Annotated in this window: 35 protein-coding genes (2 of these 35 only partly in view); 20 read left to right on the top strand and 15 right to left on the bottom strand. The window is 36.6% G+C overall.

What is annotated here, in order from left to right; genetic code table 11:
- On the top strand, positions 1–956 hold the 3' portion of the coding sequence (locus tag ACN5J7_RS08155; protein ID WP_418603495.1) for an efflux RND transporter periplasmic adaptor subunit. Its footprint begins 823 nt before the window's first position; the window shows 956 of its 1,779 coding nt (coding positions 824–1,779); the start codon falls outside the window, past its left edge; its stop codon occupies positions 954–956.
- A gap of 34 nt (positions 957–990) precedes the next feature.
- Entirely contained in the window at positions 991–1,416 is a 426-nt protein-coding gene (locus ACN5J7_RS08150) for a heavy-metal-associated domain-containing protein (protein WP_311939798.1), read from the top strand.
- A gap of 126 nt (positions 1,417–1,542) precedes the next feature.
- Here the strand turns inward: ACN5J7_RS08150 and ACN5J7_RS08145 are convergent, their stop codons facing one another.
- The 4 genes from ACN5J7_RS08145 to ACN5J7_RS08130 all read right to left on the bottom strand — a co-directional run bounded on the left by ACN5J7_RS08145 (position 1,543) and on the right by ACN5J7_RS08130 (position 11,546).
- Positions 1,543–4,866 (bottom strand): VCBS repeat-containing protein, encoded by a 3,324-nt coding sequence (locus tag ACN5J7_RS08145; protein WP_418603494.1) that lies wholly within the window; start codon positions 4,864–4,866, stop codon positions 1,543–1,545.
- Between the two features lie 107 nt (positions 4,867–4,973).
- Complete coding sequence (locus ACN5J7_RS08140) at positions 4,974–6,494, bottom strand: RagB/SusD family nutrient uptake outer membrane protein (RefSeq protein WP_418603493.1); 1,521 nt, start codon at positions 6,492–6,494, stop codon at positions 4,974–4,976.
- 16 nt (positions 6,495–6,510) lie between these two features.
- Complete coding sequence (locus tag ACN5J7_RS08135) at positions 6,511–9,588, bottom strand: SusC/RagA family TonB-linked outer membrane protein (protein ID WP_418603492.1); 3,078 nt, start codon at positions 9,586–9,588, stop codon at positions 6,511–6,513.
- Between the two features lie 263 nt (positions 9,589–9,851).
- Positions 9,852–11,546 (bottom strand): tetratricopeptide repeat protein, encoded by a 1,695-nt coding sequence (locus ACN5J7_RS08130; protein ID WP_311939803.1) that lies wholly within the window; start codon positions 11,544–11,546, stop codon positions 9,852–9,854.
- A 221-nt stretch (positions 11,547–11,767) separates the two neighbouring features.
- On the opposite strand from ACN5J7_RS08130, the gene ACN5J7_RS08125 reads away from it, so the two are divergent.
- The 3 genes from ACN5J7_RS08125 to ACN5J7_RS08115 are packed head-to-tail and all read left to right on the top strand — an operon-like array spanning position 11,768 to position 19,970.
- Positions 11,768–13,786: an MGH1-like glycoside hydrolase domain-containing protein gene (locus ACN5J7_RS08125; RefSeq protein WP_311939804.1), complete on the top strand. Its 2,019-nt coding sequence runs from the start codon at positions 11,768–11,770 to the stop codon at positions 13,784–13,786.
- On the top strand, positions 13,787–16,813 hold the full coding sequence (locus tag ACN5J7_RS08120) for an aminotransferase class III-fold pyridoxal phosphate-dependent enzyme (RefSeq protein ID WP_418603491.1): 3,027 nt from the start codon (positions 13,787–13,789) through the stop codon (positions 16,811–16,813).
- A 10-nt stretch (positions 16,814–16,823) separates the two neighbouring features.
- A complete protein-coding gene (locus ACN5J7_RS08115) occupies positions 16,824–19,970 on the top strand; it encodes a glycoside hydrolase family 2 TIM barrel-domain containing protein (RefSeq protein ID WP_311939806.1) in 3,147 nt (1,048 codons plus the stop codon).
- A 292-nt stretch (positions 19,971–20,262) separates the two neighbouring features.
- Here the strand turns inward: ACN5J7_RS08115 and hutI are convergent, their stop codons facing one another.
- From hutI to hutH, 3 genes are read right to left on the bottom strand one after another with little or no spacing between them, the layout of a single operon-like run.
- Positions 20,263–21,501 (bottom strand): imidazolonepropionase, encoded by a 1,239-nt coding sequence (gene hutI, locus ACN5J7_RS08110; RefSeq protein WP_418603490.1) that lies wholly within the window; start codon positions 21,499–21,501, stop codon positions 20,263–20,265.
- Positions 21,501–23,498 (bottom strand): urocanate hydratase, encoded by a 1,998-nt coding sequence (locus tag ACN5J7_RS08105; RefSeq protein ID WP_418603520.1) that lies wholly within the window; start codon positions 23,496–23,498, stop codon positions 21,501–21,503. The genes hutI and ACN5J7_RS08105 overlap by 1 nt, the downstream gene beginning before the upstream one ends.
- 13 nt (positions 23,499–23,511) lie before the next feature.
- Positions 23,512–25,002 carry a histidine ammonia-lyase gene (gene hutH, locus ACN5J7_RS08100; RefSeq protein ID WP_418603489.1) on the bottom strand — a complete coding sequence of 497 codons (1,491 nt, stop codon included), beginning with the start codon at positions 25,000–25,002 and terminating at the stop codon, positions 23,512–23,514.
- 84 nt (positions 25,003–25,086) lie between these two features.
- Between hutH and ACN5J7_RS08095 the strand changes: the two genes are divergently transcribed.
- Both ACN5J7_RS08095 and ACN5J7_RS08090 read left to right on the top strand, forming a co-directional pair.
- Entirely contained in the window at positions 25,087–25,968 is an 882-nt protein-coding gene (locus ACN5J7_RS08095) for a LysR family transcriptional regulator (protein ID WP_311939812.1), read from the top strand.
- A gap of 166 nt (positions 25,969–26,134) precedes the next feature.
- Positions 26,135–26,863, top strand: a complete 729-nt coding sequence (locus ACN5J7_RS08090; RefSeq protein ID WP_418603488.1) for an FKBP-type peptidyl-prolyl cis-trans isomerase — start codon at positions 26,135–26,137, stop codon at positions 26,861–26,863.
- 80 nt (positions 26,864–26,943) lie between these two features.
- Here the strand turns inward: ACN5J7_RS08090 and ACN5J7_RS08085 are convergent, their stop codons facing one another.
- Complete coding sequence (locus ACN5J7_RS08085) at positions 26,944–31,053, bottom strand: ATP-binding protein (protein WP_418603487.1); 4,110 nt, start codon at positions 31,051–31,053, stop codon at positions 26,944–26,946.
- Positions 31,054–31,368: 315 nt separating this feature from the next.
- Between ACN5J7_RS08085 and ACN5J7_RS08080 the strand changes: the two genes are divergently transcribed.
- From ACN5J7_RS08080 to ACN5J7_RS08035, 10 genes are all read left to right on the top strand, one after another.
- Positions 31,369–32,733: a Gfo/Idh/MocA family protein gene (locus ACN5J7_RS08080; protein ID WP_311939818.1), complete on the top strand. Its 1,365-nt coding sequence runs from the start codon at positions 31,369–31,371 to the stop codon at positions 32,731–32,733.
- 222 nt (positions 32,734–32,955) lie between these two features.
- Positions 32,956–36,063, top strand: a complete 3,108-nt coding sequence (locus ACN5J7_RS08075) for a TonB-dependent receptor (protein ID WP_311939820.1) — start codon at positions 32,956–32,958, stop codon at positions 36,061–36,063.
- A gap of 11 nt (positions 36,064–36,074) precedes the next feature.
- A complete protein-coding gene (locus ACN5J7_RS08070; RefSeq protein ID WP_311939823.1) occupies positions 36,075–37,961 on the top strand; it encodes a RagB/SusD family nutrient uptake outer membrane protein in 1,887 nt (628 codons plus the stop codon).
- Positions 37,962–37,989: 28 nt separating this feature from the next.
- A complete protein-coding gene (locus ACN5J7_RS08065) occupies positions 37,990–39,189 on the top strand; it encodes a DUF5000 domain-containing lipoprotein (protein WP_311939825.1) in 1,200 nt (399 codons plus the stop codon).
- Positions 39,190–39,209: 20 nt separating this feature from the next.
- Positions 39,210–41,066, top strand: a complete 1,857-nt coding sequence (locus ACN5J7_RS08060) for a DUF4998 domain-containing protein (RefSeq protein WP_311939827.1) — start codon at positions 39,210–39,212, stop codon at positions 41,064–41,066.
- Positions 41,067–41,234: 168 nt separating this feature from the next.
- Entirely contained in the window at positions 41,235–45,266 is a 4,032-nt protein-coding gene (locus ACN5J7_RS08055; RefSeq protein WP_418603486.1) for a discoidin domain-containing protein, read from the top strand.
- Complete coding sequence (locus ACN5J7_RS08050; protein WP_418603485.1) at positions 45,263–45,997, top strand: hypothetical protein; 735 nt, start codon at positions 45,263–45,265, stop codon at positions 45,995–45,997. Before ACN5J7_RS08055 ends, ACN5J7_RS08050 begins: the two co-directional genes overlap by 4 nt.
- Positions 45,998–46,012: 15 nt before the next feature.
- Positions 46,013–46,501, top strand: a complete 489-nt coding sequence (locus ACN5J7_RS08045; RefSeq protein WP_311939832.1) for a DUF4488 domain-containing protein — start codon at positions 46,013–46,015, stop codon at positions 46,499–46,501.
- 70 nt (positions 46,502–46,571) lie between these two features.
- On the top strand, positions 46,572–47,921 hold the full coding sequence (locus ACN5J7_RS08040; protein ID WP_311939834.1) for a hypothetical protein: 1,350 nt from the start codon (positions 46,572–46,574) through the stop codon (positions 47,919–47,921).
- Position 47,922: 1 nt separating this feature from the next.
- Positions 47,923–49,287, top strand: coding sequence for a DUF3472 domain-containing protein (locus ACN5J7_RS08035; protein ID WP_418603484.1), 1,365 nt, complete (start codon positions 47,923–47,925; stop codon positions 49,285–49,287).
- Positions 49,288–49,302: 15 nt separating this feature from the next.
- Here ACN5J7_RS08035 and ACN5J7_RS08030 read toward each other — a convergent pair whose 3' ends face one another.
- Complete coding sequence (locus tag ACN5J7_RS08030) at positions 49,303–49,446, bottom strand: hypothetical protein (protein ID WP_311939839.1); 144 nt, start codon at positions 49,444–49,446, stop codon at positions 49,303–49,305.
- A gap of 195 nt (positions 49,447–49,641) precedes the next feature.
- Here ACN5J7_RS08030 and era point away from each other — a divergent pair, with 195 nt between their 5' ends.
- A complete protein-coding gene (era, locus tag ACN5J7_RS08025; protein ID WP_418603483.1) occupies positions 49,642–50,523 on the top strand; it encodes a GTPase Era in 882 nt (293 codons plus the stop codon).
- Between the two features lie 65 nt (positions 50,524–50,588).
- On the opposite strand, the gene ACN5J7_RS08020 is transcribed toward era, so the two are convergent.
- The gene (locus tag ACN5J7_RS08020) at positions 50,589–51,110 is read right to left on the bottom strand and encodes a GTP-binding protein (RefSeq protein ID WP_418603482.1); all 522 of its coding nucleotides are present in this window, start codon (positions 51,108–51,110) and stop codon (positions 50,589–50,591) included.
- Positions 51,111–51,273: 163 nt separating this feature from the next.
- Between ACN5J7_RS08020 and der the strand changes: the two genes are divergently transcribed.
- Positions 51,274–52,578 (top strand): ribosome biogenesis GTPase Der, encoded by a 1,305-nt coding sequence (gene der, locus ACN5J7_RS08015; RefSeq protein WP_311939845.1) that lies wholly within the window; start codon positions 51,274–51,276, stop codon positions 52,576–52,578.
- Positions 52,579–52,602: 24 nt separating this feature from the next.
- Here the strand turns inward: der and ACN5J7_RS08010 are convergent, their stop codons facing one another.
- The 5 genes from ACN5J7_RS08010 to ACN5J7_RS07990 all read right to left on the bottom strand — a co-directional run bounded on the left by ACN5J7_RS08010 (position 52,603) and on the right by ACN5J7_RS07990 (position 55,862).
- The gene (locus ACN5J7_RS08010) at positions 52,603–53,448 is read right to left on the bottom strand and encodes a TPM domain-containing protein (RefSeq protein ID WP_311939847.1); all 846 of its coding nucleotides are present in this window, start codon (positions 53,446–53,448) and stop codon (positions 52,603–52,605) included.
- 8 nt (positions 53,449–53,456) lie between these two features.
- Entirely contained in the window at positions 53,457–53,894 is a 438-nt protein-coding gene (locus tag ACN5J7_RS08005; RefSeq protein ID WP_311939849.1) for a TPM domain-containing protein, read from the bottom strand.
- Positions 53,895–53,900: 6 nt separating this feature from the next.
- A complete protein-coding gene (locus ACN5J7_RS08000) occupies positions 53,901–54,494 on the bottom strand; it encodes a LemA family protein (RefSeq protein ID WP_311939851.1) in 594 nt (197 codons plus the stop codon).
- Positions 54,495–54,561: 67 nt separating this feature from the next.
- Entirely contained in the window at positions 54,562–54,891 is a 330-nt protein-coding gene (locus tag ACN5J7_RS07995) for a MerR family transcriptional regulator (protein WP_311939853.1), read from the bottom strand.
- Positions 54,891–55,862: a M23 family metallopeptidase gene (locus tag ACN5J7_RS07990; protein ID WP_418603481.1), complete on the bottom strand. Its 972-nt coding sequence runs from the start codon at positions 55,860–55,862 to the stop codon at positions 54,891–54,893. Before ACN5J7_RS07990 ends, ACN5J7_RS07995 begins: the two co-directional genes overlap by 1 nt.
- A 220-nt stretch (positions 55,863–56,082) precedes the next feature.
- Between ACN5J7_RS07990 and alaS the strand changes: the two genes are divergently transcribed.
- On the top strand, positions 56,083–57,671 hold the 5' portion of the coding sequence (alaS, locus tag ACN5J7_RS07985; RefSeq protein WP_418603480.1) for an alanine--tRNA ligase. It continues 1,027 nt past the right edge of the window; the window shows 1,589 of its 2,616 coding nt (coding positions 1–1,589); its start codon is at positions 56,083–56,085; its stop codon lies off the right edge, out of view.

Raw genomic sequence — 57,671 nt, 5'->3', positions numbered from 1 at the left:
ATCCGAATAAAAAATTCACGGGAAAAGTAGATTTTATTGAGCCAACCTTGAACACAAAAACACGAACTGTAACCTTGCGTGTGGTATTGAATAATCAAAAAGATTTATTCAAACCAGGCATGTTTGTTGAAGGCAACATAAAAGGAGCTTTTTCCAGTAAGAATGACGTGTTAACTGTTCCAGCAACTGCGGTTTTATGGACTGGGGAACGTTCTGTGGTGTATTTAAAAACCAATCCAGACCAACCCGTTTTTGAAATGCGTGAAATTACGATAGGCCATAAAATGGGTGCAGATTATGAGGTTTTAGAAGGATTGGAGCAAGGCGATGAAATTGTATCCCATGGTACTTTTACAATAGATGCAGCTGCCCAATTGCAAGGAAAAAAGTCTATGATGAATAAAGATGCTGACAAAGTTATGACGGGTCACGAAGGACACCAGGGAATGTCGGAGTCAGCTTCGGAAGATACCAAAAACCATTTCAATTTGAATGAAAGGGTAAGCGTTTCAAAAGAATTTCAAAATCAATTGAAAACTGTTTTCAACGATTATATTCAATTAAAAGATGCTCTAGTTGAAGATGATTCAAAAAAAGTAAAAGCGGTATCTGGAAAACTCATGGAAAACTTATCTCAAGTGGATATGGCACTGCTAAAAGATGATGAGGCACATCATCATTGGATGGCCTTGGAACAAGAGATAAAGGCAGCATCAATCTCTATTTCAAACACAACTCAAATTAAAGAGCAAAGAACGTATTTTAAAAACCTTTCGTTACAATTAACCAATGCGATTGAGGTATTTGGTATCAATGAAAAGGTGTATCATCAATTTTGTCCTATGGTAGATAACAACAAAGGCGGCTATTGGTTGAGTAAAGAAGAAAAAGTTTTTAATCCGTATTTTGGAGATGCCATGTTAACTTGTGGCGAAGTAAAACAAGTCATAGAATAAATAAAGACTAATAATAACAATTAAATAATTAAAAATGAAAAAAGTAATTTTAAGTGTCGCTGTAATTGCGGCTATGGGTTTAACAAGTTGTAAAAACGAAGCGAAACAAACTACCGAAACAACGACGACCGAGGTGTCTAGCGAAATTGCTATGACCGACCTATCTTTTGGTGTAAGAGGGAATTGTGGGATGTGTAAAAAAACCATTGAAAAGGCAGCCAATGGCGTTGCAGGTGTTGCAAAAGCGACTTGGGATGTGGATAAAAAGAAAATAGATGTTTCTTTTGATGACACCAAAACAGACGCCATGGCAATTCATAAAGCCATTGCAGCTTCAGGTTACGATACCGAGAAAGCAACTGGTGATTTAGCGGCCTATGACAACTTACCAGGCTGCTGCAAATACGATCACGATATGATGATGAATCAGTCGGGTGACATAAAAGCAGAAGTACACTAAGAAAAATAATTAGTAGTAAAAAAAACACTATCCTTTTACAGCCTGTTATTAAACCTATATGCTTTAAGGATAGTGTCTTTTATTTTATTACTAAAAATATTCAGTCAATATCATTAAAAAAAACCTTTACTGGGCGTTTAAATTGTAAACAACCAGAGCGTCGTTATTAATTGTAACGAGGATCGACTTGGTGTTTTTTTGTTGTATGGTTGATAAATCTTTTACCATACCTTTTATGGCAATTCCACTTTCTAAGGCCGAAATGGGTTTAAAGTGGTTTTTACCGTTATTGATTAGCAACAGGCCGTAACTGGCATCGTTTCTTGTGGTTTCAATTTCAGATTGATACATATTGCCAGCAACCAAAATATCCTTTAATCCATCGTTGTTAAAATCATCAATTAAAATATCGTTAATAGAAGATACTTGGGCTTGGTTTGGTAATGCCATCGTATTAAACTGTCCATTGCCTAAATTTTCCAAATATACAGAAGCAAAGGTGCTTGCTTTTAAATGTAAGGCTTCCTCTAGTTTTTCTTTTCCGTAAACATCGATTAGTTTAGCAGAACCAAAATCGTTATATGTTGGAAATTTTTTCTTTATAAATGGCATCTGATTTGATGAACATTCACGTCCGCGAAGCGGAAATAAATCTTGGTTATTATAATAGCCTAAAACAATATCGTTAGTGCCATTATCGTCAAAATCTGTTGAAAACACTTCAAATGGCTCTTTTACTGAAGCTTTGTATTTATAGTTTAAACCGAGGTTCCCAACAATATAATCGGTGTCGCCGTCATTATCAAAATCGGCGCCTTTTATGCTATTCCACCATCCACTTGAATTAGGAAGCATATTTTCTTGCCGTATAAAATTACCGTTTTCATTTTTAAAAAAACTAATTTCCATCCATTCGCCAACCACTATTAGATCGGTTTGATTGTCGTTATCAAAATCGGTCCAAATAGCATCGGTTACCATGCCTATATTTGATAATTTAGGCGCTTTTTGTTGCGTAACATCTTTAAATTTTCCGTTGTCGTTTTCTAACAAATAACTTGTGTCGGAAAACGGATAGGTTTGTGCTTTTAGGCGACTTCCAATAAATAAATCCAAATCGCCATCCTTATCAAAATCAAAAGGTTTTACACAGCTTCCGCTTGAATACATTTTAGGAAGATTCGTGTTGGATTTCTTAAAGTTACCATTTGTATTTATGTAAAGTCGGTCTTGATACATGCTGCTATTCGCCTGCCATTCGTTGCCACCGCTGACGACGTACAAATCTAAATCGCCATCGTTGTCGGCATCAAAAAAAATCGCATTTACATCTTCATAACTTTTATCAATGTCCCAAGTTTCAGCATTGGAAACACTAAACATCTCATCTTTATTTTGAATGTACAGAGTCCCGGAATGCCCTTTTGAACCTCCAATATAAAAATCGTCTAAACCGTCATTATTGATATCTGCAACGACTACGGCTGGTCCAAATTGCGACATTTTATGGGGCAAAAGACTTTCGTTGATAAAATCGTTATGGTCGTTTTCGATGTGTTTATGTTTTAATTTTAAACGATTAGTAACATCGGTGAACAAAGTTGTATTTGGGGCTTTGTTAAATTTACCAAGGGGTTTGGCATCATTATAATTTATTGTTAATCGCTGATTTGCTGAAACATCTTTAAGAGTTTGAAACTTATTATCTGGCCAAATAACGGTGATGCTTTCAACAGATTTTAATTGGTTTAAACCAAAATGCAACATCGGTTCTACGGCCGATTGATACCCACGCGTGGGATAATTTTCTAAATATTGAGTGCCGCTTTTTGTTTTAGCTTCAACGCGAACACCAATACCAAAAGGGTTTTTCGGATTTCCTTTAAATTGAAATTGCAGATAGTTTTTATTGGAATTGTTCTTTAGAATGGTAGCCGGTTCATCAATATTATTAACTACCAAATCCAAATCGCCATCGTTATCTAAATCGGCATAAGCGGCGCCATTTGAAAACGTTGCATTTGTAATGCCCCAATCTGCAGAGGTTTTGTTAAAAGTTAAATCGCCATTGTTTTTAAAAAAGTAATTACGTGTTTTCCTTTGTGGTGTTTGCTTCACTAATTCTTCAATAACGGCAGCCATTTTTTCATTGTTTTTCTGGGCTTCCTCTAAACGCTTTAGCTTGTGGTTTCTAAAATCGTTATTCCTAAAATCTCTTTTTAATCCGTTGGAAACGAACAAATCTTTATGGCCGTCGTTATCGAAATCTGCAAAAAGCGGACTCCAGCTCCAATCGGTATTCGAGACTCCAGAGAGTTGCGCAATCTCGCTAAAATTTTGGTCGCCCAAATTCATTTGCAAGGCGTTAAACATATATTGGTAATGAAACCCATTGTTAACGGCATGGTTAAAAATTTCCGGATTCATGCCGCTCATACTGGTTTTAATACCGTAATTATCTTCGGCAACCATATCTAACGACATAATATCCAAAAGGCCATCATTATTAAAATCCGCAATATCGGTGCCCATTGAAAAATTTGGAATGTGTTTTACAGACGATTTTAAACTTTCGGTAAAAGTACCATCGCCATTTTTATAGTATAAATAATCGTGTTCTATATAATCGTTTGCAACGTAAATATCCGGCCACCCATCTTGATTTAAATCGCCAACCGATACGCCCAAACCAAAACCTAAGGGATTGCCAATTATGCCGGCTTGTTTTGATATATCTACAAATTTACCGTTGTCGTTTCGGTATAATTTATCGCCCACAAATTCATCTTCTTTATTCTTGAAATTTTCAGGGTTGTTTGTGTTTATTGGCGAAACATTGTGGTTAAGCAAAAACATATCCAAATCACCATCTTTATCAAAATCAAAGAAAGAAGCTTGCGTGCTATAACCCGAAAAATTTAATCCGTATTGGGTTGCGCTTTCTGTAAAAGTTCCGTTTTTATTATTTATAAACAATTCGTTTTGTCTGTTTTTAGCCTTTCCTTTTCCAGATTTACACACGTAAATATCCAGCCAACCATCGGCATTTATATCTACCATCGTAACACCTGTTGTCCATCCGAAAGAGCCTTTAACTTTGGCCTTGTCCGTTACATCTTCAAACTTAAAATCGCCTTTGTTTAAGTAAAGTTTGTTGTCTTTTAAGTTGGATGTAAAATAAATATCGGGTAAGCCATCATTGTTTATATCGCCAACGGCAACGCCGCCACCATTATAGAAATACTCGTAAACCATACTATTCATAGCGCTGCTTTCAGGTATGTCGTTAATGAAATTCACGCCACTTTCATGGGCTGGTAGCTCTGAAAACAAGGTTAAATGAGGAGCTTCTTTTTGGCGTGTTTCTTTATTTGAATCCTTTTTACATGAAAAGTTAAACATGCTTAAAAAAACAATAACCAACGTGGTATAGTGATGGGGTTTAATCATTAAAATGAATTTGATATATGTAAAAATAAGAAACACCTAGAAATAAGTTTATTCCTAGGTGCATCCAATTAAGAAACTAATCTAAAACTAACTCTTTTTCTTAAGTTTTACCACCCTGGATTTGGATCCAAATTGGTATTTATATTTATTTCTTGCAGCGGAATTGGGAACACAATATGCTTGTCCTGAAAATTCTCTGCAAAAGGTTTGTTATGATTTTCCAAAGTGGTTTTAATAGATTCTGTTGCAGTACTTCCGCGTTGCCATCGGTATAAATCGAACCAGCGTATGCCAAATTCCATTGCTAATTCAACGGGACGTTCATGATGACGGATTTGCGTGCGCAATTCATCTTTTGTCATTGTGCTCAAAGCTTCAGCGCCACCACGTTGTCTCACAATGTTAACCTGGTCTATGGCCAATGGTGTTTTGTCGTTTTCGTTTAAGGCTTCGGCATACATCAGCAGCACATCGGCATAACGGATTACAGAGATATTAGTCCCATTATAGAAATTTTCATCGGCATTAAACGCATACTTTTTAAAGTATTTAGGATGGTTTAAATCTGCTGCAACACTGGCATAGGTTTCGTTTTGACCGGAATCCCTACTATACATTTCCGAGTTGGGGTCGTCAAAGAAAATGCTTTCGTAAACCCGATTGCTAATATCGCCGCCAGCATCTAAATCTGTTTTCATTTCGTCAACCAACCATTGTGATGGGTAAAACAATTCCCAGCCACCAAAGGCATAAGGAGATACTTGAAAGTTGAAAACCTGACGCTCGTCATTTCCGTTAGAGCGGTCTCCTGAAAATTGAATTTCAAAAACACTTTCACTTCCGTTTTCAGCTAATCCGTTAAAGTTATCGGCATAATTTGGCAGTAATGCATAGCCCATGCCCGTAACTTCTTCCAACTTTGTTTCGGCTGGTCCCCATTTTTCTTGAAATAAATAGACTTTACCCAACAATGCTTTTGCAGCCCCTTGTGTGGCTCTACCTTTCCATTCTGATGGATAGCTTGTTGGTAAATCTGCTTCAGCTTCACTTAAATCTGTTTCTATTTGTGCCCAAACGGCAGAAGGTGCAGCTTGACTTGGAAATAAGTTTTCCAATTCGCCACTAAATGTGGTAACAAGCGGTACATTTTCAAAACCTGTTACCAACCAAAAATAGTAGTAGGCTCTTAAAAATTTGGCTTCGGCAACCAATCCTTTTTTAGTATCGGCAGAAAGCGCTTCCATTTCGGGCACTTGCTGTAATATTTGATTGGCGCGACCAATACCGGCATAACTTGCTTGCCACACATTGTATGGACCGCTTTCTTCGGTTGTGTTGGAAAAACTTGCTAAAGAACGCCCGTAAGTTTCGGCTGTATTATTGGTTACATCGTCTGCTCTGTATGCCATAGACGTGTAAATTTCTTCAAAAAACGCCCATTTGCTTCCGCTTGCACTTTGCATGGCACCATAGGCGGCCGTTAGGGCTTGCATAGCATGAGCTTCGGTTTGCCAAAAACTCTCTTCAGTTAATACTTCTTTATTTTCAACATTAATAAAATCATCGCTACATGAATTTAAAAACCCGATAAAGCATACTGTTATAATTATATATTTTAATTTTTTCATTGTTCTTTTTTTTAATTTATAGTGAAAGATTTACTCCTAAAATAAACGACTTTGTTAAAGGGTAAAAACCTCTATCTACACCTCTTGTAAATGTGCCTCCATTTGCAAGTCCTGGGTCGAAGCCCGAATAATCTGTAATGGTAAACAAATTATTGGCTGTTACATAAATTCTAGCATTGGAAATGGCCAGTTTAGAAGTTACAGATTCTGGAAAAGTATAACCAATTTGAATGTTTTTCAATCTTAAATAAGAACCATCTTCTAAGAAATAACTCGAAGGGCGAATATTATTGTTGGGGTCGCCAAATGCATTTCTTGGAATACCGCTTCCCGTGTTTTGAGGTGTCCAAGCATTCAATAAATCTGATGACATATTGTTTCTGTCGGTTCTGTACAACCACATTTTTACACCGTTGTAAATTTTGTTGCCCTGCGTTCCTTGAAAAAACACACTGGCATCAAAGTTTTTATATCGGGCATTAAAATTCAATCCGTATTCAAAATCTGGAAGGCCACTGCCCATGTACTTTTTATCTTCATCACCTAAAGAACCATTGCCACTAATATCCGTAAACCTTAGGTCACCGGGAACAGCATCTGGCTGAACGCCATGGGCATCGATTTCTGCTTGTGTTTGAAAAATCCCATCGGCTTCAAATAAATAAAACCGTCCTATTTCCCCACCAACTTCGGTTCTTGTGGTTGGAAAGTTGTTAAACTCAATAAAGCCATCAGTAAAAGACTCATTGGCAACACCCAATTTTGTAACTTTATTTTTTGAGCTACTTATGTTTGCTGAAACATCAAAAGTGAAATCTTTATCGGAATCGCTATTATAAGTCAGCGATAAGCCCCAACCTTTGTTTTCTAAATTTCCGCCGTTTGTTAATGGAAATGACGTTATTCCTGACGATGCTGGAATTGGTACAGACACTAACATATCGGTTGTTTTAGAAATAAAATAATCAAAAGTAGCTTTAATACTATTATTTAAAAGTCCTAAATCTACCCCAATGTTTGTTGTTGCGGTTTCTTCCCATTGAATATCTGGAGTTGGCAACGAATTGGCAATGGCTCCAACCAATACATTTTGACTAACACCTTCGCCGAATGGGTAGTTTAGTTGCTGTCCGCCAGAACCTATTCGAGCTAAAAACAAATGCTCGCCAATAAGTTGATTTCCTAAAGTACCGTAGCTAAATCTAGGTTTTATTTGGCTAAATAAATCGGATTCAAAAAAATCTTCATTGTGCAATGCCCAACCTAAAGACAGAGAGTAAAATGTACCGTATTTATTATCTGGTCCAAATCGAGATGAACCATCGCGCCTTACACTGGTTTGTAAATAGTATTTTTTACTGAAATCGTAATTGATACGTCCAAAATAAGATTGCAATGTATTTGTTGAATTAAAACCATAAGCAGACTCGTCGCCAATACCAGCACTCAAAGCTTGAAGTTGGTCTGAAGCCAATGTGTTGTTTGAGCCACCAACCGATCTAAATTGGCTTTTTTCCCTTGATACACCCAATAAAACATCGACGTCGTGATTGCCAAATTTTTTACGATAGTTTAAGGTGTTGTTTAGGGTCCATTCGTTGGTTCTCGACCTTGATTCATCTAACAACGGATTGTCGTTGGTTGACTGTGGTCCAAAATTATAGGTAGGCAAGAAAAATGAAAAATGCGTATTCTCAACATTTGCCCCGTATTGGAACTGATAATTTAAGCCTTCAACAATTTCTAAAGTAGCTGAAATGTTAAACTGCATATAATCATCTTGATCCGCTCTGTCGGTAATGCTGCCTTCACCTATTGGGTTTCCAGAACCTAATCCGGTTGCAGGAGTAGCAAAACCGTTTAAAGAACTCGCATCATAAATGGCTTTATGCGGTAATTGCGAATAGATATCTAAAAATGGTGAAAAACTGGCGTTTCCGCCTCCAATGGGTTCAAAAATACCGCGGGTGTTTTCTCTGGTATAACTTAAGCCCGGAGAAATTTTCAGCCTGTCGTTTAGGAGTTTGAAATCCATATTAAGACGTGTATTCAATCTATCAAAGCCAGTGTTTATAACCGTTCCGGAATTATCAAAATAACCCGCAGAAAAGTTGTAATTCATTTTTTCTGTTCCGCCAGATATTCCAATATCATGTTTTTGTTCAAAGGCATTGCCTATATATTCGCCAACCCAATCCGAATCGGCATATTGCGCGCCATTTGTTAAATAAGGTGCCGGTGTAACTCCTACATTATTATAAGCTTCCAGTTTGATTTGATCGTGTTGGGCTTTGTTTGCCACACTTACATTATCGCTTACCGAATGTGTGCTTATATAAGAATTGATAGTCACTTTAGGTTCTCCCGTTTTACCTCTTTTTGTAGTGATAATTACAACGCCGTTTGATGCCCTTGAGCCATAAATTGTAGCTGCCGATGCATCTTTTAGCACACTTATGTTGGCAATATCTGCTGGATTGATATATGATAAATCTCCAGGAATACCATCTATAACGAATAACGGATTGTTGTTGCCAATGGTGCCTAAGCCCCTAATGCGTATAACCGGATTGCTTCCCGGTGCACCGGAAGCCGAAGACACGTTAACGCCCGCAGCCTGTCCTTGCAACGAGGTTGCGACATTGGCCGTCGGGATTTTTTGAATCTCAGCTACATTAACAGAGGTGATGGCAGCGGTTACTTCTTCCCGTTTTTGGGTGCCGTAACCTACCAAAACGACTTCGTCTAAACTTTCTGCGCTTTCCTCTAAGGAGACGTTAATGGTGGTTTGGTTTCTAACGGTAATTTCTTTGGTTAAAAACCCCAAGAAGCTGTAAACCAATACGGTTTGCTTGTTTGGCACTTCAATAGAATAGTTGCCTTCAAAATCGGATTGTGTCCCGATACTTTGGTCGCTTTTAAGAGTAACTGTTGCTCCGGGAAGTGGTATTCCTGCGCTGTCTGTAATGGTTCCGTTTACTTCAATGCTTTGCGAAAAAGCTTTGGTGGTAAACCCAAACGCCGTAAATACAAAAAGAAGTAAAAGCATTCTACTTAAAGTACGGTTTTTGTTTTTTGATTGTTTTTTTTTCATACTAGATTAGATTATTTGTTAGTCAGAACTCAGCCTATAAGTCTGTGCACGAGTTTATGTAGAATCAAATATTGTGATATTTTCAAATAAAACCTCAAAAATCACCTTTACTTGACCTTTACAATGCGTTAAATACCTTTGTTAAAGTGGGTTTAATGCGAAGTGGCCGTAAGGGGAAATTAAAAAAGAAAAGCGTTTTGTTTAGCAACAAGAATTTATGCCATCAAAAAGATAAATGACTTGTATTGAGTTAAAAGATGGGTTTAAATGTTTTCTAGAAAATCAACGAGATTGTCTTTTTTTTCCAATCCCATTTTTTTTCTTAATCGGTGTCTGCCTATTTCTACAGAGTTTAAAGAGATGTTATTGATGTTTGCTATTTCTTTCGAGCTTAATTTAAGCTTAACTTGTACGGCCAGCTGTATATCCTTTGTGGTTAAGTGCGGGTATTTTTCTTTAATTCTGAATAAAAAATCGCTTTGTAGGGTTTCTACGTTGGTATGGAATCTTTGTATGTCTTCATTAAAATCAAACTTAAAAGTATATTCTTTTATCAGCTTGTTAATGTCTTTTTTCAATTGATTTATATCGGTAAAATCTAAACTTTTAAACGACTTTGTAAGGTCTTTATATATGGATGTTCTTTGGGAAATGAATAAAGCCAAATTGGTTAGTTCCTTCATGCGGAATTCTAATTTGTGCTCCAGATTTTCCCGCAATAAAGACTGTGTTCTAAGCTTTTCTTTTGATAGTTTATGGTTTTGCAGGTAAATCGCTTTTTTCTTTTTTATATTGTTGTAAAGTGATGCGATAACAAGAATGGCAATAATTACCGATAATATAGAGCCTATAAGTATCGCCTTTCTCTTTTGTGCTTCTAAATCTCTTTGTTTTTCCAGTAATTTTATTTCCGACGCTCTTCGTTCATCTTCAAAAAGAATCCTCATTTCAGCTAATTTCTCACTTTTATTGCTTGAAAAAATTTCTGAGCTTCCTTCGGCATATTTTTTATAGTAATTAAAGGCCTCTTTGTAATTTTGCTTTGCGAGATAATAGTCAGACATAACCCTGTCGTTTTCCAAAATAAATTCCTTGTTGTCAATTATGTTTTCAATAATGGATCTCGATTCTTTTAAAAGCGCATAGCATTTATCAAAATTTCCGAGCTTTAAATTTACTATTGAAAGCTCATTTAAAATATGGACCTTGTTTTGGTCGTCCTTGATTTGATTAGTGATTTCCAATGAAGATTCTAAAAATTCCTTGGCGTAATCAAGCTTGTTGATTTTACGATAGCAAACACCCATGTTTTTCATGGTTTCGGCAATTCTATCTTTGTTGTTAAACTCCCTTTTTAACTCCAAAGATTTCTTGAAAAAAGTCAATGCCAAATTGCAGTCTCCTTTGCGCTCATGGATTAGTCCAATACTGTTGTAACTATAGGCAATGCGCTGTTTGTCGCCTATTTTTTCGTGTATTTTTAAAGTTTCCGTGTGGTATTCGAGAGCTTTATCAAAGTATCCGATGTCGAAATACAACCAGCCAAGGGTTCGTAGTGTAAAGGCTAAATCGTAATCATTCTCAATGTTTTTTCTAATTTCCAACGACTGTAATCCCAGTTGCAAAGCTTTATCATAAAAATCATTAAACAAATAACCTTGACAAAGATTAATAAGTGCCAACCCTTCTTGTTTTTTATCATTAAATTCCCGGGACAATTGTAAAGCTTCATTCGCATAATCTATAGTTTTGTTGGGGTTTATAGACCAGTAAATTTCGGCAACTCTATTTAATAAAGGCATTTTATCGCGACCAGTTGAATAAGGTAAAATGGTTAACAAGCTATCCAATTCCATTTGGGAGTCGCTTGGGTTTTCGTCCCAAATATTGGTTTGTGATTGCACGGTACAACTTATAAATACGAGTATATAAAGGATGGGTTTTATCAGTTTTTTCATGAGTCGATATTTATAAATTATTTAGAAACGCGCATAGGGCCATTGGCAGATACATGATTTACAAATATCGATATTATTAATTAATAAAGTTTTCAAAAAATCCAAAATGAAAGGTCAAGTAAAGGTGATTTTTCAATTATTAAATAAAAATAATCGAAATTTGTTGTGATTTGATTTTCGATAAACAGTGATGATTTTAAACCAGCAACATCCACATTAAAATGCATTTAAACAAAGTTGTTAAATATATAGGTGTTTTAGTATTGCTAGTAATTTTTAGTTGTAACAACACCAAAGAGCCAATAAAAACCGATACCAAAAATAGTTTTCTAAACTTTAGTGAAAATATTTTGGATTACCGCATAACACCAAAAGACTCCGTGGATAAATCTGGTTTGATGTTTTCGGACCAAGGTGCTTGGTTTGGGTATGGTTTGCATAAAGAACCGAATGAGTCCATTGGCTTTTCAGGGCCTTTTTTAATGACGCAGCAGAATGGTGTTTGGTTAACTACATCGTTTGTAAATGCTATGATTAAGGTTGACAATAACTTTGAATCGTTAAATGATGGTAGGGCGTATAGTTATTCAAGTCACTTGGAAAAAAATTATTCAAGTGATAAAATTCAGGTTAGTGAAAAATTGGTTTTTAAAAACGGACATACTGCTTTATTACAAACCAAAATAAAAAATATAGGCGATAAAAATATCAAATTGGAACTTTTATGGGGACATTCTCCTATTTTGATTTCTGGAATTTCTTTGTCTCAAAAGAATACCACCATCAAAATTAATTCTACAAAATCTAATGCCATTGGGTATTTAACTTTTCCGAAAGATGCGCAAGTTGACTTAGTGGATAGCTTGCAATACAAAGCAAAGAGCAATTTAAATCTCAAACCCAACGAAACAAAAGAAGTCGTAATTTCACAAACTTTCATTTTTCCCGAATATTCTTGGGAAGAAGAAAAAAGACAAATTCAAAACATAAATTTTGATGCCGTGTTGGACGCTCGAAAACAAGAAAAAAACAAGCAGCTAAAATCTATTATTGAAAACAGAAAACCACAATTTGAACATGATAAGTATGCCGAAGTTTTGGCTAAATCGCATTTAACACTACAAAATAATTGGCGAATTCCGGCTGGAGAACTTAAGCACGAAGGCTTGTTCCCAAGCTATCACTACAAATGGTTTAACGGATTTTGGTCGTGGGATTCTTGGAAACACGCTGTAGGTTTATCGTATTACGATACCAGTTTGGCAAAAAACCAAATGCGGGCCATGTTCGATTTTCAGAGTGAAGACGGCTTTATAGTCGATTGTATTTTTCGAGACACTATTATTGAGCCACATAATTATCGCGATACCAAACCGCCACTTGCTGCTTGGGCAGTCGTTAAAATTTATGAAAAAGACAAAGATGTTGAATTTGTAAAAGAATTCTACCCGAAGTTAAAATTATATCACAATTGGTGGTACAATAAACGCGACCACGACCAAGATGGATTGTGTGAATACGGTTCAACCGATGGGACTTTAATTGCCGCTAAATGGGAAAGCGGGATGGATAATGCCATTCGTTTCGACGATTCTAAAATTTTAAAAAATAGCGAAGGTGCTTATTCCCTAAACCAAGAAAGTGTCGATTTAAACGCATATTTGTATGCTGAAAAACTATATTTAAGCCAATTGGCTAAAGTGATAAATAATTTAGATGACACTAAAAAATATAAAGCTGAAGCTGAACAATTAAAAGATAAAATACAACACCAATTTTATGATAAGGAAGACGGTTGGTTTTACGATACGAATTTAGAAGGCAGTACTTTTATTAAAGGTGAAGGTAGCGAAGGCTGGACCGCACTTTGGGCAAACGCCGCAACTCAAGAACAAGCCAATGCCGTAAAAAATAAAATGATGGATTCTGAAAAATTTTACACTAAAGTGCCCTTTCAAACCATGAGTGCCGATCACGAAAGATTCGACCCGCTAGAAGGCTATTGGCGAGGCCCGAACTGGTTAGATCAAGCTTATTTTGGTGTAAAAGGCTTGCGTAATTATGGGTTCCATGCCGAGGCAGACCAAGCCACCATTCAAATAATTAAAGGTGCGGAAGGCATGTTAGGAAAAGGACAATCCATTCGAGAAAATTATCACCCATTAACGGGAGAAGGCCTAAACGCCCAAAATTTTAGTTGGAGTGCCGCCCACCTTATTATGTTATTACAAAACAATTAAATGAATTACGATACTCTAAAAATATCCATTCAACAGGCCGAAGATATACTCTTCAAACTATTTCATATCAAAGGAAAAGCTTCTGTGTTGCCCGGTGAGGTCGATTTTAATTTCAGAATAAAAGTTGCTAATTCAGAAGGCTATATTTTAAAAATATCACGCCCTAACGAGAATGACAACTACCTCGATTTTCAACAAAAATTATTGCAATTTGTTCAAGATAATGGGCGAAATCTCATTACCCCAAAAGTTATATGCGATAATAAAGGCAAGGCCATTTCTGAAATTACAGACGATTTTGGCAATAAGCGCAAAGTGCGACTTTTAAGTTGGGTTTCAGGCAGGGTTTGGAGTTCTGTCAATCCGCAATTAAACGATTTACGCTTTAGTTTAGGCGAACAATGCGGGCGACTTACCAAAGCTTTACAAGGTTTTGAACATCCCGAAGCACATCGGGAATTTGAATGGGATGTGGCACAATCACTTTGGACAAAAGCCCATGTAAATTTGTTTAAAAACGAAGAAAAAGCAATTGTTCAATATTTTCAAAATTCGTTTGAAAAACATGAAACGACCTATTCAAAATTAAGAAAAGCTGTTGTTCATAATGACGCCAACGACAATAATGTTATTGTTTCTTCAGACTTGATACACCCCAAAGTTCAAGCCGCCATCGATTATGGCGATGCCATACACACGCAAATAATTAACGATGTTACCATTGCCTGTGCTTACGCCATAATGCATCATAACGACCCGTTGGAAGCGGCTTTACCCATTGTTAAAGGCTATCATTCAACATTTACTTTGCAAGAAAAGGAGTTGAGGCATTTGTATAATGCGATTGCCATGCGATTGGTGATTTCGGTAACAAAATCCGCAATTAATAAGATTGAGGAGCCTGATAATGCCTACTTGTTAATTAGTGAAAAGCCGGCTTGGGAAGTCCTTGAAAAATGGCGAAACATAAGTGCGGATTTTGCTTATTATAGTTTTAGAAATGCCTGTGGATGGGAGGCACATCCTAACGAAAATGAGTTTAAAAACTGGGTGTCAAAACAAAGTTTTAAGTTTACGGAATTGTTCCCTTCTATTGATAAAAATGAAGCGCTTCAATTAGATTTAAGTGTGTCCAGCAAATGGATTGGGCATCAAGAAGATTTTAATGATTTAGATGTGTTTCAGTTTAAAATCAATCAACTTCAAAAGAAAAATCCTCATAAAATTATTGCTGGTGGCTATTTGGAACCGCGACCGTTATACACGTCAAATAGCTATGATAAAATAGGGAACTACGGTAAAGAAAGCCGAACAATTCATTTGGGTGTTGATTTTTGGCTTCCGGAACATACGGCTGTTCACGCCTTGTTTGATGGCGAAGTGGTTTTGGCTGTTAATGATTCGGGAGAAAAGGAATATGGCGGATTGGTCGTTTTAAAACACAAGACGCATCAATTGGAATTTTACACGCTATATGGGCATTTATCGGTGGCTAGTGCTACTAAAAACAAAGCAGGTGATATTATTAAAAAAGGTGAAAAAATTGGCGTATTGGGAAATGCGGAAGAAAACGGCAATTGGGTGCCACACCTTCATTTTCAAGTGATGCTTTCACTTTTGGACTATAAAAACGATTTTCCGGGTGTTGCGTATTATAACCAAATAGAGGTTTGGAAAAGCATTTGTCCAGACCCAAATTTATTCTTCAAATCGGAAGCACTTCAAAATACTATTAAAAATTCAAACGAAGATTTAATCAATTACCGAAAACAACATTTAGGTAAAAGTTTAGGCCTTCAATATAAAGTGCCCATTAAAATGGTACGTGGTGCTGGTCAGTATTTAATGGATCAATTTGGACGTAAATATTTAGATACGGTGAATAATGTGGCGCACGTGGGTCATGAAAAATACGAAGTTGTAAAAGCGGGGCAAGAACAAATGGCATTAATCAATACCAATTCACGCTATTTACACGACAATATTAATGATTTAGCAAAAGAATTGATTGAGACTTTGCCAACAGAACTCAGTGTATTGCATTTTGTAAATTCTGGTAGTGAGGCCAACGAATTGGCCATTAGAATGGTTAAAGCCCATACCGGTGAGCGCGATATTATTGCTTCCGAAGTTGGTTATCACGGAAATACCAACATGTGTATCGATATTAGTTCGTATAAGTTTGATGGAAAGGGCGGCAGCGGTGCACCGGAGCACACCCATATTTTCCCGTTGCCAGATGCCTTTAGAGGAAAATATCGAGGTGGAAACAGTGCTGAAAAATACGCTGAAGAGGTACAAAAGCAAATCGATATGGTTCATAAAAAAGGGCGAGGTGTCGCTGCTTTTATTATTGAACCCATAATAAGTTGTGGCGGACAAATTGAATTGCCGAAAGGATTTTTAGCTAAAGCATACAAGCGTGTTAGAGCAGCTGGCGGACTATGTATTTCAGATGAGGTGCAAGTGGGCTGTGGCAGAATGGGAAAATCGTTTTGGGGCTTTCAACTGCACGATGTTGTTCCAGATATCGTCACTATTGGTAAACCATTGGGTAACGGCCACCCCATTGCAGCGGTTGCATGTACACAAGACGTTGCCGATAAATTTGCCAACGGGATGGAGTACTTCAATACGTTTGGAGGAAATCCGGTGTCTTGCGCCATTGCTACCGAGGTTTTACGAACCGTAAAGCGAGAGAAATTACAGGAAAATGCTTTAAAAATTGGAACATATTTAAAAGATGAACTGAATATGTTAGCTCAAGAATTTCCCATTATTGGCGATGTACGCGGACAAGGGTTGTTCTTGGGGATTGAGCTTGTTGATGCCAATATGAATCCTTTGGCAGCACAAACCGATTATTTAGCCAACAGAATGAAAGACCACGGTATTTTAATGAGTACCGATGGTCCAGATCACAATGTGTTAAAAATAAAACCACCCATTGTATTTAATGAAGCGAATGCGGCAGAACTGATTTTTTATTTAAGGAAAATATTTGCAGAAGATTTTATGCAATTTTAAAAATATACGAATGAGATTTAAAGGATTAAGTATTATCATGATTTGTGTTGCACTAGGTTGTACAAATGCACCGTTGTTAGAAGTTTCAGAACAAAAATTTCATAATAATCATAAAATATTTGAAGATAATAAACTTGCGCCAAGAGCTACTTTTTTTGGCTTTGAATCGGCAGATATTACCGTCAATGAAAAATCAAAACGCTATTTAAACTTAAATGGGCCATGGAAATTTAATTGGGTAAAAGACCCTAAAAAAAGACCAACAACATTTCAAAACGCAGATTTTAACGATTCCGATTGGAACAGCATTACGGTCCCAGCCAATTGGGAAGTAGAAGGTTTCGGCCATCCTATTTATTTAGACGAGCGTTATCCGTTCACTACAAAATGGCCAGATGCCCCAACAGATTACAACCCTGTAGGCACCTATAGAAAGGAAATAAATTTAAACGCTTCATTTTTATCAGAAGATGTTATCCTGCACTTTGCTGGCGCTAAATCTGCCATGTATGTTTATATAAACGGCCAGTATGTTGGCTATTCCCAAGGCAGCAAAACTCCTGCGGAATTTAATATCACCAAGTATGTAAAAGAAGGAAAAAACCTTTTGGCCTTACAAATGTTCCGTTGGAGCGATGCCAGTTATTTGGAAAGTCAAGATATGTTGCGCATGAGCGGTATTGAACGCGATGTGTATTTGTACACTCAGCCCAAAGTGTCAGTTTCAGATTATCACGCTTATACGAATTTAGATGAAAATTATACCCATGGTATTTTTAAGAATACGGTTTCAATTGTTAATCATTCCAAAGAAGATGTAAAAAGAAAACTAACGATTGAAATTTTTGATGGAGAAACCTTAAAATACACAGACTCTAAAGGGTTGGAAATTCATGCGGATGAAAGCATGCATGTCACTTCGGAAACAATGATTGACCATGTAAAACAATGGTCTGCTGAACAACCAAATTTATACACGCTTAAAATAGCTTTGGAAGATGAATCTAATGCGAAAAACAATCAGTATATCACAAGAAGCATTGGCTTTAAAAGCGTAGAAATAAAAAATGCCCAGGTATTAATAAACGGAAAGGCCATTTACATTCGAGGCGTTAATAGGCACGAAACGGATCCTTTTACCGGCCATGTCGTTTCTCGGGAATCTATGGAGAAAGACATTAAATTAATGAAGCAAAACAACATTAACGCTGTGCGTTCGTCGCATTATCCTAACGACCCATATTGGTTGGAGTTATGCGATAAATATGGCTTGTATGTTGTTAACGAAGCCAATATTGAAAGCCACCCGTTAGCCATAAACGAAAACACCCAAATTGGCAATGAAATGAGTTGGTTGCCCGCACATGAAATGCGTACCAAACGTATGTTTTATCGCGACAGAAATCACGCGTCCATTTATTCCTGGTCTTTGGGTAACGAAGCTGGAAAAGGTGAGGTTTTTAGAACTACGTATAAGTGGTTAAAAGCAAATGATGATAATCGTATTGTGCAATACGAGCCAGCCGGAAAGGATGATTACACCGATCTGTATTGCCCCATGTATCCCAAACCGGAATATTTAATTAATCACGGTAAATCCAATTCCAACAAGCCTTCCATCATGATTGAGTACGCACATGCCATGGGGAATTCAGTTGGAAACTTGCAAGATTATTGGGATATTATTGAAACCTATCCCAACCTACAAGGTGGCTTTATTTGGGATTGGGTAGACCAAGCTTTGGAGTATAAATATGAAGATGGCAAACCGTATTTGGCTTACGGGCACGATTATCACCCCGATTTGCCAACCGACGGAAACTTTTTAAACAATGGTTTGGTTGACCCGTACAGAAACCCACATCCTCATTTAACCGAGGTGAAAAAAGTGTATCAGCCCGCACAATTTTATTATTTAGGCAGCGGTGTTATCGAAATAGAAAACAAAAACTTTTTTAGTGATTTTTCGGATAAAACCATCGCTTGGAAACTTTTAAAAGACGGAAAAGAAGTCTTTAAAAATGAAAACATTACAGTTAATGTGGAACCTCAAAATACACAAAAACTTAAATTAAGTAACCTTCCAAAATCCTTTTCTTCAGAAAGCGAATATATACTGCAAGTGAGTTTAATTCAAAATGCAAATCGCCATTTGGTTGAAAAAGGACATGAAGTTGCTTGGGATGAGTTCCTGCTTCAAAAAGGAAATCCTGCGAAGCAGTCTTCTTCAAAAGGAAACAACTTGGATATAATTGAAGCCGACGGGACAATACATATAAAAAACAGTACCGTAGATTTTAAAATCAATGCCGAAACAGGTGAAATTGAATCGTGGAAACACGTGGGACAATTAATAACCAACGAAGCTATCCGTCCAAATTTTTGGCGTCCACCCACGGATAACGATTTAGGAAACAAAATGCAGAAATGGGCTAGAATTTGGCAAGATGCTACATACAATTATAGTTCCCAATGGGTTGAAAAACCTAAAACATCAATCGAAGGTATAACCTATAAAGTCCATTATTTGTTACCAAACAATGAAGCAAAAGTAGAGGTGAAGTACACCTTAAAACACAATGGAAGCTTAAATGTGGATTATAGTTTTAATCCCAATCAAAAGGAACTTCCAAATATTCCGCGTTTGGGCATGTACATGACCCTACCGAAAGATTTTACCGATGTGTCTTGGTACGGTAAAGGTCCAACAGAAAGTTATTGGGATAGAAAAACTGGCGTAAAAACGGGGATTTACTCAGGAAAGACAACAGACCAGTTTGAGCGCTATTTGCGCCCACAAGAAACAGGAAACAAGACCGATGTGCGCTGGGTTAAAGTAGCATCAAACAACTTAACTTTAAAAGCATCAAGTCGTATTTTATTGAACACAAGTGTTTGGCCTTTTGCTATGCCAGAAATCGATTTTAAAAGTGGTGATGCTAGCGAATCGGCTTCAGGTTTGGTGCCTGTAACCACGAAACATGGTGCGGATATTAAATTTGGAGAAACCATACATTGGAATATCGATTACTTGCAAATGGGCGTTGGCGGCGATACGTCTTGGGGGCGTTTAGTGCATCCAGAGTACACCATTCCTGCAAATAATACGTACAAATATTCATTTAGCATCATGCCAAATACTGTTACAAAGTATTGATAATAGGGTTGATGAAGTGGGTGTTTAGAGGTATGTTAATTTGATTTGAATAGTAAGATGTCATCAAACTTTGTTTGAAATTCGTTTTTTTATTGAGAAATGAGGCTGTTTAAAAAAGTCTAATTCTATGTCATATTGATTACTTCGACGGCGCTCAGCACAGGCTTTGTCGAAATATTTTAACTTATTTATAAGCAAGATAGGTTTCGACAGGCTAAACCTGACAAGCTAAATTAAAAAGACTTTTTAGGCAGCCTCTTTTTAAATATTAAATCGAAATTGATTTTATTAATTATTTAATTTCCAATCCTTTTAAATAAACTTTCTCAATTTGATGGTTTCCAAATGAATAGGGTATAAATCCATAAGAATTAATGGGTTTTGTAAGAATGATATTCGCCAATTTCCCTTTGGTAATAGAACCCACTTGTTTTCCCAATCCCATGGCATAAGCTCCATTTACAGTGGCGGCATTTAAGGCTTCTTCGGGTGTCATTTTCATTTTGATGCAAGCCGTGGAAATCACAAAATTCATGTTTCCCGATGGTGTCGAACCCGGGTTGTAATCGGTTGCCAAGGCTAGTGGTAAACCGGCATCAATCATTTTTCTGGCCGGTGTGTACGGAATGCTTAAAAAATAGGAGCAACTCGGTAAAGCTACCGGCATGGTTTTGGTGTTTTTTAAAGCCTCAATGTCTTCATCCCGCATTTCCTCTAAATGATCAACCGATAAGGCTTTGTATTTTACACCAACTTGCACGCCACCAATGGCGGTAAATTGATTAACGTGAATTTTAGGAATGAGCCCGAGTTTTTTTCCGGCTTCCAAAATAAGCGCCGTGTCTTCCACGGAAAAATACCCGGTTTCGCAAAAAATATCGACGTATTCTGCGAGGTTTTCCGAAGCAATTATAGGCATTACATCGTCTATAAGCATTTGTAAATAGCCTCTTTTATTGTTTTTATAATTTAAAGGAACCGCATGAGCACCTAAAAAAGTGGCTTTTATTTCAATAGGGTAATTTTCCTTTAAGCGTTTAATAACACGGAGCATTTTTAATTCGGCATCGGCAGTTAAACCGTAACCCGATTTAATTTCAACGGCACCAGTGCCTAATTGCATCACTTCTTCCAAACGGGTTTTGCTTTGATTATATAAATCATCTTCAGACGTTTCCTGAAGTTTTTTAGCTGAATTTAAAATACCGCCACCGTTATTAGCAATGTCTTCGTAGGATAGTCCGTTGATTCTATCCACAAATTCGCCTTCTCGATTACCGGCATAAACAATATGCGTGTGCGAGTCGCACCATGAGGGTAAAATCATTTTTCCTGTGGCATCAACTATCATGTCGAATTCTGAATTCGGACACTCATACATTTTTCCATAATCTGAAATCAATCCGTTTTCAACTACTAAAAAAGCGTTTTTAATGGTTGGTAAAATCTTCATTGCAGCACCAGAAACAAAGTCGATTTGTTTGTCGCGTACTTGAATGAGTTCTTTAATATTTTTAAAAAGTGTGGTCATTAAAATAAATCGTTTAAAATATTGTCTTCAACTAAATTGGGTATGGTAACTTTTAAATTGGGAGTCCGTTCCATTTCGCGTTTTATGGCGAATAAAGCCTCTTCGTTTCGTGCCCAACTTCGGCGAGCTATACCATTATTTACATCGTAAAAAAGCATGCTTTTTAACCGTGCTTCGGCTTCTGGCGTGCCATCTAATAATAAGCCGAAACCACCATTAATAACCTCGCCCCAACCTACGCCACCGCCATTGTGAATGGACACCCAAGTAGCGCCTCTAAAGCTATCGCCAATAACGTTGTGGATGGCCATGTCCGCGGTAAATTTACTGCCATCGTAAATATTTGAGGTTTCCCTAAACGGCGAATCGGTGCCGCTAACATCGTGATGGTCGCGCCCTAAAACCACGGGGCCAATATCGCCTTTTGCAATGGCATCGTTAAACGCTTTGGCAATTTTTGTGCGTCCTTCTGCATCGGCATACAAAATACGTGCTTGCGAACCGACCACCATGTTGTTTTGCTTCGCATTTTTTATCCATGTGATGTTGTCCTGCATTTGTAATTGAATTTCTTCTGGGGAATGTTCCATGATTTCCTGTAAAACCTTAGCAGCAATAGCATCGGTTTTATCTAAATCTTCGGATTTTCCCGAAGTGCAAACCCAACGGAAAGGTCCAAAACCATAATCGAAACACATAGGCCCTAAAATATCCTGCACGTAGGATGCGTATTTAAAATCGATACCGTTTTCTGCCATTACATCGGCACCTGCTCTGGATGATTCCAATAAAAAAGCATTGCCATAATCGAAGAAATACGTGCCTTTTGCAGTGTGATTATTTATTGATGCTGCATGTCTTCGCAACGTTGTTTGTACTTTTTCTTTAAATAATTCTGGGTTTTCACGAATTAATCGGTTTGATGCTTCATAAGAAATATCAGCAGGATAATAACCACCGGTCCACGGAATGTGCAACGAGGTTTGATCGGATCCCACATGCACGAAAATATCCTCTTCATAAAAGCGCTCCCAAACATCAACAACGTTGCCAATATAGGCTATTGAAACGATTTCATTATTTTCTTGAGCCTGTTTTACTCGGGTAACTAAATCGCCCATATCATCAATAAGTACATCCACCCAACCTTGTTCATGTCGTTTGGTGGCCGCTTTCGGGTTCACTTCGGCACAAACGGTTATGCAACCTGCAATGTTTCCCGCTTTTGGTTGTGCGCCACTCATACCACCCAATCCGGCAGTTAAAAATATTTTTCCCGCGGGTGTTTCATCTTTTTGTAAAATTTTTCTAAAGGCATTCATAACGGTAATAGTTGTGCCGTGTACAATCCCTTGTGGGCCAATGTACATAAACGAACCCGCCGTCATTTGTCCGTATTGCGATACCCCTAGAGCGTTAAACTTTTCCCAATCGTCGGGTTGGGAATAATTGGGAATAACCATGCCATTGGTTACTACAACCCTTGGCGCATTTTTAGACGATGGAAATAATCCCATGGGATGACCGGAATACAGATGTAAAGTCTGCTCATCGGTCATAGTTGCTAAATATTGCATTGTCAAAAGGTACTGCGCCCAATTTTGAAACACGGCGCCATTGCCACCATAGGTAATCAATTCCTCGGGATGTTGGGCCACGGCAGGATCCAGATTGTTTTGAATCATAAGCATAATCGCAGCTGCTTGCTTAGATTTGGCAGGATAATCACCTATGTTTCTAGCGTATATTTTATAGTTTGGTTTAAAACGGTACATGTAAATACGACCAAAATCCTGTAATTCTTGGGCAAATTCCAAAGCCAATTCTTTGTGCCATTTTTTAGGAAAGTATCGTAGCGCATTTCGAATAGCCAGTTGTTTTTCCTCTTTAGATAAAATATCTTTTCGTTTTGGCGCTCTATTGGCATCTTTTGGATAAGCGCGCTTTACCGGTAACTCCGTTGGTATGCCTTGTAATATGTGATCTTTAAAAGTCATCATTTAGAATGTATTAATGTACAATAAAAACTTGATTTTTCACCATAGTTATTAAGGTGTTGATGTCGTCTTTTAAAACGCGATCGTCTTCTAGTTTAGCCACTTGTTGTCTTATGATTTTGAAGTTTTCTTCAATGGTTTTTGAAAAGGTATTGGGTCTTCTAAATTCCAAAGCTTGTGCGGCGTACATGAGTTCAATGGCCAATATTTTTTCAATATTCCCTAAAATTTGATTGAACTTACGCCCAGAAATACTGCCCATCGAAACATGATCTTCTTGCCCTAAAGAGGTTGGAATACTATCTGCCGACGGCGGAAAACACAAGGATTTGTTTTCGGTTACCAAGGCTGCTGTGGTGTATTGCGGAATCATAAATCCGGAATTTAGGCCACCAGCTTCGGTTAATAAACGCGGTAATCCGTATTTGCCTTCTAATAGTAAATAACACCGTCTGTCTGCAATATTTCCGAGTTCGGAAGCGGCGATGGAAGCATAATCCAAGGCCATGGCTAAAGGTTGCCCGTGAAAATTTCCGCCAGAAACAGCTTCGGTTTCACTTAAAATGATAGGATTATCTGTAACCGAATTCATTTCAATTTCCGCCAATTCATTCAAATGACAATAGGCATTTCTTGAAGCGCCATGAACCTGTGGCATACAACGGATGGAATACGGGTCTTGCACACGACTGCATTCAAAATGATTTTCAAGGTTTTGTGAATCTTTCAATAACATTCTTATGCGTTCGGCAACTTTTAAATTCCCTTTAAACGGCCGGATTTTATGCAGGGCTTCTTTAAAGGGCGACGCGCTTCCTTGAAAACCTTCCAAACTCATCGTTCCGGAAACATCGGCCAAATCAAGTAAATAGGCCATTTTTTTTAATCCGATAATGGCATGTGCCAAAATAAATTGTGTGCCGTTTATTAATCCTAAACCTTCTTTGGCTTCCAATTTCATCGGTTTTAAACCGTGTTGTTTTAATACCGTTTTTGCTGGTTTAATGCTGTTGTCAACCCAAAATTCACCTTCACCCAATAAAGGCAAAAATAAATGGGCTAGGGGCGCTAAATCTCCCGAGGCACCAACCGAACCTTGTTCTGGGACAATGGGCAACAAATCGTTTTCAATAAAATAAATAATGCGTTCAATGAGCTCTAAACGTACTCCGGAAAATCCTTGGCATAAGGCGTGTACTTTGCAAATCATCATGATTTTTGAAAGCTCTTTATCAATCGGGTTTCCAACACCAACGGCATGGGTAATCAATAAATTTTCTTGTAATTTACTGGTTTGCTCGGGTGTGATTTGAACGTCGCATAATGGGCCAAAACCTGTGTTAATACCATACACGGCTTTGTTTGAACTGGCTATGGTTTCAACGTTTTGTCTGCATTTTTTTATATTGTTTTTAACATCTTCGGTCATGCCAGCATGTAAAGTTCCGTTTGCAATGGCAATGGCTTTATTAACTGTAAGATGCTCTGTTCCGTATTTAAACATGTTTTTCTCTGTAATGGTTGTGTTAACAAAGTTATTCTTATTTTTGATGCTTATTAAGATTAATAATGTTATTAATTAATAACTATGAAGTATCAATTGGAGTTAAGGCATCTCAAATATTTTATAGCTGTTGCCGAAGATTTACATTTTAGAAAAGCGGCAGAGCGTTTGTTTATTTCGCAACCCGGATTGAGCCGACAAATAAAACAAATGGAAGACGATTTAGGTATTAAATTGTTTGAACGCCACAACAGAAAAGTGGAACTGACAAAAGCGGGACGTTACCTTAAAACCGAAATCACGCAACATTTAAAGGATTTAGACCGTATTTTTAACCAAGCCAAATTGTTAAGTGATGGCATTGGTGGCGATTTAAAATTTGGCTATGTGGGTTCTGCAATGCAAGAGATTATACCAAACCTGTTACTAAAGTTTAGAACTGAAAACCCCAATGCACACTTTAGTTTAAAAGAATTGGATAACCTAAAACAAATAGACAGTTTGCTGTCGCACGATATTGATATTGGTTTTGTGCGTTTGGAACGCGTGCCCCGAGATTTACAGATTAAGCCCATTTTAAAAGAGAATTTTTGCTTGGTATTGCCTGAAAATCATCCGATAAACGCTACCAATTTTAAAAATCTGAAGCAATTTAAAAATGATGCTTTTATTCTATTCGATTCTAAATATAGTGCGTCTTATTTCGAGAAAGTGATGCAAATATTTGACGACAATGGGTTCACCCCAATTATTGCGCATAACACCATTCATGCGAGTTCTATTTATAAATTGGTCGAAAATGAATTCGGGATTTCCATTGTGCCAAAATCGCTTCAAAATCAAAATGTAAAAGGGGTTAAATTTATAGAATTGTCAAAAATCCCTCAAAAAACCGTCCTATCGGTCATCTGGAATAAAAAGAATAGAAACCCCATATTAAAAAAGTTTTTAACTCATATTAACTAAAAAAGCAGTAAAAACTAGCTTTGTTTACTGCAATAAAATTCCATACTTTTGGCATCGAATAAAAATTAACCATAAAAAATGAACTGCATAACCCAATCCAAATAACTGTTTGGGTTTTTAAAAAAGGCAGGACCTCTAACAATTAAAAATAAAAAAAAATAAGTAGATGAAAACAATTAAACTTTTAAGTATCGCTTTAGTGGCAACCACATTATTTTCTTGTAATAAAAATGGCGTAACCAATAAGCCGTTAAAAACCCAAGTGGATTCTGTAAGTTATGCCATTGGAATGGATGTAGCAAGAAATGTTAATACGAGCGCCTCTGAAATTGATAGAGATATTTTTATTCAAGGTTTTATAAACACTTTAGATTCTACATCAACAATGATTGAAGAAGATAAAGCCAGGGAAATAATAAATACCTACTTTAAAGCGAAGCAAGAAGCAGACAGAAAAAAACAACAAGCAGAACAACAAAAAAAGCTTGAAGAACAGTTTAACGACGTTAAGGTTGCAGGTGAAAACTTTTTAGAAGAAAATAAAGCCAAAGAAGGTGTAAAAACAACGGCATCGGGCTTACAATATATAGTTTTAAAAGAAGGCAATGGCGAAAAACCAGAAGCAGCTTCTAAAGTAAAAGTGCATTACCACGGTACTTCCATAGATGGCGAAGTGTTTGATAGCTCTGTTGACAGAGGTACACCAGCGGAATTTTTTGTAAACCAAGTAATTAAAGGATGGACCGAAGGTTTGCAGTTAATGCCAGTAGGGTCAAAATACAAATTCTTTATTCCACAAGAATTGGCATATGGTGCTTTTCCGCGTCAAGGTGGTAAAATTAAACCATTTGATGCTTTAATTTTTGAGGTTGAATTATTAGAGATAGTTAAGTAATATCCCTAAACATAATAACATAAAAAAGCAGGAAGTTTTTACTTCCTGCTTTTTTATGTTATTATATAAAGCTTTTATTTTTATTGCGACGTTTCCAATTCTAGATCGGTGATGTTGTATTTTTTTAAATACGAATCAATATCTGTTTTTGTAGCTTCTTTTTTAAAATTTCCAGGTGTTTTTTTAAAGTGTTTTTTAAAGCACTTCGAAAAATATTTTGGGTCGTTAAACCCGGTTTTAAATGAGGTTTCCGATATATTAAAGCCATATTTTGTCATTAATATTGCAGCTTTTTTTAATCTTAGTAAACGCACAAAATCAACTACACTGTGTCCTGTTAAAGCTAGACATTTTCTGTATAAACTTGAGTAACTCATATTTAATGAGGCTGCAAGCTCTTCCATTTTTAAATTGGCATTTTCTATTTTTAAATTGATGTTAGCGACCAGGTTTTCAAGAAAAATTTCATCTTGAGATTTATTCAATAATACTTCCGGGCGGCTTATGGTTTCTTTTCTGTATTTTGATATGATATGTTCTTTAGAAATAATAATGTTTTTTATTTTTAATAACAATTCATTTGTGTTAAACGGTTTGTTGATGTATTCGATGGCTCCAGATTTAAGTCCGGAAATTTTTGATTTTGTTGAGTTTTTTGCGGTTAAAAGTACCAATGGGATATGTTTGGTTAAATTATCCTCCTGGAGTTTCTTACACATTTCTATGCCGTTAAGTTTGGGCATCATTATATCGCTTAGAATTAAATCGGGAAAATTACTTTTTGCGTAGTAATATCCTTCTTCGCCATTCTCTGCCGCTATAATATTGTAAAGAGGCATTAAAAGTTCTTTTAGAAAGGTTTGCAGCTCGTAATTATCTTCAACTATAAGTATGGTTTTTTTATTAAGATTATTTTCTTCTTCATCAATTATATCATCATTCTTTTCAGCTTCAATGTTTAAGATGGGCTCCTCTATTTCACTGGTTGTAATTCTTTCCGATTCTGTATAAGCATCTTCACAAATTGGTAAAGTTACAGTAAAAGTTGTTCCTTCATTTAAAATTGATTCAACCTCAATTTTTCCTTTATGTAAATCTATTAATTCTTTGGTTAAAGCTAATCCAATACCGGAGCCTTTGTTCTTTTTTTTGTGATTTGATTGGTAAAATAACTCGAAAATGGTGTTCAATTCATCTTTTGAAATACCTTGTCCGGAATCGGTTACCGAAATTTTTATCATTTTTTTTGAATTGGTAGGCACTACATTTAACTGAATAAACCCTTCTTTTGGTGTAAATTTAAAAGCGTTTGATAGCAGGTTGTATATTATGTGTTCTACTTTTTCTTTGTCGTACCAAACTTTAAGTGAATTTTGGGGGTAATTAACCGTAAAATCTATATGTTTATTTCGCGCCAACTCCTTAAATGACAGAGATATATTTTCAATATTGCGGCTTAAACTATTTTTAGTTACTAAAAGTTTTAAGTTGTTGAGTTCTTTATCTCTAACCAAGGTAAGTTCCCGGGCTATTTTAGAAAGCCGATTGGCATTATTCGATATTATTTTTAAACGCTGTTTTAAAAGTAGGTTTCCATTTTGTTCGGCACGTGTTAACATGTCGTCTATAGGTCCCAAAATTAAGGTAATTGGCGTTTGAATTTCATGCGACATTTTAGCGAAGAAATTCATTTTTAAATCATAAAGTTCATGTTCTTTTTTGTAGGTAACTTTTTCTAAGAGTAATTTCTTTTTTAATAGATACCAACGCCGTATGCCGTAAGCTATTAACAATATTAAAGCCAAGTATAACAGATAAGCCACAGGCGTGTTCCAAAAGGGTTGTGCAATTGAAATCTGAATTTGTTTGGCAGGAATATCCCAGTTGTTTTTTTTGGTGCCGGCTTTTACCTCAAAGGTATAATTGCCCGCGGGTATATTAGTGTAAGTTGCTATGCGCTCGGTATGATTGGTAATCCAATCGTCATCAAACCCTTTTAATCGATAGGCATAAAAATATTTTGGATTTAAAATATTGTCAATTGCTGAAAACCGAAAAGAAAATGAGGACTGATTGTTTTTTAAATCTAATGATTCTACATTAAAAGTGCCCGAAGGAAGTTGCAAAGAGGCCAATGATTCTATGGGTTGATTAAGAATTTCAATGTCGTTGATATATAGCTTTGGATTTGATTGTTTTTTGCTAATCTTCTCAGGATTGAAAAAATTAACACCCTTTATCCCTCCAAAATATAAAAGGCCTTGTTTGTCTATATAAGCACTACGGGTTAAAAACATGTTGTCTTGTAATCCGTCAGAGCTATAGTAAACTGTACTTGTAGATGTTGTTAAATTATAACGTATTAAACCATTATTGCTACTAAGCCATAGGTTATCGCCACTAACCAAAACAGATGCCAAATATCCATAATCTATAGATTCTAAATTATCCAAACCGCTGTAGGTTTTGTCTTTAGTATTGTATTTTAAAAGTTTATTAGTATTGCTAATTAGCCATAATTCGTTGGGCTTTCCAATAGAGATGTATTTTATACCCATCTCATCTTTTTCGTCGTCTGTATAGTAAGGCTGTTTGCTAAAATTAGAATTCTGAAGATTATTTGAGTTTTCATTAAACTTAAAAAGACTGCTCCTGTTCATGCCTAACCAAATTACACCTTCATTATCTTCAACTATACTTTGTAATATAGAACCTTCGATATTATGTGTGTTATTGTTAAAGGATGCTAATAATCGACGATTGCTATCATAAACATTTAATGAAATATTTGAGCCTACCCATATTCGGTTTTTAGAGTCTTTAAATACGGTTCTTACATCTGTTCCCTCCTGATTTTTTGAGTTTACAATCTTTATTTTTTTAAATGTGTTGTTTCTGGTATTGTGAAAATATAAACCGTTTTTATAAGTGCCAAACCAAATGTTTCCATTGGAATCTTCTGTAATGGATTGTACATAAAACCTTTTGTTTAAGCCCAAATCTGAAAAAAATTGGTTTTCATTTACAATCTCATCTTTCGTGTTTTTGGTTACTTTGGTTAAGCCAGCTCCATCTGTGCCCAACCATAGTACGTTTTTACTGCTCTTGTAAATACTAAGTATTCGTTGCGGAATATAATGGGCCGTTCCCGGGTGGTAGTTGATATCGCTATTATTATAAGGAAGGATGTTTAGGGTTCCTGATTTTGTGGTAATCCAAATATTATTATGGTTGTCTTCACTAACATTTAAAATTGTATTGCTGTCTAATGAAAACTTGTTGGCATTTTGTTTGGTAAACAAATCTATTTTTCCGGTAATAGAGTTTACCTTATATAGTCCACCACCATCGGTGCTTCCCCAAATATTCCCTTTGCTATCGTAAAATAGAGACAGGAACATTTCTTTGTTTATGTTATGCCTATCTTCACTAAAAAAGGAATCTTGTATAAATTCTTTTTTGTTCGTATCGTATACAAATAATCCTAAGGTTTCGGTACCAATCCAAAGTTTATTATTTCTATCGGAGGTTAGAATTACATGACCTGGGTAATCGGTATAAGGCCCTATCAGCTCAGTAAGTTGTTTGGTTTCAATAGAGAAACGAAATACCTGTCCTACTTTTGTGCTTAAATAAAAATCGTTCGTATTAATCAAGCACATGTTTTCAACTTGGTAGTGGTTGTTTGTGGCAGAAGTGCTATTAAACACAAAGCCTATTTCTTCAACCATAGATTGCTTGTAACGATATAATTTATTGTTAAGTGTTAAAAGCCAAACCGCATCGCCTCCCGAGTAAATTTTGTGTATAGGGTCTTTTATTAATTCTGAGATCTGTTCGTAAGTTCCTTGGGTGCTATTATATTTACTTACCAATCCTGATACTGATACAAACCAAATATTTTTTTCGTTATCCGATAGGATATTTTTAACTCTATCTGTTTGTTGCCATCCCTTAAAAATAGCCTTATCATTTACGGCTCTATAATTATAACCATCATACTTTAAAATTCCAGTTGTAGAAAGCACCCACATGTTTCCTAAAGCATCTTGGTTGGTTTTAGAAACAAAAACACGCTTATTGTTTAAAAGTGGTGTAACATGATCAAAATTAGAAAAATTCTGTCCATGTAAAAAGGCACAACACCATGTAACAAATATTAGAAAAAAACCATGTTTTAATGTAAGCATTTACCAGCGTTTATGTGTTAAAGTACTAATCTTAATATTAAGTTATTTAAGATAAAAAGGCTTATTTGCCTTCCAAAGAAACTAAATTAACTCGGTATGTAAATATATTAATAATTGTTTTATAAGGATATACGAAATTCATTTCAACAAATCGGAAAGAGGTAAAATTCGTCAAAAAGGAGGAAATTTTATTCTAAAGCCTATAGGTGTTAAAATTTTACCCATAAATGCATAAAATTTAACCATTATAATAGTATGAAAACATCATATTTGAAATGTTAAAATTAACATAAATTAACTTTTTATTAAACATAGATGAATTCAAGACGAAAATTTGTTAAACAAACAACTTTAGCTGGAGTGGGTATTACAATGCTTCCAAATTTGTCTTTCGGATTGCAAAAAGGGGCATCAAACCAAAAGCTTAAACTCGCTTTTATTGGCGTAGGATTAAGGGGCACAAACCACCTTAATAATGCTTTGCAAAGAAAAGATATTGAAGTTACGGCAATATGCGATATAGATCCAAACCGAATTAATATCGCGTTAAAGCACATAAGTGATGCAGGGTTTTCCAAACCTCAGGTTTTTGGTAGCTCGGACTACGATTACAGAAATTTGTTGGAATTAAAAGAAGTTGATGCTGTTGTAATTTCTACACCGTGGTTATGGCATACTAAAATGGCAGTTGATGCTATGAAAGCCGGTAAATATACAGGTTTAGAAGTGTCGGCGGCCAATACTTTAGAAGAGTGTTGGGATTTGGTAAATACACACGAAGAAACCGGATCGCATTTAATGATTCTTGAAAACGTAAACTACCGAAGGGATGTTTTGGCCGTATTAAATATGGTAAAACAAAATGTGTTTGGCGAGCTGTTGCATTTTAGATGTGGATACCAACACGATTTAAGAGGCGTAAAGCTTAATGATGGAAAAACCGCCTATGGTAAAGGCGTTGAATTTGGAGAAAAAGGAATTTCAGAATCGGTTTGGAGAACACAGCATTCGTTATTGCGAAATGCCGATGTGTATCCAACACATGGTTTGGGACCTATAGCGGTTATGGCCGATGTAAATAGAGGAAACCGGTTTTTATCTTTAACGTCTCATGCTACAAAAGCGATTGGCTTAAATAAATATATTGTAGAAAATGGAGGAAAAGACCACCCCAATGCCAAATTAAAATGGAAGCAGGGCGATGTAATTACATCAACCATTGAAACCTCTAATGGAGAAACTATTATCGTTACCCACGATGTTAATTCGCCACAACCTTACTCGTTAGGTTTTAAGGTTAAGGGCTCGCAAGGAGTAACAGATTTTGATTACCATACACAGCGAATTCATGTAGAAGGCACAACCAAAGGACATGGTTGGGAAGATATGGATGCTTGGTTTGAAAAATACGACCATCCATTGTGGAAAAAATACGGAGATAGTGCTACCGAAGCCGGTCATGGCGGTATAGACTTTTTTGTTTTAAATGCTTTTGTAGAATCGGCCAAAGCAAACATAGCACCGCCAATGGATGCTTATGATGCAGCAGCTTGGAGCGCCGTTACCCCGTTATCGGAGTTGTCTATTGAAAACAATGGTGCACCTCAAGATTTCCCGGATTTTACCAGAGGCATGTGGGTCAAGCGAAAGCCTTATAATTGGATGAAAGACACCTATTAAAATTAGAGATGAATAAGTTTTTTTGAATTAGTTTTTTTTGAGAAAGAAGGGGTGGATTTCATTCATCCTTTCTATATCAAGAAATATTTTTAAAACATAACGAAACAAATATTTTAAACCAACAAACCACTTAAATTTTTAAACTATGACAGAGAGTACAATTAATAATTATTTGTTAATTAAAATTTAAACCGAAACCAAACAACTAACTAAATTAAATTTATGAAAAAATTATTTACTTGTTTATTGATTTTTGGGCTCAGTATTAATATAATACAGGCGCAAGAAAAAACAATTACAGGAACTGTAGTTGATGATGCAGGTGTCCCTCTTCCAGGGGCGACCATACAGATTAAAGGAGAATCTAAAGGAACGACCACCGATTTTGATGGAAATTATTCCATTCAAGCCAATGTTGGTAATATTTTAGTGTTTTCTTATGTCGGTTACGCAAATCAAGAAATTGAAATTAAAGACCAAACCGTAATAAATGCTACGCTAAATCCGGATAATAAACTAGATGAAATCGTGGTAATGAGTTTTGGTACGCAAAAAAAGAGAAATGTTATTTCCTCTGTGGCTACTGTAAAGCCTACAGAATTAAAAATAGCATCGAGTAACTTAACAACGGCTTTAGCGGGTAAAGTACCCGGTTTAATTTCGTACCAACGAGGTGGAGAACCCGGTAGAGACAACGCCGAATTCTTTGTAAGAGGTGTTACTACTTTTGGTTATGCGTCAAGCCCATTGATTTTAATTGATGGTGTTGAGTTAAGTGTAAGCGATCTTAGAAGATTACATCCCGATGATATCGCCGAATTTTCAATTATGAAAGATGCATCCGCAACAGCGCTTTATGGAGCTCGTGGTGCTAATGGTGTTATTTTTGTAACCACCAAAGAAGGGGTTGAAGGCCCAGTGAAAGTTACAGTTAGAATGGAAACCTCTACTTCGCAGCCAACTCGAGATATCGAATTGGCAGACCCGATTACCTATATGAGAATGGGTAACGAAGCGGTTAGAACCAGAGACCCATTAGGCTTGTTGCCATATTCGTTGGAAAAAATCGAAAACACGGTGGCTGGAACAAATCCATTATTATACCCAACTACAGATTGGTATGCAGAGCTTTTTAAAGATCGCGCAGCCAGTCAACGTTTAAATTTTAGTTTAAATGGTGGTGGTAAAACAGCACGCTACTATGTGTCTGTTGCAGGGAGTCAAGATAATGGTATATTAGAAGTGCCAAAAGTAAGTAACTTCAACTCTAACATTAAATTTAAGCAGTACAATTTACGCTCAAGTACAAACATAAACTTGACCGAAACATCTAAATTAAAGTTAAGTTTTAATGTTAATTTCGAGGATTACACAGGGCCCTTAAATGGCGGTTCGGATGTATATAATCAGGTTATGCGAACAAACCCAGTGTTGTTTAGACCTTATTACGAAAAAGATGCGGCCAACGAGTTTACCAACCACATCTTATTTGGAAACTTTGGAAACGGGAATTATTTAAACCCTTATGCGCAAATGGTGAGAGGGTATCAAGAAGGCGACAATACCAAGGTTATCGCACAATTAGAATTTAATCAAGATTTTGATTTTATAACAGAAGGCTTAGATTTTAAATTGGTATTTAACGGTACGCAAAATTCGAGTTATCAAGCCTTAAGGTCTTACCGACCATATTACTACCAACCCCGATTAAATCCAATTACAGGCGAGGTGGTTTTAACCGCTTTAAATGAAGAAGAAGGCACCGAAACCTTAAGCTTTACACAAAGAAACAGGTTTATTTCATCGTCAACATATATTGAGTCTAACGTGTCTTACCAAAAAGATATAGACGAAAGAAATGAGGTAAGTGGTCTATTGGTGTTTACCATGAATAATAGATTATCAACACTTGCTGATGGCGATTTAGGAGCTTCTGAAGCACAACAACTACAAAAATCTTTAGCTTACCGAAACATGGGGCTTTCAGGGCGTTTTACTTATGCAAGAGACCAAAAGTATTTTGCCGAATTTAGTTTTGGGTACAATGGTTCTGAGCGATTTGCCAAAAACGAACGTTGGGGATTCTTCCCATCGTTAGCCTTAGGTTGGATGGCATCCGATGAGAAATTCTTCGACCCTATAAAAGATGTGGTAACCAAGTTAAAAATTAAAGGTTCTTACGGTCTAGTGGGTAACGATCAAATTGGTGGGCCTAACGATAGGTTCTTTTATCTTTCACAAGTTAACTTGAGTTCAGGACAGCATGGTTATACCTTTGGCGAAAATTTTGGAAATGGGCTGAGTGGAGTAAGCATTGAACGTTATGCCAACGACCTCATTACTTGGGAAACCGGTAAAAAAATGAATATAGGTCTTGAATTAGAGCTATTTGATAAAATAGATTTAGAAGTTGACTATTTTAGAGAAGATAGGGAAAATATATTGGCCAACAGGGTATTGCCATCAAGTTTAGGGTTGCAAGCTGGAGTAAGGGCTAATATTGGTGAGGCAAGAAGTCAAGGAATTGACGGAACCTTAGTGTATTCTGATGATTTTGCAAACGGCGATGGCTGGATGCAGTTTAGAGGTAATTTTACTTATGCTAAGAACAAAATCACCAAAATGGAAGAACCAGATTATTCTGCTACACCGTGGTTATCTAGAATAGGACAACCTATAAACCAAGTTTGGGGCTATGTTGCAGAACGCTTATTTGTAGATCAAGCCGAAGTAAACAATTCTCCCGAACAAACGTTTGGCGAATATTCTGGAGGCGATATTAAATATAGAGACATAAACGGCGATGGTAAAATCTCAGCCCTAGACCGAGTGCCTATTGGTAATCCAACAGTTCCTGAAATGACTTACGGTTTAGGTTTATCTGCAGGTTACAAAAATTTTGATGTATCTTGTTTCTTCCAAGGCTCGGGTAATTCATCTTTTTGGATTAATCCTTACAGCACCGCACCATTTGTTGGAGAACAACAATTGTTAAAGGCTTGGGCCGATGATTATTGGTCTGAAACCAACAGAAACATTTATGCGAAATGGCCAAGGCTTTCTGATAATTATGTGCAGAATAACAACCAAACCAATACGTGGTTTATGCAAGACGGTGCCTTTTTAAGGTTAAAACAAGCCGAAATTGGGTATAGTTTGTCTGATAAGTTGATAACGAAACTTAAAATGGAAAAAGTGAGATTTTATGTAAGCGGTACTAATTTGCTTGTATTGAGCAAGTTTAAATTATGGGATCCTGAATTAGCAGGTAATGGATTGAATTACCCTAATCAGCGAGTGTTTAATTTAGGTGTAAATCTTTCATTTTAAAAAAACAAAATATGAAAAAATATATATTTATAACAATAGTTCTTATTGCAAGTATGTTTCAATCTTGCGAAAGAGATTATTTAAATGTAGTGCCCGATAATGTGGCAACTATAGACAATGCCTTTTCAAATAGGTTTAATGCCCAAAAGTTTTTGTTTACACTTTATTCGGCATTACCAGCACCTGGCGACCGTAACAATCCGGCTCTAAATGGTGCGGATGAAATCTGGTATCCAGAAACCGAGAGAAACAGAACGGGCGTAAGAATTGCACAAGGTTTTCAAAGTGCAACAAGCCCAAGTTACAACCTTTGGGGTGATAATGGATTATATGAAGGTATAAGAAATTGTAATATTTTCTTAAGTAGAATTGATGGCGTTCAAGGTCTCCAAGAATATGAGAAAACAATATGGAAAGCAGAGGCTAAAGTACTAAAGGCGTATTATCACTTTTATTTGGCAAGAATGTACGGCCCCATAGTAATTAGTGATGAGTTGGTTGCCGTATCAGAATCTTTAGATAATGTAAATACCAGTAGAAATACCATAGATGAGGTGTTTACTTATGTGGTTGATTTGATAGATGAAGCTTTAGTAGACCTACCTCTTACCTTACAAAACGATAGTGAGGAGTTAGGCAGAATAACACAGCCTATAGCAGCGGCTATTAAAGCGCGGGCTTTAATTACTTACGCTAGTCCGTTATTTAATGGAAACTCAGTATATAGTGGCTTTTTGAATCATGATGGCGAACCATTTTTTCCTCAAGCCTATGCTCCGGAAAAATGGGATAATGCAGCAACTGCTGCTAAGGAAGCCATAGATTTATGCCACGATGCAGGGTTCCGGTTATTTCAAAAAGAAGATTATATTAACAGATCAGGTAATCCTATCACATCAGATATTACACTGCTAAAAGCTGGATTAAGAAGTAGAATGACTGAAAAATGGAACTTTGAGATTGTTTGGGGTCATACAGGGTCTACCTCGGGGATAGAGTATGAATCAATGCCTCGTTTGTATAATTATTTAACAAACCCAGTTGCTTCTAGACATGCGCCTACATTGCGCGTTGCAGAGATGTATTATTCAGAAAATGGAGTACCCATAGAAGAGGATGTTAATTATGATTACGCCAACAGGTATAAGTTAAGAAGTTCTTTAGAAGCCGATAAATACCATGTGGAAGAAGGACAAAGAACAGCCATATTAAATTTTGATAGAGAAACCCGTTTTTATGCCGATTTAGCCTTCGATAGAGGGGTTTGGTATGGTAACGGCGCCAACGATGAAGCCAATCCATGGTTTATTCATTCCAGAGGTGGTGAGTTTGCTTCGGTATTTGAAATATCTCAGTATTCGGTTACGGGTTATTGGCCAAAAAAATTAGTAGCTATTCCTACACAAGTTAATAACGGCACCTCTTTAAGTACAACCCGCTATGCGTTTCCAATTATTCGTTTAGCAGATTTATACCTATATTATGCTGAAGCTTTAAATGAATCGAAATCGGCTCCCGATGCTCAGGTTTATGAGTATATCGATTTGGTGCGCGAAAGAGCTGGTTTAGGTACTGTGGTAGACAGTTGGTCTGCATTTTCAAACAACCCTACTAAGCCAACCACACAAAATGGTATGAGAGAGATCATTCAACAAGAAAGAATGATTGAAATGGCTTTTGAAGGCACAAGGTTCTGGGATTTAAGACGGTGGAAATTGGCAAAAGAGCATATGAGTAAGCCCATTAAAGGTTGGAATGTTTTAGAAGAAGAAGCTGATGATTATTACACGGTTCGTACCCTATATAACCCATCGTATTCTGAGAAAGATTATTTATGGCCCATACCGGAAAACGAAACAATTAAGGATCCTGATTTAATCCAAAACCCAGGATGGTAAACCATAGACTAATTAAAAAAATAAAAATATGAAGAAATTATTCAAATTAGTAATAGTACCAATGGTATTGGTGTTATTTGCATGCGACGAAGAGCAACACGGTCCTCTTGTTTCAGATGGAACCAATCCACGAGCAGTAGAGAATGTGTTAGTTACACCTATTTATGGTGGGCTTAGCATTAGTTATGATTTACCTAACGATAGCGATTTACTATATGTAAAGGCGGTGTATACAAATTCTAAAGGCGAAAAGGCCGAAGTAAAGACTTCTGCTTACGACAATAAAATTGAAATCCTAGGATTTGGAGACACTACAGAAAGGACCGTTGAGTTATACTCTGTAGACCGGTCAGAGAACACCTCAGAACCTGTAAAGGTTAATGGAGCTCCATTAACCCCTCCAGTATTTCTTGTTCAAGCAACCATGGATATTACCGCAGATTTTGGCGGTGCTAGATTTTCTTGGATAAACGAATCGAAAACACCTATAACCATAGAGTTGTTAACAACAAACGATACTACGGGTGAGTTGGAAACCGTAGAAACAATATATACCGAACAAGCGGAATCAAGATCATCTATTAGAGGTTACGAATCTGTACCAAGATTGTTCGCTGCCTTAATTAGAGATAGATACGATAATTTTTCCGATACGATTTACGCAAATACCCCAGATAAGTTGCTAACGCCATTATTTGAAGAACGGTTGGACAAAACCAAATTTAATAAAGTAGTCTTAAATAATGATGATAACTGGGATGCTTGGGAAGGCGATTATTGGAATTGTTTTGATGATGATGCCGCTAGTATTGTACATACTCAAGGAGATCATCCTCGACCAAGTATTATGACGGTTGATTTAGGAGCCGTGGTTACCTTAAGCCGATTTAACGTATTACAAAGAAGCCCAGAAATTGCAAGACACTTTGCATTTACGCACGGAAATCCTAAAACCTATTCGGTATATGGTTCGAAAGAATTACCTGGTCAAGATGGTAATTTGGATGATTGGATATTACTAAAAGAATGTGAATCCATTAAACCTTCTGGTTCTCCACTTGGAACCAATACAGACGAAGATATGGACCATTTCGACCGAGGAGACGAATACACGTTTGATGATCCGATTGAAATTCGTTATTTCCGTTTTGCCGTACATTCCACATGGGATGGTGCTGGATATATAAATTTTTCAGAAATGACTTTCTGGGGTAACGTTGTAGAATAATTAATATTAAGAAACAAATTATGAAAAAAATAAAATATTATATTTTACCATTAACTTTAATGCTTTTTTTCGGGTTCTATTCCTGTAATGATACTTATGAGTTTCATGAAAAATACATTCAAGATGGTGAGATTATTTATGCAACCAAGGTAGATTCTTTAACTACACTTGCAGGAGATGGCAGAATTAAAATTTCCGGATATTTAACAAAAGGTTTCACCATTGAAGAAATTACGGTGTTTTGGGATAAAGGCGAAAACAGCCAAACTTTTCCTTATACAAAGTCTCAAAACGATACGGATTTAATCGACTTGATTGTAACCGGATTAGAGGAAAAATCATATGAATTTGATGTGTATTCAAAAGATGCAGATGGGAATCAATCTGTAAAAGTTACTGTATTTGGAACGGTTTACGGAGAAACGTACCGATCCAATTTAGAAGCTAGAGGTTTAAATGCTTTTACTTATAATAGTGATGGAAGCGCAACAGTAAGTTTAAAACCAAGTAGTGATTTAACAAGATCTACCGAAATTAAATTTACAAATTTAAGCGGCGACGAAGTTGTTGTATCTGTACCACAGGAGGAGTCTGAAGGTGTTTTAGAGCAAGTAGACCGTACAGCACCAATTACGTATAGAACTTTCTATGTGCCAACAGCAGCCGATGAAGATGGAAATGAAACAACCATTGATGAATTTGGTTCAGATTGGAAAACCTACGAGTTTCCAAATAACATCGCAGCCATTTTAGCAAGCTTTACATTCGATCCGAATTCAGGTGGTATTGTAGCATATTGGGAAAACTCAGAAAACGCTTTAATGACTTTTGAATTTATTAACACCGATAAGCAAGATAATGAGGTAAGCAACACGGTAACCTCGTCTGAGTCTTTGGGTACCTATACGTTTTCAGGGATGAAAAGTGAAGAGCAGGAAATTCAAATTGTAGTTTCAGATATTTATGGAAATTCGCAATCCATGTCTTTCACCGTAACACCATTGGCAGCAGCCGGTAAAGGTAGTTGGACTATAGTTGATTTTTCAACTGAAGAAGCTGGTGGCGAAGGTCCCGTTAATGGTTATGCTACTGCGGTAATTGATGGTGACTTATCCACTTTTTGGCATTCAAAATGGACCGGTAGTGGTTCGTCTTACCCACACCACTTTACCTTCGATATGGGAGCCGAGAAACAAATTACTGGGTTTGAGATTTTTAGAAGAAGCGGAAGAACAGGTGCCGCTACAGAACACGAATTTTGGGTAAGTAACGATAATGTAAACTTTACACAAGTAGCTACACTTAGCGCTGATTTAAATTCTGATAATGGTTTTACAGCCAATACAGCAAATGTAGTTACAGCTAGATATGTTAGATATGTAGCAGCTTCAGGGCCTAACAATTTTACATACTTAGCCGAAATTAATGTGATAGAACTTTTAGATTATGCAGACTACTCAATTGTAGACTTTTCAACAGAAGAGGCTGGTGGCGAAGGTCCAGTAAATGGATATGCTACGGCATTAATTGATGGCGATACAGCAACTTTTTGGCATTCACAATGGACAGGTAGTGGTTCGTCTTACCCACATCATGTTACTGTTGATTTAGGTTCAGAAAGAAGTATTGGTGGTTTCGAAATCTTCAGGAGAAGTGGAAGAACTGGTGCAGCCGAAGTACATGAATTTTGGGTAAGTAGTGATAATGTAACCTTTACCCAGGTAGCAACGCTAAATGCAATATTAGATTCTGATGCTGGCTATTTAGTTCATACTACAGCTGTAACAAGTGCTAGATATGTAAGATATGTAGCAGTCTCAGGGCCAAACAATTTTACTTATTTATCAGAAATGAATGTTTTTGGTCTAGTAAATTAAAATGTCATATTAAACCTAAGGGGCTTTTTCTTAAAGCCCCTTATTTTTTAGTACCTGTATTATTGATACTTAAGCAAGGTAATCAGCAATACGTAACTTTCATTTTTTTATTGGTCTGTTGTTGTTTTTTACAACTGCCAACAAAGTCTTTTTTATAAATCTTCCATAATGAAAAATTTATTTCAAATTTTAACCACCCTAGGTTTGTTCGTTTTTATGCACTACAGTGTCTATGCTCAAATTAAGGTGACGCCTTATGATGAGTTACCAGGTGTAAATTCCATTAATAAACCTAGCTATAGCGAAAGCTTTCCTGATTGGGCAAAAATGCTCTATCAGTATCCTGCTAATTTTAATGAAATAGAAGAAGGTTATCAAGAACACTTTAAGCAATATGGCAAGCAAAAAAGTGCCATTATACGATACTATAAAATTTGGAGAAGAGTCGTTGGAAATTATGCCGATGAAAAAGGGTTTATTCACCATTTAGAGTCTAAAAATTACTGGTCAAAACTATCAAAACTAAACAAACAAAATAAAAAATTAGTAGACCCTTCAAACTCAAATTGGACTTTCTTAGGACCAAAAAACACATTTTGGCTTAATGAAGATAATAGTCCCACGGCAAAACCCGTAGCACCTTGGCAGGTTAATGTTTATGCTTTTGATGTTTTTTCTGAAAACCATAATATTTTATATGCAGGTACCGAAACAGGTTATATGAATAAATCCGTTGATGGCGGATTAAACTGGACCTTGTTAACTCCCAACTATGTGTTTTCGGGAGGTATTGGAGCAGTTACAGTCCATCCAACAAATGCTAATGTTGTGTATGTTTCGGCAGGAAATCAATTGCATAAAACATTTGATGGAGGAAATACCTGGGCGCCGCTATTACAAAATAGCCTTCAATTTTTTTCAAATCATATTATAATAGATCCCAATAATGCTAATAAATTATTTGTTTCGACTAACAAGGGCATTTATTTATCAACAGATGCAGGTAATACATGGACACAAAAAACCACAAGGGAAACTTATGATATTGAGTTTAAGCCCGATAATAGCAACACAATATATGCTATAGCTAAAGCTAGTAATGGCAACTTTGAAATTTTACAATCGATAGATGGCGGTAATAATTTTTCTGTGGTTTCTGGGTTTCCAGCCATATCAGATTCCAGTGGTGCTTTAATTGCAGTAACCAAAGCCAACCCCAATGTATTGTTAACCAATATGCTTAGTTTAAATAATACACCTCAAATTTATCGAGGCACTACAAACGGAGGTAACTGGACTTGGGCCAAGGTAATAGATTGCAATACCAATGCTTTTCCATACAACAATGGTCAAGGATATTACGATTTAGTTTTAGAAATATCACCTACCAACGAAAATCAGTTTATGGTTGGTACCACAACCTTATTCAAAACAAATAACGGAGGTAACAGTTTTGATGCCATTGGCGGTTATTTTGGTCGATTTTCAATTCACCCAGACATTCAAGACATGAAATGGTTTGATAATGGTTCCGTATGGTTGGCTACCGATGGTGGAACAAGCTTTTCTACTGATGCTTTTGAAACCGATTTTCAGCCTAGAATAAATGGTTTGGTAGGATCGGATATGTGGGGATTTGACCAAGGATGGAATGAAGACATTGTTGTTGGCGGTAGATATCACAACGGAAACACGGCAATGGCCGATTTTTACAATAATAAGGCGTTGCGAATGGGAGGTGCGGAGTCTGCAACAGGATGGGTTATTCATGGAAAAAGTAGGCATGTTGCTTTTAATGACTTAGGTGGTGGTTGGATTTTACCTAGTACGGCAGAATCTGTTTACGAAGGTAAGTTTAGTTTCTCAAAATACCCTAATATGTTGGAGTATGGCGGTAGTAGAGGGAATTTAATTCACCATCCTAATTATTTTGAAATGCTCTTTTTGGGTGAAGGCAATAGCTTTTGGAAAAGTACGGATATGGGCGAAAGCTTTGAGGCATTACATACGTTTAGTGGTGAAGTAATGGATGTGCAAATGAGCGTGTCGAACCCAAATGTTATATATGCCGATGTTAAAGGCTATGGATTGTATAAAAGTGAAGACCAAGGGGTTACTTGGGCTTATAAACCGTCATTGAGTAACAACGCTAATGGCGGAGATAAAATGAAAGGAAGGACTAATATCGCTATTTCACTATATGACGAAAACACTGTGTACGCTTGCTATTCTAATGGAACTTGGACGGCAGATAAAGGACAGGTTTTCAAATCTACAGATGGTGGAGAAACCTGGTCTAACTGGTCTGGTACTGTAAATAGCCATACCAAAAACTTGGTAATACAACCATCCAATACAGGTGAAGATTTAATTTATCTGTTTACTACAAGTAAAAATGGTGAAAAATCTCAGTGCTATTACAGAAAAGAATCAATGACAGATTGGGAACCTTTTGGAAATAACTATCCTGAAAATTTTGCGGTTAATACGGCTATTCCCTTTTATAGAGATGCTAAATTAAGACTTGCCGGTGGAGGCGGAGTTTGGGAAACCCCCTTACAAGAGCAAGATTTTATTCCAATAATTAACCCATGGGTAGAAAATATATCGAATAAATGTATGGACGATGTCTTGCATTTTGATGATCACTCCATATTAAACCATGCAGGTGCTAGTTGGAAATGGGAGATAACCCCTGCACCGGTTTATATAAGCGATGCTAATATTAGAAACCCTGAAGTAATTTTGGGTAACCCGGGATCTTATACGGTTAAGTTAACAGTAACACAAAATGGCGTTGATTATGTAAAGGAAATTCCAAATATGGTTACCACAACAACCTGTCCGTCTATTACCGATTGTAACAATCCTGCCGAACTACCAAAAAACGAGTGGTCGTTAATATACGCTGATAGTGAAGAGGTTAATTACCCTGGATTAGCAACTATGGCTTTTGATGGCGATGCATCAACCATTTGGCATACCCGATGGAGCACAGGTAGCGACCCATATCCTCACGAGATTCAAATCGATTTGGGCAATTCTTATAACATCAGTGAATTTATATATACGCCAAGGGTTGATGGCCAAAACGGAAGAATAAAAGATTACGAGCTTTACTTTAGTTATGATAAAACCAATTGGGGCACTGCAGCGCACACCGGAACTTTCGAAAATACAAACGCTAAACAAACCATAACTTTTAATACACCATTAAAAGGGCGTTATATGAGATTGGTAGCTCTATCAGAAGTTAACGGAGCCGCATGGGCATCGGCTGCGGAGTTAACCGTAGTTGGTTGTTTAAGCGATAATTGTCCAGGAGTAGATAACCCAGATCAAGCCGATTTTGATGGCGATGGCATAGGAGATGCTTGTGATGATGACGATGACAACGACGGGGTTTTGGATGTAGATGACGAATGCCCTGAAACACCCTTAAATGAAAACGTAAACGATAAAGGCTGTAGCTTATTTGAATTACCTGCTAGCAATTTTATAATACAAACTATTGGAGAAACTTGCAGAAATAGCGACAACGGTAAAATTGTGGTAACGGCTACCGAAAACCATAATTATATAATAACCTTAACAGGAAATGGAAATACGGAGACATTTGATTTTACCGATACCATTGAATTAAACAACCTGCAGTCCGGCACTTACAAGGTATGTATTACGGTTAAAGACATTCCGGAAACCGAATTTAAAAGATGCTACGATATTGTAATTACAGAGCCTTCGGATTTGGCTGTGTTGTCTAGGGTTAGTGCCGATAAAAAATCGGTTTCATTAAACTTGGCCAACGGTACAAACTACACGATTAATTTAAACGGTACCATTACAAATACCACAGAGTCTTTAATTACTTTAAAGCTGGCCCATGGAATGAATACGCTTCGAATTGGTACCGATAAAGAATGTCAAGGTATATATGAGAAATCCATTTTAGTTTCAGAAAATGTTATTGCTTATCCTAATCCTTTTACCGATTACCTTCAAATTAATATTGGAGATAATACCTCGAAAATGGTATCCGTAAAAGTATATTCTACAACTGGAAAACTTATTCAATCCAGGTATTTACCTGTCCGTTACAATACCGTTGTAATAGACGGTAGGCGTTTTAAAAACGGCACCTATTTGGTAAAAATAGAAACAGCATCTGGTCCGTCGAATGTAAAAATCGTAAAAAAATGAAACCATTAAATAAGACTTCGTTTAACCAAATAGCAAATACACTGTTTTTGTTCGTTTTCTGTATAATTTCGGCTTGTAGCTCAGGTGATGGTGGCGACGCACCAATAGACCCTATAGAAGATGTTAAAGATCCAACCGCGGCCACACTCGTGTTTCCCGCCGCAAATAGCGAATGCACCGAGGGCACAATAAATACAGCAACAGAGAGCACTATTACGTTTAAATGGAATGCAAGCAAGTATACCGATAGTTACAATTTGCAATTAAAGGACTTAAATACGGGAACTGTTACCAGCTATTCGACTTCAGAAAACAGTTATGCTGTAAAATTAAAAAGAGGCAATCCGTATTCTTGGTTTATCGTGTCCAGATCAAACAAAACTTCAAAAACGGGCACAAGTGCAACTTGGAAATTTTTTAATGCTGGCGAAGGTGTGTCATCGTATGCACCATTTCCTGCAGAAGCAGTCCGCCCTGTTTTAGGTGCGAATGTAACTAGTGGCGATATCACTTTAGAATGGACAACAAGTGATGTGGATAACGATATTGAAAGTTACAACGTAAACTTTGGCGAGGTAAACCCACCAACAGAATTTAAAACGGAAATCACCGGAACAACTTTAAATAATGTGACAATTGAAGCCAATAAAACGTATTACTGGAGTGTCACAACAAAAGACAGTCAAGGTAATATCTCTTACTCCGAGGTGTTTAGTTTTACGGGAATTTAAAAAATAAAATAAAAAATGAAAAAAAATATAATTACACTGTTCTGTTTTATAATAGTTGGCTGGGTTACGGCACAGGAGGCAACAAACCAAAAAAATATTTTAATAGAATCTAATACCATTGTAGGCGTATGGCAACAAATGTTTGTTAAAATTAACGACAGTGGAGAGAAGGAAATGTTTAAGTCCGGAAATTACAAAGTTATAAATTCTGATGGAACCTATTTCACATTCGTTACGTGGGGAGCAAAACAAATGGTTAAAAATGGTAAATCAATAATTGAGCAAAATGTAACTGATGTAGGTCACTATGGAGTTTATAAAAACCTTACAGATAGTTCTTTTATCGAACAAATAATTAAGCATGGCGTTAATACTAAAATGAGCGGAACAGCTTCTCAGATAAACTATAAGCTATTGGATATTAACACTGTTATTATGGAATATAAAAATGGAGATCGATGGATTCCAGAGATGTGGCGCCGTGTTGTTTTACCAAATCAATAGTTTTTGAATAAATAAGATTTCAAAAACAGGATATAAGCCAGAATTTAATAATGTACAAATTTTTATAAGGATGAAACAATTAATAAGTAACTTCTTCTTTTTAACTGTTATAGGTGTTATTTCAGTTTTCGGACAAACTAATAGTGACACAACAATAATTATTTTAAATAAAAAAATTAAACCTACACGCACTGAAATTATTACGCCCATTCATAAAACAGCTTTTAAAACTAATAACGGTGATGAATGTAAAGAACGCAATCAAGGCGGAAACCCTAGAAAAGTATCGGGTTATTTGGCATTTGATGGATCGATGGACGGGAACAGGCAGGTCGATCCGCAAATAGCAGTGGGCGGTGGTTACGTATTGCACGGGACAAACAGCGGACTAATAATTTATGATAAAAAAGGAAATTTTATACAGGGTGTCTCGCAATCGTGCTTTAATAACGGCATAGACCCAAAACTTTTTTTCGATCCACATAATAAAATTTTTGGTTTCAATTTATGGAATCCGTGGGATAAGGAAAAAAAGAAACCCGTAAACATTTCAATATCGGAAACCAAAGATCCAACGGGAGCTTGGAACACTTACCCTGTGCCAGCGCCAAACGGTGTTGATGGTGGAGGTATTAGTTATAGCAGAAAATGGATTGGATACTCGTTTCCGGGAGGAGAAGAGCGCACTTTTGTTTTAAAAATGGAAGATGCAAAATCCGGAAAACCCGCAACCGTTTATCATTTTCCCGGTAGTTTAGGACATCCGGTAGCAACTCAAGATAAAACCGATGCGCTGTACTTTTTTGAAATAACAGGCGGTGGTGCCTTTGTAATAAAACGCATCGTGGAAGCCCAAGATGGTTCCCCGATTTGCGAGGTGGTTGCCAAAACACCAAAGCGATTGGATAATTTTGGATGGCCACCAAAATCACCTCAAAAAAACACCAGCCAATTAACCTCTTCTGGCGACAGAAATCCAAAGAATTTAGTGTTGCAAAATGGTTTTATTTGGTTTTCGCATACCATAAATATTAACGATAGGGCAGCGGTTCAATGGCATCAAGTAAAAACTGATGGAACCCTGGTGCAAACGGGTTTAATTAGTAGCGAAACCTCTAATTACATACAAACAACAATAGCCGTTAACAAGAAAAATGATGTGCTTGTGGGCTTTCAAGAAACAAACGAAAACATGTTTATAAGCCCAAGATTGGCATTCCGAAAAGCAAAAGATACTAAAGGGACTTTACGGGAAATTATAAGTTTAGGAGAAGGAAAAGGGTTTACCGATGGTGTCTCGTGGGGCGATTATAGCGGAAGCATCATTGATGGTGATAACCTAAAGGATTTGTGGACCATACAAAGTATAACTGATGAAAACGGAAAAGGCGATACCGTTATAGCTAAAATTCCATTCTAAAATGAAAAACGTAAAAAATGAAAATAGCATGCAAAAGAGGCTTATAATGTCCCTATTTTTTATTCATTTATTTGCTTCTTCGTGTTTAGGTCCTAATAATTTTACAACGGTTAAAAATACCGAATATGAAGTAAATAATTTAACCACCACCATACCAATTGCTGGTAATAGTTGGATTGTTAACGATTTGGATAAAAACGAAAACATTTCAAATGAAGGCTTAAATAATTGGATGGATTTTGACGATGTTATTCGAACCTATTTTCATACAAGTCAAACAGGTAAAATAAGTGTAGGGTTACATATTAAAACGTGGCAAGGTGCATCTGTAATTAAGGTCACTGTTGGTGATGAAACCAAGGAAATTGAAATCTCAAATACAACATATAAAGATGTTTACGTTGGCGAGTTTACAATGGCATCGGCAGGGTATCACCATATTGATGTTCAAGCTGTTTCTAAAGAGGGAACGCAAATTGGAAATCTTAAAAACATAAAAGTTGGCGGGCCATTGGCTGAAAATTTAACTTTTATTAAGGATGAGTCTAATTTTTATTTTGGCAGGCGAGGGCCGTCGGTACATTTAATATACCAAGAACCTGCTGGTACAGATATTACTTGGTTTTATAACGAAATTACCGTGCCAGAGGGTAACGATGTTATAGGGTCTTATTATATGGCCAATGGTTTTTCCAATGGATATTTTGGTATGCAAGTGAATTCGGAAACCGAACGACGTGTCTTGTTTTCGGTTTGGAGTGCTTTTGATACTCAAGACCCGAATCTAATTCCCGATGAATATAAAGTAATAGCCTTAGGCCATGGTAGCGGCGTACATGTTGGCGAGTTTGGGAACGAAGGTTCTGGCGCCCAAAGCTACATGAAGTTTAATTGGAAACCAGAAGCGACGTATAAATTTTTATTAAAAGGCGAGTCTAAAGTAAAAAACACCATCGATTATACAGCATATTTTTATGCGCCTGAGGTAGGCGACTGGAAACTTATTGCAAGTTTTAGAAAACCCAAAACAAATGAAAGACATATAACCAGAACATATTCGTTTTTAGAAAATTTTACGCCTAATACCGGTTATATAGAAAGAGAGGTTAATTTTAACAACCAATGGATTTATGATACCCAAGGGAATTGGACCGAACTTACTTCGGCTAAATACTCTGCCGATGCAACAGCCCGAAATGGTGTGAGACTTGATTACGACGGAGGTTCAAAAGGGCATAGTTTTTATCTAAGAAACTGTGGATTTTTTAGCGATAACAAAACTTTTGATGTAAGTTTTTCGAGATTAGCCAATAAAATTCCCCCAATAATTGATTTTTCAAAGTTAGAATATCCTAAACAACCATAAAAACCAATTCTTTTTTTAGTTTTCAGTTTTATCTTTTTTCTTGCCACTCATCATAAAATTGATAAGGATGCCTATCAAAGTTAAACATACCAGCCCGAAAATAGCAATCATTATTACGCCGTTGGTCCAGTTGTAAAGTGAAATAGTTTGAGTTATCATAATTAAAATTTTAAACAAATGTAATACTATACATGTTCTGTAAACATGATTTTTGTCAGATAATAACGTTCGTTTTTAAAATTACAAAAAAGATTCAATACCTGTTTTAATGGATTTGTTTTTTGTTTAAAATAAATAGATGGTATTTTTACAAACCAAGGTTGTAACTTTGCAGTGTATTTAATGAATAAAAATATGAACCACAAAGCAGGTTTTGTAAATATAATTGGCAACCCAAATGTGGGAAAGTCTACCTTGATGAATGCCTTTATTGGCGAGAAGCTATCGATTATCACATCCAAAGCGCAAACCACACGCCACCGGATATTGGGTATTGTAAACGGCGATGATTTCCAGGTATTATTTAGCGATACGCCCGGAATTATAAAACCCGCTTACGAGTTGCAGGAATCTATGATGGGCTTTGTTAAATCGGCTTTTGAAGATGCCGATATTTTACTTTACATGGTCGAAATTGGCGAGCAGGAATTAAAAGACGAGGCGTTTTTTAAGAAAATTAAAAACTCAAAAATCCCCGTTTTATTACTGTTAAATAAAATTGACAAAAGCGACCAGCAACAACTGGAAACACAAGTACAGCTTTGGTCGGAAAAGGTGCCCAATGCCGAGATTTTTCCTATTTCGGCTTTAGAAGGTTTCAATGTAAAAGAAGTGTTTAACCGTATTGTGGAGTTGCTTCCGGAATCGCCCGCGTTTTATCCAAAAGACCAATTAACAGATAAACCAGAGCGTTTTTTTATAAACGAATCCATTCGCGAAAAAATCTTGATGCATTACAAAAAGGAAATACCTTATGCGGTTGAAATTGAAACCGAGGAATTTTTTGAAGAAGAAAACATTATTCGTATCCGTTCTGTCATTATGGTAGAACGCGAAACCCAAAAAGGCATTATTATTGGGCATAAAGGTTCGGCTTTAAAACGAGTTGGGGTTGAAGCCAGAAAGGATTTAGAAAAATTCTTTGGCAAACAAATCCATTTGGAATTGTATGTAAAAGTGAATAAAAACTGGCGAAGCAATCAAAACCAATTAAAGCGTTTTGGGTATAATAGTTAAAGAATAGTCTCAAGGTTTTTCAAAAAAAACCATGAAAATCTGTGAAATCAGAGTCTTTTATATTCTTACGGCTTTTGGTCTAGGTCAACCCCGTTTTCTTCTAAAACCCCAACCATAAAATCAAATAAATCGTGTATCTCATATTTGCTCGATGCCTTTCCTATGCTACCAGCAAAATAAAGTGCAAACCAAACAATAACCATTAAAAACATAAGGCTTAATTGTATGGCATAATCGTGTTTTAAATTCCAGTTGGTGTATGCCCAAATTCCAAAAGCAATAAATAAGCCCGCCACCATAAAATGTAAAAACATAAACATGGTCCAAACCGTTGGATTAGGGCCAAACAAACCGTGTAGCGTACTAAAATTGTTGTCGGCCTCATTTATTTCCAAATGCAATTGTGGCGACCAAAACTGTTGTTTTTGTTTGGGTAATTTAATAAACACGTGGTCGTCAATCCTACTAATAATAAACTCTTTTTGTGCGGTTTTAGCATCTTCAAAAGCCTTTAAAAGCGTTTCGTTATTTTGATTTAATTCCATTTTAAATCGCGGACGTAAAACAACCTCATTGGTAACTGGCATACTTCATTTTTAATTTTAGAAAAGTAACATTTTTTATTTAAATTATAAATCGTTTTTAATCTTTACTTAAAAACCGTGTTGCATTGGGTATATTTCCTATTTTTGCAAAATATTTCAAAAGAGATATAAAATTCAGTCTTAGACTGTTATAGAAGTAAAAAGCATGAGTAATATAGTAGCCATAGTAGGTCGTCCCAATGTAGGGAAATCAACGTTTTTTAATCGTTTAATTCAGCGGCGAGAAGCCATTGTAGATGCCACAAGTGGCGTAACCAGAGATCGCCATTACGGTAAAAGTGATTGGAACGGTAAGGAGTTTTCGCTTATCGATACGGGTGGTTATGTTTTGGGAAGCGATGATGTTTTTGAAGCTGAAATTGATAAACAAGTAGAGCTGGCCATTGACGAAGCCGATGCCATTATTTTTATGGTTGATGTTGAATCGGGCGTAACCGGAATGGATGAAGACGTTGCCAAATTATTGCGTAAAGTTAATAAGCCTGTTTTTTTAGTTGTCAATAAGGTTGATAATGCCAAACGGTCTGAAGATGCCGTAGAGTTTTACGCCTTAGGTTTGGGCGATTATTACACCATTGCCAGTATTAATGGAAGTGGAACGGGCGAACTTTTGGATGCATTGGTTGAAGCATTACCGGAAAATGAGGACAAGGTAGAAGAAACCTTGCCCAGATTTGCGGTTGTTGGTCGTCCAAATGCCGGAAAATCATCGTTTATAAATGCTTTAATTGGAGAAGATAGATATATTGTTACCGATATTGCAGGCACCACGCGTGATGCTATCGATACCAAATACAACCGTTTTGGTTTTGAGTTCAATTTGGTTGATACGGCTGGAATCCGCAGAAAATCTAAAGTAAAGGAAGATTTAGAATTTTATTCGGTGATGCGTAGTGTACGTGCCATTGAGCATGCCGATGTGTGTTTGTTGGTTTTAGATGCCACTAGAGGTTTTGACGGACAGGTACAAAATATTTTTTGGTTGGCAGAACGCAACAGAAAAGGTATTGTGGTTTTGGTGAATAAATGGGATTTGGTTGAAAAAGACCATAAATCGATGAAAGAATTCGAGAAATCCATCAGAAAACAAATGGAGCCTTTTACCGATGTGCCTATTGTTTTTATTTCAGCGTTAACAAAACAGCGTATTTTTAAAGCTATCGAAACGGCCGTTGAGGTTTATAAAAACCGTACCAAAAGGATAAAAACCAGTCAGCTAAATGATATATTGTTGCCCATTATAGAAAACTATCCGCCACCGGCTTACAAAGCAAAATTTGTAAAGATTAAATACATTATGCAATTGCCAACACCACAACCGCAATTTGCTTTTTTCTGTAATTTACCTCAGTATGTAAAAGATGCGTATAAGCGTTTTCTTGAAAACAAACTGCGTGAACATTTCGATTTTACGGGCGTTCCTATTAGTGTTTATATGCGGAAAAAGTAGATGCCTAAATTGGTTAGGATAGTGTTACCAACTTCCGCCAGCACCACCTCCGGAAAAGCCACCGCCACCGCCAAATCCGCCAAAACCACCGCCGCTGGAACCGCCGCCAAAACCGCCACCAAAACCACCAGAGCCTCTGCGGTAGTTACCACGGCCCATATTGCTTAATATAATGGCTTCTAAAATATCGCTGGCCGGCGATGATCTGCGCCCTCCATTTCTACCGCCACCGCGTCTGTTATTAGAAATGGAAATAAGAATTATAATAAAGATAAAAACAAGAATAATTATAAAACCAACCGGAAGTCCATTTGTTCTTTTCGATGGTTTTTGGTTGTTTTTATATTCACCGCTTAAAACCTGAAAAATAGCATCAATGCCTTTGTCCAATCCACTATAATAATCATTGCGTTTAAATTCAGGAATAATTATATTTCGTATAATTTCTCCATTTATTCCTGCAGTTAGTTTGTGTTCAACACCGTAACCAGGAGAAATCCATATTTTTCTGTCATCTTTTGCCAATAAAACAAGGATACCGTTGTCTTCTTTTTTTTGGCCAATTCCCCATTTATGACCCCATCGAGGAGCAAGCAATCCAATGTTTTCTCCTTTTGTTGTTGGTATGATTACAATTAAAATTTCAGTAGAAGTAGAATCGTTGTAATGTTTTAATTTATCATATAATAGTTGATATTCTTTGGTGCTTAAGGTTTTTGTACTGTCTATTACAGGCGGAATAAAACTAGGCTTTTTAGGAATGTTATACTGCCCAAAAGAAAGATTGAAAGCACAAAAAAGCATTAAAAAAGTAACGATAAACTTCACTTCTTTTTTTAGTGATGGAATACTTAAAACTGAATATTGCATATTAAAAGTTATCCTTTTGATATTTCGTTTGAAAGTTCGTTGTTGTCGTTATGTTTCCACGGAAAATGATGGGCAAGTTCGGTACCTGCTTTTTTAACGCCCTCAACTAAGCCTTGTTTAAAATTGCCGGCTTTAAAATGCGTTTGCATGATATCTTTCGTGCTGTTCCAAAAATTATTGGGAACCACGTCGTTAATGCCTTTGTCGCCATAAATAACAAAACTTCTATCATCAACCGCAACATAAATTAAAACCCCATTTTGTAGTTTGGTGTTATCCATTTTTAAATAATGAAACACTTCCATGGCACGGGAAAACACATCGGTTTTTGAGGTTTTTTCAATATGCACACGTATTTCTCCAGAGGTTTTTGCTTCAGCAATTCTGATAGCTTCTATGATTTCCTGTTCTTCATCTACGGAAAGAAAATCTTCTATTTTAGACATGTTGTTTTAGTTTGAAAAATCTACTTTAACAGGTTGGTTGGCACCGGCTTCTGAATCAAAATATGGTTTTTCATCAAAGTTTAATATACCGGCAAGTATAGTATTTGGAAATTCATTCACATGGATATTATAAGGTTTTATAGCTTCGTTATATCGTGTTCTTGCTGTTTGAATCGTGTTTTCGGTGCTCGTTAACTCGTCTTGTAGTTTTAAGAAATTTTGATTGGCCTTTAAATCGGGGTAGCGTTCTACGGTTACCAACAAACTTTTTAATGCACCGCTCAATCCACCTTGTACTTGATTGTACTGTGCCAATTGTTCCGGTGTCACATTTGCGGGGTCTATGGTAATTGAAGTTGCCTTGGCACGTGCGTTAACTACGGCCTCTAATGTGCTTTTTTCAAAATCGGCGGCACCTTTTACCGTGTTAACCAAATTGCCTATAAGATCGTTTCGGCGTTGGTATGAGGTTTGTACATTTCCCCAAGCTTCTTTAACGCCTTCGTTTAAATTAACTGCCGTATTATTAAACCCTTTTCCCCAGGAATATAAACCAATTACAAGTATTCCTAAGATAATCCATGGTAAAAATTTCTTCATTGTTGTTGTGGTTTTTTAGTTGATTTTTTTAATGTCACTATTATAGGTTGATAATAAACCGAAAATGTTACAAATGATTTTTAATTTTAATCAATTGATTTTTTACATCTTCAAGTTTACTTATAATTTCAAAGTTGTTTAAAGTCTCTTTTTTGCCTTCTTTTAAATGGATTTTAGCGCCATCTAAAGTAAAACCGCGCTCCTTAACTAGGTGGTAAATAAGCTTTAGGTTTTTAATGTCTTCGGGTGTAAATTTACGGTTGCCTTTGGCGTTCTTTTTTGGTTTAAGCGCATCGAATTCCTTTTCCCAAAAACGAATTAATGAGGTGTTTACATTAAAAGCCTTGGCTACTTCGCCAATAGCATAATATCTCTTTTCTGGTAAATCTATATGCATTAATCTAATGATTGATTTTCTAACGAGGCGTGTTCTAGTAATTTACTGAATTCTTCAGCAGTTAAACTACCATAATAAAAGTTTATAGGATTAATGCGTGTGCCATCCTTCCAAATTTCGTAATGTAAATGTGGCGCTTCAGAGCGTCCTGTGCTACCAACAAAACCTATCAAATCGCCGCGTTTCACTTTTTGGTTTCGTTTTACATTGTACTTATACAAGTGGGCATATAAACTCATATAGCCAAAACCGTGGTCTATTCTAATATGTTTGCCATAACCGCTCGACCCTGCATCGGCACGCTTTACAATACCGTCTCCCGTGGCGTAAACAGGTGTGCCTCGTGGTGCGGTAAAATCCATGCCCCAGTGCATTTTTCTAACTTTGGTAAAGGGGTCGGATCGCATGCCGTAACCCGATGCCATACGCGTTAAATCCTCGTTGCTAACGGGTTGAATGGCTGGTATGGCAGTTAATAGTTTTTCTTTTTCTGCGGCCAAAACAGTAATTTCATCCAGCGATTTAGACTGAACCACAATTTGTTTTTGTAAAATATCCAAGCGTTTATTGGTTTCGATAATCAATTCAGAATTATCGAATCCTTCTAAATTTTTATATCTGTTAATTCCGCCAAAACCCGCTTTTCGTTGCTCTTCGGGTATGGGGTTTGCCTCAAAGTAAATACGGTAAATATTGTTGTCTCTATCGGCAACGTTGGCAAGAACCGCTTCGGCCTCGTCCATTTTTTTATTCAATAGTTCAAATTGCAACTGTGCATTTTGAAGCTCTCTTTTTAAAGCCTTTTCCTTGGGCGAATCAATATATAAATTCCCAATAAAAATAATGATGAAGGAGAACAGAAAGGCGGCTAAAAGAAAAAGTGAAATATAGGCAAATGTTTTTCTTTTTTTGCGCTCAATTTTCCGATAGGAAAGCGATTCCGGATCGTAATAAAATTTTACCTTACTCATTGTTTAAATTATACTATTTTTGCTAAAATTTAAGATGATTTATCCTCTTATAATTATAACCAAACGAACAAACCTACAAAAAAATTATCTTATGTTTTGCAATAATAATTCAACCCTAGGTTCACGCTGTCCTAAATTTAAAATAAATTTGCAGCATAAATATAAAAATTGTTTCTCATTAAAAGCAATTTAGCGGAAACAAGATTTACAAAATATGTACATGAAGTCACAAGATATTCGATCGAAATTTTTAAGTTTTTTTAAAGAAAAGAAACACAGCATTGTGCCGTCTGCACCCATGGTTTTAAAAGACGACCCCACATTAATGTTTGTAAACTCCGGTATGGCACCTTTTAAAGAGTATTTTTTAGGGCATGCACAACCAAAAAACAATAGAATTGCCGATACCCAAAAATGCCTGCGCGTTTCTGGAAAACACAACGATTTAGAAGAGGTTGGTTACGATACGTACCATCATACCTTGTTTGAAATGTTAGGAAACTGGAGCTTTGGCGATTACTTTAAAAAAGAAGCCATAGCTTGGGCCTGGGAGCTTTTAGTTGATGTTTATGGCATTGATAAAGACATATTATACGTTACCGTTTTTGAAGGAAGTGATGATGACGATAAACTCCCCATGGACACTGAAACTTACGATTTTTGGAAACAATACATTTCTGAAGACCGCATTTTAACAGGGAATAAAAAGGATAATTTCTGGGAAATGGGAGACCAAGGCCCCTGCGGACCATGCAGCGAAATCCATGTTGATATTCGCTCTGCAGATGAAAAAGCAAAAGTAAACGGGAAAGATTTGGTAAACATGGATCATCCGCAAGTGGTTGAAATATGGAATCTGGTATTCATGCAATACAACCGAAAAGCCAATGGTAGCCTTGAAAATTTGCCTGATAAGCACATTGATACCGGCATGGGCTTCGAGCGTCTTTGTATGGTGTTGCAAGGTGTGCAATCCAATTACGATACCGATGTGTTTACGCCCATAATTAGAGAAATTGAAACCATAACCAATAAAAATTACGGAAAAGACGAAAAGACCGATATTGCCATTCGTGTTATTTCAGACCACGTTCGTGCGGTAGCGTTTTCAATAGCCGATGGGCAGTTGCCAAGCAATACGGGTGCAGGTTATGTAATTCGCAGGATTTTGCGTCGTGCCGTGCGTTACGGATTTACTTTTCTCGATAAAAAAGAACCGTTTATTTACCGATTAGTTGATGTTTTAAGCAATAAAATGGGAGATGCTTTTCCGGAATTAATCGCTCAAAAACAACTCATAGAAAACGTTATTAAAGAAGAAGAACAATCCTTTTTAAGAACTTTAGACCAAGGATTGGTATTGCTAAATCGTATAGTTGACGAAACCACAGGTGATACCGTTTCTGGCGAAAAAGCTTTCGAATTGTACGATACTTACGGGTTTCCAATAGATTTAACGGCTTTAATTCTTTCTGAAAAAAACTTGAAGTTAGATGAAAAAGGTTTTAATGAACAGCTTCAAAAACAAAAAAACCGTTCGCGAGCAGCCAGCGAAATGTCTACCGATGACTGGACCATTTTAAAGGACGATGCCGTAGAAGAATTTGTTGGTTACGATACACTTGAAGCCAATGTAAAACTGACCAAATACAGAAAAGTCACTTCCAAAAAAGATGGCGATATGTATCAATTGGTTTTCAATATAACACCGTTTTACCCCGATGGTGGCGGGCAAGTTGGCGATAAGGGCTATTTAGAAGACGCCCACGGCGATGTGGTTTATATTTTAGATACAAAAAAGGAAAACAA

The sequence above is a fragment of the Hwangdonia sp. genome (assembly GCF_048381975.1).
Taxonomy (GTDB): domain Bacteria; phylum Bacteroidota; class Bacteroidia; order Flavobacteriales; family Flavobacteriaceae; genus Hwangdonia; species Hwangdonia seohaensis.
This window is presented reverse-complemented; position numbering and strand designations above follow the sequence as displayed.

Excerpts from the sequence above, each read along its gene's own strand:
- ACN5J7_RS08150 (WP_311939798.1), top strand. The coding sequence starts at position 991 with ATGAAAAAAGTAATTTTAAGTGTCGCTGTAATTGCGGCTATGGGTTTA.
- ACN5J7_RS08145 (WP_418603494.1), bottom strand. The coding sequence starts at position 4,866 with ATGATTAAACCCCATCACTATACCACGTTGGTTATTGTTTTTTTAAGC.
- ACN5J7_RS08140 (WP_418603493.1), bottom strand. The coding sequence starts at position 6,494 with ATGAAAAAATTAAAATATATAATTATAACAGTATGCTTTATCGGGTTT.
- ACN5J7_RS08135 (WP_418603492.1), bottom strand. The coding sequence starts at position 9,588 with ATGAAAAAAAAACAATCAAAAAACAAAAACCGTACTTTAAGTAGAATG.
- ACN5J7_RS08130 (WP_311939803.1), bottom strand. The coding sequence starts at position 11,546 with ATGAAAAAACTGATAAAACCCATCCTTTATATACTCGTATTTATAAGT.
- ACN5J7_RS08125 (WP_311939804.1), top strand. The coding sequence starts at position 11,768 with ATGCATTTAAACAAAGTTGTTAAATATATAGGTGTTTTAGTATTGCTA.
- ACN5J7_RS08120 (WP_418603491.1), top strand. The coding sequence starts at position 13,787 with ATGAATTACGATACTCTAAAAATATCCATTCAACAGGCCGAAGATATA.
- ACN5J7_RS08115 (WP_311939806.1), top strand. The coding sequence starts at position 16,824 with ATGAGATTTAAAGGATTAAGTATTATCATGATTTGTGTTGCACTAGGT.
- hutI (WP_418603490.1), bottom strand. The coding sequence starts at position 21,501 with ATGACCACACTTTTTAAAAATATTAAAGAACTCATTCAAGTACGCGAC.
- ACN5J7_RS08105 (WP_418603520.1), bottom strand. The coding sequence starts at position 23,498 with ATGACTTTTAAAGATCACATATTACAAGGCATACCAACGGAGTTACCG.
- hutH (WP_418603489.1), bottom strand. The coding sequence starts at position 25,002 with ATGTTTAAATACGGAACAGAGCATCTTACAGTTAATAAAGCCATTGCC.
- ACN5J7_RS08095 (WP_311939812.1), top strand. The coding sequence starts at position 25,087 with ATGAAGTATCAATTGGAGTTAAGGCATCTCAAATATTTTATAGCTGTT.
- ACN5J7_RS08090 (WP_418603488.1), top strand. The coding sequence starts at position 26,135 with ATGAAAACAATTAAACTTTTAAGTATCGCTTTAGTGGCAACCACATTA.
- ACN5J7_RS08085 (WP_418603487.1), bottom strand. The coding sequence starts at position 31,053 with ATGCTTACATTAAAACATGGTTTTTTTCTAATATTTGTTACATGGTGT.
- ACN5J7_RS08080 (WP_311939818.1), top strand. The coding sequence starts at position 31,369 with ATGAATTCAAGACGAAAATTTGTTAAACAAACAACTTTAGCTGGAGTG.
- ACN5J7_RS08075 (WP_311939820.1), top strand. The coding sequence starts at position 32,956 with ATGAAAAAATTATTTACTTGTTTATTGATTTTTGGGCTCAGTATTAAT.
- ACN5J7_RS08070 (WP_311939823.1), top strand. The coding sequence starts at position 36,075 with ATGAAAAAATATATATTTATAACAATAGTTCTTATTGCAAGTATGTTT.
- ACN5J7_RS08065 (WP_311939825.1), top strand. The coding sequence starts at position 37,990 with ATGAAGAAATTATTCAAATTAGTAATAGTACCAATGGTATTGGTGTTA.
- ACN5J7_RS08060 (WP_311939827.1), top strand. The coding sequence starts at position 39,210 with ATGAAAAAAATAAAATATTATATTTTACCATTAACTTTAATGCTTTTT.
- ACN5J7_RS08055 (WP_418603486.1), top strand. The coding sequence starts at position 41,235 with ATGAAAAATTTATTTCAAATTTTAACCACCCTAGGTTTGTTCGTTTTT.
- ACN5J7_RS08050 (WP_418603485.1), top strand. The coding sequence starts at position 45,263 with ATGAAACCATTAAATAAGACTTCGTTTAACCAAATAGCAAATACACTG.
- ACN5J7_RS08045 (WP_311939832.1), top strand. The coding sequence starts at position 46,013 with ATGAAAAAAAATATAATTACACTGTTCTGTTTTATAATAGTTGGCTGG.
- ACN5J7_RS08040 (WP_311939834.1), top strand. The coding sequence starts at position 46,572 with ATGAAACAATTAATAAGTAACTTCTTCTTTTTAACTGTTATAGGTGTT.
- ACN5J7_RS08035 (WP_418603484.1), top strand. The coding sequence starts at position 47,923 with ATGAAAAACGTAAAAAATGAAAATAGCATGCAAAAGAGGCTTATAATG.
- ACN5J7_RS08030 (WP_311939839.1), bottom strand. The coding sequence starts at position 49,446 with ATGATAACTCAAACTATTTCACTTTACAACTGGACCAACGGCGTAATA.
- era (WP_418603483.1), top strand. The coding sequence starts at position 49,642 with ATGAACCACAAAGCAGGTTTTGTAAATATAATTGGCAACCCAAATGTG.
- ACN5J7_RS08020 (WP_418603482.1), bottom strand. The coding sequence starts at position 51,110 with ATGCCAGTTACCAATGAGGTTGTTTTACGTCCGCGATTTAAAATGGAA.
- der (WP_311939845.1), top strand. The coding sequence starts at position 51,274 with ATGAGTAATATAGTAGCCATAGTAGGTCGTCCCAATGTAGGGAAATCA.
- ACN5J7_RS08010 (WP_311939847.1), bottom strand. The coding sequence starts at position 53,448 with ATGCAATATTCAGTTTTAAGTATTCCATCACTAAAAAAAGAAGTGAAG.
- ACN5J7_RS08005 (WP_311939849.1), bottom strand. The coding sequence starts at position 53,894 with ATGTCTAAAATAGAAGATTTTCTTTCCGTAGATGAAGAACAGGAAATC.
- ACN5J7_RS08000 (WP_311939851.1), bottom strand. The coding sequence starts at position 54,494 with ATGAAGAAATTTTTACCATGGATTATCTTAGGAATACTTGTAATTGGT.
- ACN5J7_RS07995 (WP_311939853.1), bottom strand. The coding sequence starts at position 54,891 with ATGCATATAGATTTACCAGAAAAGAGATATTATGCTATTGGCGAAGTA.
- ACN5J7_RS07990 (WP_418603481.1), bottom strand. The coding sequence starts at position 55,862 with ATGAGTAAGGTAAAATTTTATTACGATCCGGAATCGCTTTCCTATCGG.